The following is a 57,671-nucleotide window of genomic DNA, read 5'->3' as shown; positions in this document are numbered from 1 at the left end:
TTACGCCGTTGGCATCAGTGAATTTTTTTGCGCGAATCCGTTTGGCACTTTCCCATGCAAAAACCAATGCGGAAATGATCACGCCTATGAGGACGGCCAGTGCAAGGTTATGGAGATAAATCGTGATTGCAGCCACGAGCATGCCCACGAAAATGTCCTGCTTAGGCATTTTATTAATAATTCGAAAGCTCACCCATTCGAACGTCCCGATGGCCACCATGATCATAACGCCCGTCAAAGCAGCCATTGGCACCAGTTCTATCAGTGGCGAAGCGAACAATATGATGGCCAGAATGGTCAGCGATGCAATGATGCCGGACAACCGGGCCCTTGCGCCAGCTGAAAGATTAACCAAAGTCTGTGCAATCATGGGACAGCCGCCCATGCCAAAGAAAAAGCCATTCAAGATGTTGGCGCTGCCTTGCGCAATGCATTCGCGGTTTCCATTGCCTCTGGTCGCGGTAATTTCGTCTACCAGATTCAGCGTCAGCAAGCCTTCCGTGAGGCCCACGCCTCCCATAATCAATGCATAGGGGAAAATGATCTGCAATGTGGCGAGCTCAAACGGAATTTGCGGCACGTGGAATGGCGGAAATCCGCCGCTGATGGAGGCAATGTCGCGGACGGTTTTTGTGTCAACATTGAAAACGAAAACAACTGCAAAAACGACAATAATGGCCACGAGGCTAGGAGGGACGGCTTTTGTGATTTTTGGAAGCACGAGCACAATTGCAATGGTGAGCGCAACGAGTCCGGCCATGATCATTAGCGGTGTGCCGCTTAGCCACACCGTTTCGCCATTGACGACGGTTTTGAAATGTTCAAGCTGGGACATGAAAATCACGACTGCCAATCCGTTTACAAAACCATACATGACGGGTTGCGGAACGAGCCGGATGAATTTGCCAAACCTGAAAACGCCGACCAATATTTGAAAAATACCCGCCAATGCAACTGCTGCAAACACATATTCCAGCCCATGCGATTGCATTAGTGCGATTAATGTGATGACCGTCGCCCCAGCTCCGCCGGAAATGAGGCCGGGTCTGCCTCCGAAAATGGATGTTACAATGCCCATGATGAAGGCGGCGTACAAACCTGTTAATGGTGGAAAACCGGCTAAAATCGCAAATGAGAGCGATTCCGGCATCATGGTCATGGCAACGGTTAGTCCGGCCAGTATTTCATTTTTGTAATTTACTTTCTGTTTAAAATCGAACAGATTGAGGTAAGCGTTCATTGGCAAGTAAAATGGGGAAACGAATTTACCACTATTAAAAAAAATTATACTAACTATGGCGACCCATTTTGGTTCGACGCGTTGGGCCATTTCAAGCATTTTTCTGCAAACACGATTAAACTAACATAACATGAGCGCAAAGCAAATTACGGTTCAGGCAACTGTTGCGGCCGAAAAAGAGAAAGTTTGGGATTATTATACAAACCCATCGCACATCACAAAATGGAATTTCGCCTCAGACGATTGGCAATGTCCGAGCGCTGAAAATGACATGCGCGTGGGCGGGTTGTACAAAGCCAGGATGGAAGCCAAAGACGGCAGTTTTGGCTTTGATTTTGAAGCAATTTATGACGCAATCGCTACGGGTGAAAGCTTCACTTACAGCATGTTGGATGGACGAAAAGCAACCGTGAATTTCGAAGGCGTTGGTGATGAAACAGCGGTTACAGTCGTTTTTGATGCGGAGAGCCAAAATCCAGAGGAAATGCAAAAAGGCGGCTGGCAAGCGATATTGAACAACTTCAAAAAATACGCGGAAGCCAATTAACCGCCATTTTTAGTCAAAAACTCGTTGATCATTCCGGCAGCCAATGTTGGGATTATGCTGTTCGGTGTTGTGGTGCAGATTTCGCCAAGATAGTCGCTATGTCCGCCAGGCAGGATTGCCAGTTGAGCGTTCGGAATCAACCGTGACAATGTAAGAGAATGCTCCACGAGGATCACGTCCTTATCGCCGCTCATGATCAAAGCCGGGGCGGTGATCTTTTTTGCCAACTCATCGGGAATGTCTTTAAAGTCGATCATGCGCTTGGAGTCGCGCAGAAACATGGCGTGCAGGCCTTCCGCGCTAGGGTTCGCTTTCAAATATGCATCCTTCAAAGGTTGCGGCATGTTGTCAATCGAGGCGTGCTGCATGCCTTCGAAAAAGCCGGATATAATGCCATCACGCCTGGTTAATGCAGATGCTAAAACCAGCTTGCGAACCAACTGCGGATGCCTTATTGCAACCTGAATGGCTGTGGTGCCTCCATTGCTGAAACCCATGATATTGGCTTCTTTAATTTGTAGCAGATTCAATAATGCCGCCACGTCATCCGCGTCCTGCTCAAAAGTCATTTCGCGGGCAATGTCAAGCGTGTGGCCGTGCGCCTGCAATTCCAACGCTATCACTTGATTCGACTTCGCCAGCTCAGGCAAGATCCTACCGTAATTAGACGCAATCGTCGACCCGCCACCGTGCAGCAAAACCAGTGGAAAGCCGCTCCCATAAATCTCATAATAAAGTTGCAGACCGTTAACGGCAGCATATTGCCCTTTCCCTGTTGATTCTGAGCTCATTGTTGTTGGTTTTTTTGAACAAACATACGGGTAATTTAGAATAGAAACAGATGGCAAACGAGCCAAAAAGGGGAGGTGGGATGGGCGAGATTCATGATTTTTTTTGCAGGAAATTGGGGGATTCATTATTGGTCCTTTGTCGACGGGTTGAAACCCGTCGGTAGGATATGGGCCGAGCCTACGGCTCTTTTTTTTACATGTAAAAGGGAAGGCCAGAGGCCTGGCTGACTTCCTTGCTGTGGGTTTTAACCCACAGCAGCTAGGAGCATCGGTTTCCTTAACAGGGATATCTTATGATTGCCAGCTAGCATGGTAGGTGATTCGGGTCCCTTATCGACGGGTTGAAACCCGTCGGTAGGATATGTGTCGAGCCTACGGCTCTTTTTTCTTGCAGACACAATGAAAGGCCAGAGGCCTGGCTGATTTCCTTGCTGTGGGTTTCAACCCACAGCAGTTAGAAGCATCGGTTTCCTTAACAGGGATATCTTATGATTGCCAGCTAGCATGGTAGGTGATTCGGGTCCTTGGTCGACGGGTTGAAACCCATCTTTAAGATATGTGTCGAGCCTACGGCTCTTTTTTTCTACATACACAGTGGAAGGCCAGCGGCCTGGCTGATTCCTTGCTGTGGGTTTTAACCCACAGCAATCAGGAGCATTGGTTTCCGTAACAGGAAATATCTTATAATTGCCAGCTAGCATGGTCTTTGATTCGGGTCCTTTGTCGACGGGTTGAAACCCATTTTTAAGATGTGTGCCGAGCCTACGGCTCTTTTTCCTACATACACAATGAAAGGCCAGAGGCCTGGCTGATTTCCTTGCTGTGGGTTTTAACCCATAGTAATCAGGAGCATTGGTTCCTTTACCAGGAATATGTTATGATTGCCAGCTAGCATGGTATGTGATTCGGGTCCTTGGCCGACGGGTTGAAACCCATCTTTAAGATATGTGTCGAGCCTACCGCTCTTTTTCCTACATACACAATGAAAGGCCAGAGGCCTGGCAGATTACATTGCTGTGGGTTTTAACCCATAGCAACCAGAGAGAAAGGATATGAGTTGAGTCAGGCTCTTTTTCCTACATACACAATGGAAAGCCAGAGGCCTGGCTGATTTCCTTGCTGTGGGTTTTAACCCACAGCAACCAGAGAGAAAGGATATGTGTCGAGCCTACCGCTCTTTTTCCTACATACACAATGAAAGGCCAGAGGCCTGGCAGATTACATTGCTGTGGGTTTCAACCCACAGCAACCAGAAAGAAAGGATATACATTGAGTCAGGCTCTTTTTCCTGCATGTACAATGGAAGGCCAGAGGCCTGGCTGATTTCCTTGCTGTGGGTTGAAACCCACAGCAAGGAAATCAGCCAGGATATGCATTGAGCCGCTTGCTCTTTTCTTTATGCACAAAAAAAAGACCAGAAGTGCACTGCCTTCAAAAAGTTAGATACTTCATGGGGGCACTGCAATTCTGGCCTTTTCCTCGCAATGGCTTTTAACCACAGCAAATTCTACTCAATTCAAAAAATTCAATTCCAACCTCCACCAAGCGCGCGGTAAATATTTACCGTTGCATTCATTTGCTGCATCTTGGTTTCGATCAGGTCGAACCTGGATTCTAGTGCTTCGCGTTGCGTTAAGAGCACCTCCATGTAATCGGCTCTTGCTGAGGTGAAGAGGCGGTTCGCGATGTTGGTGGATTCGGTTAATGCTGCCACTTCCTGCGTTTTGGTCGCATAGCTTTGTTGCAGGTTGTTGATGTTCGACAACTGGTTTACTACTTCGATATAAGCATTCAAAACCGTGCGTTCATAATTGTAAATCGCTTGAATTTGTTTCGCATTGGCACTTTTGTAGGTTGCCTGGATCGCGTTTTTGTTGATCAATGGCCCTGCAATATCAGCGATAAGCGTAGACATGAGCGACTTTGGAACATTGCCCAGATAGATCGGGTTAAAAGCATTCAGACCAACGGAAGCATTCAAACCCAGCGATGGATAAAAGTTCGCTCTTGCAACCAGCACGTCCAATTTAGATGCTTCCAGATCTTGCTCGGCTTGCCTCACGTCGGGGCGGTTTTCCATCAATTGTGACGGGATGCCTGCTTGAATGACTGCCGGAAGCATGTTTTCAAAGTTCTGACTGTTTCTCAAAACCGGCTGCGGATATCTTCCCAGCAGGAAGTTGATGTGGTTTTCGGTTTCCACAATCCGCTGACGGATTGCAAACTGGCGGTTTTGCGTGTTAAGCACTTGCGCTTCAAACCGCCGAACGGCCAGCTCAGTTACGCGCGTTGCTTCCTTCTGCATCTTCACAATTCGCAACGCATTGTTCTGAATTTCAATGTTCTGATTAATAATGTTCAGCTGCGTGTCCAATGCTAAAAGCTCGTAATAGGAGTTAGCAATCTCGGCCACGATGTTGGTCATCATGAAATTTTTACCTTCCACCGAAGACAGATAACGGTTCACCGCAGCTTTTTTCGCATTGCGCAGTTTGTGCCATATATCCACTTCCCAGCGCGCATAGGCGGCCACGACGAAGTCAGGCAGCGGTTCAGGCGTTTCCCGTCCCGGCTTAATTTCCGTCGTTGCTTCACTGGAACCGACTTGCGTGTAACGGCCCGCTTTTTCAATGCCGGCGCCACCTCTTAAACCTACGAAAGGCAGATATTCCCCTTTGCGGGCGCGGATCTCGTTGCGCGATATTTCGATTTCCTGCAATGTAATGTTCAGCTCCTGGTTATTGTTCAAAGCTGTGTCAATCAAAGCATTGAGCTGAGGATCAGTGAAATAATCCTTCCATTTCAGTTTGCCGACATTGGCACTGGAATCAGCTGCCTGCCCGTTGTAGGCAGCTGATAACGTTTTATTGGGTGATCTCTGGACCTGTGAGGGCGCGTTGCACCCGGTATAAGTCAGGGCACTAATGGCGACCCCGACCCAGGTCAATATGCTTTTATTGCTCATCATTTTGCGTTTCTTGAGTGTGAGGGAATATGTCGATTGCGTGAACGAATTGTTCGGTCAACGAACCGTCCTCCTCATCTTTGATCATTTTTCTACCATCGGCCAGTGTGCCAAAAATGTAGTATAATCCAGGGATAATAATGACCCCGAAAATGGTACCGAAAAGCATCCCGCCCATGGCAGATGCGCCAATCGTGCGGTTACCGATCGCTCCGGCTCCTGTTGCGATAATCAATGGGATCAAACCTGCAACGAATGCGAATGATGTCATCAAAATAGGACGGAAACGAACTCGGGCACCTTCAATTGCGGCATTCAGGATCGTTTCGCCCTGACTTCGCTTTTGGACAGCAAATTCTACGATCAATACGGCGTTTTTACCCAACAACCCGACGAGCATGATCAAACCGATCTGCGCATAAATGTTGTTTTCCAGGCCCATCAATTTGAGCAAAAGGAACGAACCAAAAACCCCAACCGGCAGCGATAACACAACTGCAAACGGAATGATGAAGCTTTCGTACTGGGCTGCCAAAACGAAGTAAACGAAGGCCAAAACAATCGCAAATACAACCAGCGACTCATTTCCACGGATCGATTCGTCATAAGAAAGACCTTCGAAAGCAATGTCGTAACCTTGTGGCAATGTTTTGGCCGACACTTCCCGGATTGCCTGAATGGCGTCTGCCGTGGTGTAACCTTTGGCCGGAAGTCCCTGGATCGCAGCTGAATTATACAGGTTGAAGCGCGTGATCTCATTCGGTCCCTGACCTTTTTTCAATGTCATGAATGACGAGTAAGGCACCATTTCACCAGCATCATTTTTCACAAACAGCTTTAATAAGTCAGAAGGAAGCCTTCTGAAACTTGGATCAGACTGCACATACACTTTGAAGAACTGGTTAAATCTTGTAAAACCCTGTTCGTACGTGCTACCAATCATAATGTTGAGGTTGTCCATCGCTTTTCCGATTGACACGCCTTTTTGCATCGCCAGCTGATTGTCAATCTGCAATTCATACTGCGGATAGTTCGCTGCGAAGAATGTGAACAAGCCCGTAAGCTCAGGACGCTTCGCCAGGTCCTCCATGAATTTCTTATTGATTTTATCAAATTCGGCGTAGTCCGTATCTGATGTTTTATCCAAAAGACGCATTGAGAAACCGCCGGATGTACCAAAACCAGGAATCGCTGGTGGCTCGAAGAATTCAACCACGGCGCCAAGGCCTCTTGTTTCCGCTTCGAGTTCTTCCATGATCTCCTTCACATTCTGCTTGCGATCATGCCATGGTTTCAGGTTGATCAAACAAGTTCCTGCATTGGAACCGCGACCTTCCGTCATGATCTCATAACCTGCCAATGATGAAACCGATTCAATTCCTTCGACCTCTTCGCAAATCTTTTGAAGACGACGGGAAACCTCATTGGTTTTTTCCAAAGTAGAACCGGGAGGCGTTTGAATGATCGCATAAATTGTGCTCTGATCCTCATTTGGAATAAATCCTGCGGGCAAAATTTTGTTTACAAAAACAATCCCTGCACAGAAACCTAGCAACACAACCCAGGTAACAACCCTGCGACTAACAATGCGTTTCAAGAGACTTACATATCTTCCCGTTAGCTTGTCAAATGTTCTGTTGAAACCGTCAAGCGCTTTGGTAAGAAGGTTTTTCTTCTTCTCATGTCCATGATGATTTTGAAGCAACATCGCGCACAAAACCGGCGTAAGCGTAAGGGCGATAAGCGCCGAAATTACGATTGAGCTGGCCATAGTAATCGAAAACTGTCGATAGAACGTTCCGACCGGGCCAGACATAAATGAGATCGGAAGGAAAACCGAAACCATAACGGCTGTGATTGCGATAATGGCACCGCTAATCTCACCAAGCACTTTTTTCACCGCATTAAATGGGGTAATTCCCGGCTCTTCCTCAAACTTCGCATGGACGGCCTCGACGACGACAATCGCATCATCGACCACAATACCAATCGCCAGTACAAGGGCAAAAAGCGTGATCAGGTTGATAGACAACCCAAAAGCCTGTATGACAAAGAACGCTCCGATCAGCGAAACCGGCACCGCCAGGATCGGGATCAATGTGGAACGCCAGTCGCCGAGGAATATAAATACAACCAGGGCCACGAGGATAAATGCGTCGCGCAATGTGTCGATAACCTGCTCGATAGAAGCGTCTAGGAATTGCGAAACGTCGTAACTGATCTTGTAATCCACACCCGGAGGGAAAGATTCTTTCATCACATCCAGCTTCTTTTTCACTTCTTCGATTACGTCGCTCGCATTACTTCCATAGTTTTGGCGCAATACGATCGCCGCTGACGGGTGACCATCCAAATTGGAATAAATATCAAAGAATTCAGATCCCAACTCCACTTTGGCAATGTCCCTCAGGTGGACGCTTTCGCCTTGCGCATTGGCCCGGACAATGATGTTTTCGTATTCTTCCGGCTTGTCGTAACGTCCTTTATAAGTAAGCACATATTCCAGCGACTGCGCAGCAATACCAGAACTTTGCCCGATACGACCCGGACGGCCCACGATACTTTGCTCGCCCACCGCCTTCATTACTTCTTCAGTGGAAATGTTGTAAGCACGCATACGTTCCGGATTTAACCAAAGACGCATTGCATATCTGCGGCTACCCAGGATTTGCGCTCTTGCAATCCCTTTGGTCCGCTGGATCTCGGGGATCATTTTCACTGTTGCGTAGTTGAACAGGAATTTTTCGTCAATGCTTTTTTCCTTGGAATAAAGGTTAACGTACATCAACATACTTGGCTGAACCGGCGAAATGATAACCCCTTCGCGCTGAACCAGTTCCGGCAAAAGTGGCATAACCTGATCCACCCTTGTTTTTACCCGGATTACGGCTACGTTCGGGTCAGTGCCGGGCTCGAAAATGATCCTGAGCGTCGCCTCCCCCGCACTCGTTGCATCGGTAGCAATATACCGCATGTCCTGAACCCCGTTAATGGCCTGTTCAAGTGTGATTAATGTTGATTTTACCAAAACATCGGCACTCGCGCCAGGGTAGGCGATGAAGATGTTTACGGTGGTAGGGGCAATGTCCGGGAACTGAGAAATCGGTAATTTCTCAATTGCCAGGATGCCTATAAATACGATCATGATCGAGATCACGATTGCAAATACAGGTCTTCTTATGAATTGATTGAACATGTCTTTTTGTGCTTTTGAAGATACCTGACTATTCGGCGTACAGACTTAAATTGGAGATCACAGAATCAGGTTTCACGAATGTCGAGTGGATCTTTTCGTTTTCTTTTACCTGGCGCAAGCCTTCCAGAAGGATTTTGTCTTCCAGTTTCAAACCGGATTTCACGACAAAAATGTGGGGAAGCTCAGCTTCGATCTTGATTTCCCGCGAACGGATTTTGTTGTCCTTATCAATCACATAAACATATTTCTTTTCCAGCACTTCGAAAGTGGCTTTCTGCGGGATCAGCAATGCGTTTTTAAGTGGCACTGTTACCAGCACATTTCCTGTTTCGCCATGTCGCAGAAGTCTTTTCGGATTAGGGAATGTTGCCCTGAAAGCAATGTTACCCGTTTCGTTGTTAAAATCCGCCTCAATCGTTTTCACTGTGCCGGAATGCGGGAACATTTGATTATTGGCCATGCGAAGATTAACATTCAGCATACCAGCGGTCGCTTCATTGGCTTTGTAGTCCAGATATTCCGCTTCCGGAACATTGAAATAAACCCACATTTCGCTGTTGTCTGAAAGCGTTGTCAGCAAATCGCCTTCGTCCAAAAGACTTCCCAGCCTTACCTGAAAATGGTCCATAATGCCATTAAATGGCGCGCGAATTTCGGTGAACCCAAGGTGCGTTGTGGCCAGTCCGAGTTCTGCTTTTGCTTTGTCCAGTTTGGCTTTGGCAAGTGCCAGCTCATTTTTGGAAACCACATTGCTGTCGGCCAGCGACTTGGTATTTTTAAATTCAATCTCCGCGAAATTGGCCTCCGCCTGTGCTTTTTGCTGCTCTGCCTGATAGAGCATCGGCATGATTTTGAACATTAACTGCCCTTTTTTAACAGTCTGCCCTTCGTCTACATAGATGTTTTGCAAATAACCTTTTTCCAATGCACGCAGCTCAATGTGGCTGATCGCGCGGATCTGGCTTACATATTCCTTTGTAACCAGGGTGTCTTTTTGCAAGGGGCTTGTCACGAGGAATTTTACTTCTTCCTCTTTTTCTTCTTTTTTGGACTCACAACCTGTGTGGAACAACATTGCACACATGCCGATGACCATGAGAATTCGCTTCATGATGGTTTTGCTAATTATTAAATATTATTGTTAGAAATGGTTCGCGCAGAATGCTTGTATCAAATCCTCAACACTTGGAGGGAGATGTAGCGATAAGAAGAGCAATAGAACCAATGATTTGGAACTGAAAATTGCTTTTTGACAAACCCAAAGAAAAAATTGGATTTTAATGTGTAGAAACGGGCAAAAAAGTGACTGCCAAGACTATACGTCTTTTTAAGAATAGGTCTTAATGTCTCTTCGTTTTTCTCTTCAAAAATAAACTTAATATGCTCCTGCACATCAAGTTGGCTGTTTTGAATGGAACTGCCCGTGTTGCCGGTTGTGCAAAAGAGGTTAAAGTGCTTCGTAAAAGAAGCGATTGTGATGGAGGAAGCGCTGTCATGCGTTCCGGATGCATATACGGAGACAAAGCTGTATGCGCTCAGTTGGAACGCCAGCAAAAAGGAAAAATATTTAACTAATTTTTTAAACATTCATTAGGAGTAGCAAGCACTGAGCTTTGGCAAGTCAATCTGAGTACAAAAACCGGAACTAAACCTTAATAAGGAGTTAAAAGCATGTTAAAAAGAGATTAAAAATCCTTGACAAGCTAAACAGTTGATCCCCATTTTGTAGACGAAAGCCGTTCGTACAACTTTTCAGGTTGTCTACCGACGGCTTTTTTTAATGTCCGTTAATCCTTCTTATTTCCCTCCATTCGTTCAATTTTTCCTATTATGACCATGAAAAAACATTTACTGATCTTCTTTTTGATGTTGGGTTGCGCCGGTCAGCCGCTGCTCGCACAAAACAGAACGGTCACCGGAAAGGTGACCGATGAATCGACAGGAGAAGCGCTTCCGGGCGTCAACATTCTTGTGAAAGGAACACAGCTTGGCACAGCATCGGATACGGAAGGAACATTCAAACTGGAAGTGCCGACCGGTTCGGCAACGCTTGTATTGAGCTTCATCGGCTTTGCAACCATTGAAGTGCCCGTTGGCAATGCGCGGAATATTGATGTGGCCATGCAGCCCGATTCGCGACAGCTCAGTGAAGTTGTTGTAACGGCCTTGGGCGTTGAGCGGACGCGGAATTCGCTGCCTTATGCCGCCACGCAGATTGACGGAACGTCTGTCACGGCAGGCCGCAACCCGAACATGATTAATTCCCTCGCGGGTAAAGTGGCGGGTCTTAACATTACACAAACGAACACGCTCGGCGGATCGGCCAATGTGGTCATTCGCGGCACAAAATCGCTTACCGGAAACAATCAGGCATTGTTTGTGATTGATGGCGTCCCGGTCAACAACGACGTTTCAAACACGCGCAGTCAGAGCCAGGGCAACGGGGGATACGATTATGGAAACCCCGCGGCCGACATCAACCCGGACGACATTGCTTCTGTAAGTGTGCTCAAAGGAGCGGCTTCAACGGCATTATATGGCTCACGCGCTTCCAATGGGGTGATTTTGATTACAACAAAAAAAGGAAGAAAGGGATTGGGCGTGACGATTAACACTGGCGTGACCGTGGGCAAAGTGGATAAGAAAACGCTGCCGGTTTACCAGAAAGAATATGGAGGAGGTTATGTAGAAAAATGGGCTTTATTTGACGTGGATGGAGATGGCAAGAAAGACAACGTTGTCCGACTCTCAGATGACGCTTCCTATGGATTCAAGTTTGATCCCAACATTCAGGTTTATCAATGGGATGCGTTCGATCCAGCTTCGCCAAATTATCGAAAAGCGAGGCCCTGGGTTGCGGCAGAGCACGGTCCGGAATATTTCTTCGAAAAATCGGTTTCCACCAATAACAGCATCATGGTGGACGGCGGCAATGAAAAAGCTGCTTTCAAGCTCGGGTTTACGCGGAGCACGGATAAAGGAATTGTCCCAAACAGCCACATCAACAAAAATATGGTAAGTTTTGGCGGCACGCTGCACCTCACGCCAAAACTACAAACCCAGGCGAATGTCAATTTCACGCAGCAGGAAGGTTTGGGGCGTTATGGCTCTGGCTATTCGTCGAGCAACAACATGCTGGGTTTCCGCCAATGGTTCCAGACCAATGTGGATATCAAAGAGCAAAAAGAGGCTTATTTCAGGCAGCGGAAAAATATCAGCTGGAATTGGAGCAGCCCAAGTGAACTCGTCGCGGCTTATTCCGACAATGCTTACTTTACCCGATATGAGAACTTTGAAAATGATGAGCGTTACAGGACATTCGGCAATGTTGCAGCGATTTACGATCTGGCAACCTGGCTGAAAATCACCGGGCGCGTTTCGCTGGACAGTTATGATGAATTGCAGGAAGAAAGATATGCCGTGGGCAGCACGACGAATGACGGCGATCCAAGTTATTCGCGTTACAACCGCACTTTCCGCGAATTCAATTTTGATCTTTTTGCAAACTTCAACAGGAACATCACCAAAGAACTTTCCCTTAACGGACTTTTAGGCCTGAACATGCGCCGGTCCAAACAGAATTCACTGGACGCATCCACAAGCGGCGGGTTGGTTGTGCCAAGATTATATTCCCTTTCCAATTCGAAAAGCCTGCTTTCGCCGCCCATCGAGAGCGAGCGGAACATTGCCGTTGATGGTGTTTTTGCAAGTGCCACATTGGGTTTTCGGGAAACGGTTTTCCTAGATTTATCAGCCCGCAGAGACCAGTCGTCCACATTGCCGAAAGCGAACAACGCATACTTTTATCCATCCGCGGCGGCAAGTTTTGTATTTTCAGAAATGTTGAAAAACGTGCCCTGGCTATCCTATGGCAAGCTGCGGGGCAATTATGCAGAAGTTGGCAGCGATGCGCCTTTTGCTGCAACAGGAAAATATTACAACAAACAGGATGAAGAAATCGGACGTCCGGTCGGCGGCTTCAATGGCATTCCGTTATACTCGGTCCCAAACACAAGATACAATCCGACTCTGAAACCAGAACGGACCAAAAGCTCGGAATTCGGTTTGGAAATGGCCTTCTTAAGCAATCGCTTAGGCTTCGATTTCACCACTTACAAGGCGCGGACATTGAACCAGATTCTGCCCGTGACGGTGCCGACAACGACAGGTTACAGTTATAAATATGTCAATGCGGGCGAAGTGGCGAACAAGGGATTGGAACTGACATTGTTTGTAACGCCGGTAAAAACCGAATCATTCAGCTGGACGATCAATGCAAACTGGTCCAGAAACCGGAACAAGGTTGTGGCGCTTGCCGAGGGCGAAAACATGATCCTGGCCACATATCAGACGAGCGTGACATCCAATGCGGCCATCGGGCGACCATTCGGAATCCTGCGCGGCTCGGGTTATGTGTTGCACGAGAACGGAAAACGCATCATTGATGAAGACGGGCAGTATTTAAAGTCATCGCCAACGAAGGAAATTGGCGATCCAAATCCACAATGGATCGGGGGGCTCTCCAACACATTTAGTTATAAAGGTTTGTCGCTTTATTTTTTGGTTGACGTAAAAAAAGGCGGGCAGCTTTACAACCTCGACACTTATTACGGGTTCGGAACCGGACTTTATCCCGAAACTGCCGGATTGAACGAATTGGGAAACCCATCAAGACTCCCGGTTGCGCAGGGAGGCGGCATTTTGCTTGACGGCGTAAAAGAAGACGGCTCGCCCAACGACGTCAGACTTGAAAACACAGAAAGCTCTTTAGGTTCCAACGGTCCCAACGAAAGTCACATTTACGGCGCAGGTTTTGTGAAGCTGCGCGAAGCGTCGCTGAGTTATGCCTTACCCGCAAGCGTGATTTCCAAACTCAAAGTTTTCAAAGGAATTGACTTGTCACTCGTAGGCCGCAACCTCTGGATTATGCAAAAGGACGTGCCTTACTCTGACCCGGAAGCCGGTTTTGGCGCGGGTAACCTGGGAATGGGTTATCTCGGCGGAGCTTATCCATCGGCTCGCAACATTGGCTTCAATATCAAATTCAGATTTTAAAACAACCATGAAAAATATATTGTTATTAGGCGTTTCAACGCTGTTTTTCACAACGGCGTGCGTCAACAACCTCGACGACGACTACAATGTCGATCCCAAAAAAGCCGCAGAAGTCCCTGCTTACACGCTCGTGGCCAATGCAGAATTTAATCTTTCCAATGTCATCACCACAAGTGATTACAACATCAACCCGTTCCGATATTATCTGCAATACTGGGCGGCCGTGCAATATCCGGATGAAAGTCAGTATAACATCAATGCGAGGGAGATCAACAGGAATTTTTGGGACACCATTTACCAGGATGTGCTGAGTGACCTTCGCGAGGCGCAAGCCAAAGTCGAGGCAGACATGGACCTTACGGCAGGCCAGAAGGCCAATCAGCTCGCGACGATTAAAGTGCTGGAAGTTTATGCCTGGTCCGTGTTGGTCAACACTTTTGGAAACATTCCTTACAGCCAGGCGATGGACATTAACAATGTGCAGGCCAGCTATGAAGACGACGCGGCGATATATGCTGATCTGGTTAAAAAATTGGATGCGGCAATCGGTTCGTTCGATGAAGCAGCACCGGGTTTTCCGGATCAGGAGCTGTTTTATGACGGTGACATTGAACGCTGGATTCAATTTGCCCATTCGCTCAAACTGCGGTTTGGAATAACCCTCGCCGACATTGACCCTGCTGTCAGCAAGAAGATTTCCGAAGAGGCAGCGGCGCATGTTTTTGCCTCCAATGCAGATGAAGCGAAATTAAATTACACCGCCAATCCGCCCACCGCCAATCCGCTTTATGACAATTTGCGACAACGCAACGACAATGTGGGCGCCAACACATTCGTAAATGCGCTCACTGCAACGGGCGATCCGAGGCTTGACGAATATTTGCGACCCGCCGCCGAAGGGGCCAATGCAGGCAAATTTGTAGGAGGAATTTACGGCGCTCCCAATGAATATGTGGCGTTTGCACAACCGAGTGAGGTGCTGCGCGATCCATTGTTGCCCGGCGTACTGCTTTCTTACACAGAAGTCGAGTTTTTACTAGCCGAGGCAAAATCGAGGGGTTTTAATGTTCCCGGCGTGGCCAAAGATCATTATAATAAAGCCGTAACGTCATCCATTGTTGCAGATTGGGGCGGCACGGCGGCAGAAGCAGCTGCTTATCTGGCCAAACCAGCCGTTGCTTTCGATGCAGCAAATTGGAAAAAAAACATTGGAACACAAAAGTGGATTGCCTTATACAACCAACCCGTGGAAGGCTGGAAAGAATGGCGGAGGCTCGATTTTCCGGTCTTAGTAAAACCGGCGCTTGCACAATCCGAAATGCCGTTGCGTTTTCCGTATCCGTTTACGGAGCAAAATTTGAATAATGCCAATTACCGCGCGGCGGCAACGGCCATGGGCGGCGATCTGGTGACATCCAGGATCTTCTGGGACTTGAAATAACAAGCGTTATAACTGTACAAAATCAACCCGGGGAGTGACAAATCAGCTTCCCGGGTTTTTTGATTAAAATCATCCATGTGCGTTTGTATCCACAACAGTAAATTGGTAAACAAGCGGCCTTACTATGCTTGATTTCACCTTGCTTTTTCAATTAACGATGCATTCATTTAACAAATATCTTTTCGCCACACTGGCATTCTCCTCAATCGCTGCGGGTAATGTTTTTTCACAAAATGCACCCGCTAAAATCAAGCCGCTCGTTTCGGACCTGTTCACCGCTGATCCGTCAGCGCATGTTTTTAATGGCAAGATTTACATTTATCCTTCGCACGACATTGAAGCAAATGTGCCGCAGGACGATGAAGGCGGGCATTTCAACATGCGCGATTACCATGTTTATTCATTGGATAAAATAGGAGGGAAGGTCACCGATCACGGCGTTGCGCTGGACGTGAAAGACGTTCCCTGGGCAGGAAGACAAATGTGGGCACCCGACGCAGCTTTTAAAAACGGGACTTATTATCTTTATTTTCCTGCAAAAGACAAAGAAGACGTTTTCCGCATTGGCGTGGCCATGAGCAAATCACCAACCGGTCCTTTCAAAGCCGAGCCAAAGCCCATTGCAGGCAGTTACAGCATTGATCCGGCTGTGTTCACAGATTCGGATGGCAAATCTTACATGTATTTCGGTGGCATATGGGGCGGACAATTGCAGCGCTGGCACACCGGAAAATACGATAAATCGCTGACCACGGATTTGGGTAAAGGCCATGAGAACGAGCCGGCGCTCAGCGCAAAAGTCGCGCGGCTGAGCAACAACATGCTGGCCTTTGACGAGCCTGTAAAGGACGTGCAAATCACTGATAAAGAAGGAAAACCACTTTTGGCTGGCGACGCCGACCGCCGTTTCTTCGAAGGCGCGTGGGTGCACAAGTTTAAAGACAAATATTATTTCTCGTATTCCACGGGCGACACGCATTTGCTGTGTTATGCCACCAGCACTTCACCTTACGGCCCTTTCACTTACCAAGGGGTCATTATGAAACCAGTTTCTGGCTGGACCACGCATCATTCCATCGTGGAGACTGAGGGGAAATGGTATATTTTCTATCATGACACCGAGATCTCAAACAAAACGCATTTGCGTAATATCAAAGTCCGGGAGCTGATCCGCAATGCTGACGGCTCGATCCAAACGATTGAACCTTGATTAAGGAGGCAATTTGAGCATGATTGTTTTAGATCTCTGATTGAAATCCGCTTTTAAACCGGGCGGAAAGCAATCAGAAATCTAAAAAATGAGTCTTACCAATATTACGATTATAGGCGGAGGCGCCTGCGGAATTTCAGCATTTATCGAGCTTTTTCTTCAATTACGCATCGCTGGGCGTCACCGGCAAGTCAGCATAACAATCATCGAGGAGAATGAGGAAGTCGGGAAGGGATTAGCATTTGGCACGAAACAACCGGGTCATATTCTCAACACCCAGGCTTCCCTTATGGGCATTCATTTTACCGAACCCGAGCATTTCAGCGAATGGCTGATCGCGCACGAACATCGGGTGGCGGAGGAAGTGGTCGATAACCAGGGTGAAAATGAGGCATTCACCACGCGGCGCCTTTATGGCGATTATCTCAAAGAGCAATTTGAACATTATTTTAAACTGGCCCAGGAAGAGGGAATGCACGTGCAGGTTATCCACGCCAGCGCGATCCATGTTAAACAACTTGAAGCCGGTTTTGAGGTTCAAATGTCTGGCAATGAGACGCATTCTTGTGACTTTTTAGTGCTTTCGCCTGGCACGCCGGTTGCCAATAATTATCCGGATCTGGAAGGAAAAGAAAACTATTTCGGCTCGCCGTGGCCATCTTCTGCCATTCTCGAAAACATTCCAAAGCATGCGGACATTGGCATTCTGGGTTGCAGCCTGAGCGCCGTTGACGCGCTCATGACATTGACCGACAATGATTATAAAGGAAAAATCACATGCTATTCTCCTGACGGCCTTATGCCGCGCGTGCAGTCGCAATCCCAGCAAATGGTCGATTGCAAACACATTACAATAAGAAATCTTCATCAGATCCAGCGAAATGAGCTCCGCAACCCGACTGTGAAAGAAATTTTCCGGCTCTTCATGCGCGAAGCAGAAGCATATGCAGGAGGGAAAATCGATTGGAAAGCGACCAAACGGACAGACAAGCCTGCTGATCAACTTTTGGCACAAGACATTGAAATCGCCAAGAACGGTGGCGATGCATTGACCAACATTCCCTATTCACTGCGCTATGAAAGCTCGGAAATGTGGAAATGGCTCGACAAAAGCGAAAAGCTGAAATTCAAAAAATGGCTTGGAAATTACTGGTCTGTCAACCGCCATTGCATGCCGCTAGTAAATGCAGAACGCGTAAACGGACTTTTCAAAAGCGCGCAGTTGCGTGTCGTTCCGTTTTTGCAAGATGTTGTTTTTGACGAAAAAAAGAATGCATTTCAGCTCACTTATGACGACGGGGAAGAAGCATTTGAAAAATACATCATCAATGCAACCGGACCAGCCGCTTCTGTGGAAATGATGAAATCGGAATTGATTCAAAATCTGGCAAAAGGTGGAATCATCGAACCTGAACCCGCAGGCGGCATTAAAATCAACACGGAAACGATGCAGGTCATCACCGGCCATGTGCCTTATCCCAATTTTTACGCAATCGGTCACATCACAAACGGGCTGCTACTGGATGTGAATGCAGTTTGGTTCAATGTAAAAATGATTGGCAATTTGAGCCGCCACCTTATCAGCCAGATCATTGGAAACGCTTCTTAAATTATACAAGGAACTTTTGCCGGTCATGGCTTTTATTCCGGCCGGCTATTTCATCAGCAAAAAGTTTGACTTCAATTCCGATTACATCAGCAAGCCGCTGATCAATGTGCTGTTGCCGCTGCTGGTGTTCACCAACATGCTCGACGCCGAATCCTCCAAGCTCATGATCCTGCCGGTTTTGACATTTTTGCTTGCTTTGGGAATGAATTTCGTGGCCATAGGCGCGCACAACAAACTTGGTTCTGAAACGGATCCTTTGCTGCTGCGCAGCTCTTTTTCTTTCTTCAACATCGCATTCTTTGGCATTCCAACCGTCACGGCACTTTTTGGTGAAGATAAGGTTAGTGTGCTCATTTGCATTTACTTAGGTTCAGCATTATATGGCGATACGATCGGCTATTATCAGGTTGCCAAAACCAAACTTTCGTCCGGGGAAGCGTTAAAGGAAATGTTCAAAATCCCGTTTCTCTATGTTTTTGTTGCGGGAATTATCTGTAAAATCGCAGGCATCGAGACGCCGGAAGCTGTGAAGCCTGCTTTGAAAGTTGTCAGTTTTGCCGTGTCAGCAGCCGGCATGATGATCGTTGGATTTCAGCTTGCCAATGTGAAATTCAAAAATATCAAGTTCGGTTATTTCTTCAAATTGCTGGGCGTCCGCACCATTGCTGCGGCTTTGCTTATGGCCGTAATCGCCTACGGAGCGTCGCTGATTGCCAAAAAGCTCGAAGAAGAAGATTTTAGAATGCTTGCCCTCGTGCCCCTGTTTCCAATCGCGGCGAATGTCACCGTTTTCGCTGCATTCCTCAAAGCGGATGAAGAGCAATCGTCGATTCTTGTTTTCCTGTCCATGATGCTGTCCCTCGTGCTGGTGTCTGTCGCAACTTTGTTTTTAATGTAATGGTCCGCACCCGGACTGGTTATACGTTTCTTCACAATTGCATAACATTCTGGTAATGTGCAGCATGCGGCGTTCGGGTAGATTTGTAAAAAACTATCTCACCATGCATATGTATTTTACAAACGCAAAGAAAACAGGAGCCACTGCGCTGCTCCTGGGAGCGATCACATTCGGCTGCACCGTGCAGGACCACAACGGCATCCCGGTTGATTCTTCCAAACTCATCGACCGTTCCGTTAACCCGGCGCTTGTTAAATCCCTTCCCGGATTTGAAGATCTGAAAATCACAACGCTGATCAGTTCTGACGACAAATTGCAGGATTCGCCTGACTTCATTTACGGTGCTCAGCCAGATGGCGGCGCATTTGTGAAAAATCCGAACGGCGAAGGTTTTGTGATGATTAACAACCACGAAATCCTATTCTCGGTGTCACGTGTGTTTTTGGATAAAGAGTTGAAACCGGTTAAAGGTGAATACATTGTGGATGCGGAAGGCGGTCAGTGGAGACTTTGCTCTGCAACGCTTGCAACACCGCAGGAACATGGTTTTGGTCCTTTATTCCTGACGGCTGGTGAAAGTAATTCTGAGTCCATGACGCATGCCATCGATCCTTTCGCGGCGGCGGATAAGAAAAACAAGACGCGTACAGTGAGTGCTTTTGGTAAATGGAATGCAGAGAATGCAGTTCCGCTTCCTAAGGATGCATTCGCAGGAAAAACGGTCATTGTGATTGGAGAAGATGATACAAATGGCCAATTGGTGCTTTATGTATCGGATGTTGTGGGTGATTTGAACAATGGAAAACTATATGCATTGCGTCGGACAAACCAGGAAAGTGTTGAAACAGACATGCAGCCAGGCCAGTCCTATGACGTGGAATTTGTTCCTTTTGACAATGTTAAAACAAGCACAGGAACTGAGTTGCAGGCACAGACGGTGGATAAGAAAATGATCCAGTTTGCGCGTGTGGAAGACATCGATTACCGCAAAGGCGGAAATGGCGTGGGACGTGAGATTTACTTCACAGCAACAGGCGTGAGCCAGGCTGATAAAGTGACTCCGGTTGCTGGCAAAAACATGTGGGGACGCGTTTATCGTTTGAATTTTGATGCTGCTAACCCATTGAAAGGCAAGCTGGAAATCATCATGGACGGCGAAGAAAAGCCGGGAAGCTTCATTGTAAATCCTGACAACATTTGCGTGACAAACAATTACGTTTATGTGCAGGAAGACGGTGATTCGTTTTACAAAAACAATGATCACGACGGAACGATCTGGCAGTACAACATTGCTACAAAACAAAGCAAAGCAATGCTTCGCATGAACCACCGCAGAGAAGATCCTACATTCAATGCGAAATACAACTCTGTGGGTAACAACTCATTGAGCACTTGGGAATATGGCGCGATGATCGATATCTCTGACGTTGTGGGCATTCCTGAAACTTTCATGGTTAACCTGCACCCACATACATGGCAGGACGACAAATACAAAGGCGCTGACGGAAGCGGCATTTCTACAAATAAGGAAGGCGGTCAGACTGTGATTGTTAGAGGCATTAAGCGATAAATTACTTTCATTAACATTCAGCAAGAAGGCCTTTCCCGGAAGGCCTTCTTATGCATTTATAGGGATATGAAGATCAGCCCAAGTTTGATTTTATCCGTTTTTTTTGTGCTCGTGGCCACGCGCTGTGCCATGCAAAAAAGCCCAAAGGACGTCGTTTATGACCAGTTCAATGCAGATCTGAACACACTTATTGCAAGAAATGAAGATTTTCTCGGCGTCGTTCGAACTTCGGATGACCGCGAAAAAATGCAGGAAGATTTTCTTAAACTTCGTTTGCAATACAAAAAGGCCGAAGCGTTTGCCGAATATTTTTTTCCCACAACTGTAAGGCTGGTCAATGGCGCGCCGCTGGACGAAGTGGAAGACGAGGAAAATGCTGTTTTTGAGCCCGGCGGATTGCAGGTGATTGAAGAATTAATTTACACTGAAGATAAAATAGAAAAGGAAGAACTGGTCCGGCAGGTGAGGAAATTGCAGGTCAATGTAAAGCGGATCAAGACCTTATGGATTGACATTCAATTGACTGATGCGCACGTTTTCAATGCATTGCGACTGGAATTGTTCCGGTTGATCACGCTAGGGATTTCGGGTTTCGATAACCCGGCTTCGGGCAATGCATTGGCCGAGAGTGAGCAGGTTTTGCATTCATTTCAGACTTATCTGAGCGCTTACGAAGGCGTTTTGAAGGATACAAAAGCAGCAGATAAGCAAGCGGAAAAGGCAATTCTGTTTTTGAAAAAAAGCAAAAATTTTAACGATTTTGACAGAGCAACATTCATTGCAGACCACATTAATCCGCTGTCCCGAACCTTGCACGCGCAGCAAAAACTGGCTGACATTCCCTTTGTAAATGATCGCCGTTTGCTCAAAGGCGATGCCGCAACATTGTTCGATCCGGGCGCTTTTGACGCGGAGGCGCTTGTTTCCAACGATCGTTTCAAGTCTACACCCGAACGGATTGCCTTGGGACAAAAGCTCTTTTACGACGGTCGCGTTTCCGGCAACGGAAAAACCAACTGCGGTTCCTGTCACCAGCCGGGGCTTGCTTACAGCGACGGGCTTAAAACGAGCAAAGGATTTGGCAACGAAAACATCCAGAGAAACGCCCCAACGATTCAGTATGCTGCGTTGCAACAAGCATTGTTTTACGATCTGCGCTCGCCTTCATTGGAAGATCAGGCGGCCGATGTGATCCATAACAAAGCTGAAATGCACGGTTCCATGCAGCAAATCGCGAAACTAATCGGTTCGGATGAAGATTATAAGCGGTTGTTTAAAGAAGCATATCCCGAGCTAGACACTGTTCCGCCGGTTTACATTCAGAATTCGCTTGCTGTTTTCGTTCGTTCGCTTAACCCTTTCAGTTCCAGGTTTGACAAATACATGCGTGGCGATAAAAAGGCGATGACTTTGGAGGAAATTAATGGTTTCAATCTTTTTATGGGCAAAGCGAAATGCGGAACTTGTCACTTTGTGCCCCTTTTCAACGGAACCGTGCCGCCCGATTATCAACGAACGGAATCCGAAGTGCTGGGCGTAACCACTGAGGCCAATTTCAAAAATGCCAAACTGGACGTGGACGCAGGCCGGGGAACACATAACAATTTCCCGCAATGGAAACACGCATTCAAAACGAGCACGGTCCGGAATGTTGCCAAAACAGCGCCGTATATGCACAACGGTGCGTTTTCAACCTTGCAGGAAGTGATGGAGTTTTACAATGAAGGCGGCGGCGCAGGACTCGGGCTGAATGTCCCGAACCAAACACTGGCAGCAGACAAACTAAATCTGACTAAAACGGAAATCAGTCTGGTGATCAAATTCATGGAAAGCCTGACAGATAATTAGCGAATAGAAACGAACACGGCTTGTCCGGGAATGCACAGTTAGTCGGCCTCGAAAAGGGCATTAGCGTGAGCAGGAGCCATATTTGTTTTTGGTATAAAACTTTTACCAAATGACGATATTCCTCTCCAACCTGACGATATGCTTAGAAATTACATCAAGATTGCGGTGCGAAATATCTGGAAACACCAGCTGTTTTCCATAATCAATGTCTTCGGTCTGGCTTCCGGTTTAATGGTTTGTTTTCTTGCCATTGCCCACATCAAAGGCGCATTGGATTATGATAATTTTCATCCAAAGCGCGACCGCATTTACCGCATCCTGACTGATGTTACCAATAAAGAAAACGACAAAGCAGCATTCGCAACGTCGCCGGCGCCCCTCGCAGAAACGCTAAAAAAGGATTATGCTTTTGTGGAAAACACCGCCCGCGTGATCCGCACATATGGCGACGTGGAAGGCAATGCAAAGCGACTGGACCTGCTGACTTTCGCAGTTGATCCAGCATTTTATCAGCTTTTCGGCTATCCCGTTGTTATCGGTCAGGTCGCCAATCAGCCGAACACGGCCATGATCAGCAAGAAAACGGCTGAAAAACTTTTTGGTAAAAAAGACCCTATCGGACAAGTTTTGATGCAGGAAGGCATTGCGCCTTCGGTCATAACGGGCGTGCTAGACGATACAACTTCACTTTCGCACCTAAGGTTTGATGTTCTGTTCAGCTTATCCGACGAAAAATTAGGCTTGCTGAGTGGCAAGAATGATTGGAAGGAGTTTTCGCATTGTTACACTTATATTTTATTAAAACCGGGCACCACCGGCGCCCAGTTGCAAGCCATTTTGCCAGCCATTTCCGACAAGCACAGTGCCGGTTTCAAACAAAGCGGGTTTAATGGTTATCGTTTTCGTGCTCAGGCTTTTACATCCCTTTCGCCATCCACGGAAGAGCTGATCAACAGCACTTATGAACCGCAAATCGGCAGCTTGATGGCCGAAATGGGCGTTGGGCTGGTGACATTGCTGATGGCCGCATTCAATTATATTAACCTGACATTGGCACGCTCGATGAGTCGCGCCCGAGAGGTTGGAATTCGCAAAACGTCGGGTGCGCTGCGCTGGCAACTGCTGGGCCAGTTCATGGCTGAATCGGTCATTCTTTCTCTCCTTGCATTAGTGCTGGCTTACCTGATGCTCGAAATGGTGAAACCCATGGCTTTCGTGCAGCAATGGCTGATAGGAGGCGTCACCTGGGACTGGAAGCTTTGGGGATCTTTTCTTGCATTCAGCGTCACAGCGGGACTTTTGGCCGGACTGATTCCAGCCAAAGTGCTTTCCAATTTTCAGCCTGCGGAAGTCCTTCGCAGTCACAATGGTTTGAAAATCATCAAAGGAATATCGTTACGCAAGGCACTGATCGTGGCCCAATTCGGCATTTCACTCGTTGCGATGATCACGCTGGTGACCGTGATGCGGCAGCAGAATTACATGGCAACGGCCAATTACGGCTTTCGTAGCAAAAACGTTTTGAACATTCCACTGAGTAACGTTCCATACGAGCGACTCGCCAATGAGGTTAGCAAATTAGCCGGCGTGGAGCATATTTCCGGCATTTATGAGCCATTCGGTCATCACGGTGCAACGGAACTGATCAGATTGAAGCGCAACGATCTTAATGCAGTGCAGTCATTCATTGCTGATGTTGCTCCTGATTTTACCAAAACCCTTGACCTTACATTGGTTGCAGGCAAGGATTTACCTAACAGAGCGGCTGCTGGCGGGATGATTTTGATCAATGAAGAAGCCGTGAAAAAGTTTGGGTTAGGCGACAATGGCGATGCAGTTGGCAAGTCCCTTTGGCTGGCAGACAGCACCGAAGTGCACATTGCCGGAGTGGTGAAGGATTTCAGGTTTACCAGTTTCAATTGGGAAATTAAGCCGCTTATCCTGCGCCAGCAAGTCGGCAACTTGCGTTACATGCATGTGGCAGTCGCTGCCGGCTCGGAAGGACGCGTTTTATCCGAAATCAAAAACACTTGGTCGAAATTAGCGCCTTACGAGAATTTCGAAGGCATTTGGTTTGACGACTTTCTCTACGAGCGCCACGCGCATATGGAAGACATTAATTTCATGGGATTGCTGTTGGGCATCTCGTTCTCCATCGCCTGCCTTGGACTGCTCGGCATGGTAACTTATAACACGCAAACCCGCATCAAAGAGGTTGGCATTCGCAAAGTGATGGGCGCGGAAATCAGGCAGATTATCTGGCTGCTTTCACGCGATTTCGTGTTGCTGCTTTCCATCGCCGCTGCCATTGCATTGCCGCTCGGTTACTTGGCCGGTTATGCATTTCTGATCAATTTTGCCTATCATGTTTCCCTTGGTTTTGAGACATTTGCACTTTGCTTTGGCGTCTTGCTGCTCCTGGGTGGACTCATCATTACAACCCGGACTTATAAAGCCGCGACTGGCAATCCGGTGGAGGCTTTGGCTAATGAATGACCATTGAAATCGCCGTAAAATAACTTCCCGCAGCGTTCCGCAAAGTCTGAAACCAATTCGTTATCAGTGCTTCGTGTTTCTGTTTAAATTGATAAACAAAGCATTGGCATCGTTAACCAATGTCACAACTTAACGTTAAATCTGGGAGACGATGATCAACTTGAATGAAGTAGGAGCGCGTGCAAGTCAGGATGCGGGAGGCAACTGGCAAATCAACTTCGGGATTTATCTGCCGGGGATCACATTCAACAAAGGTTATCGGCTGAAACTGCGCATCATTCACGAGTTTGACCAGTTTGTTCGCGGCATAGAGCCTGCTGATTTCTGGATGAGCTGGGAGAACGGTTCCGAGCTTGATTTATGGACGGCTTCCGTTTCTTTGCAGCCCAACACCGCAAGTCGTTTTGGCGAAACCGGCCGCTATCTGTATCGTTATCAGTTGTTAAGAGGCGAGCAGGAAGTTACATTCTGGTTTGCCGATCCGTTTGGCCCGGAGTCGGGCGTTGGCACGCTTTCCAGTGTGACCGTCGAGCCTGACCAGCAGCCATTTCCTTGGCTTGATGCCGTTTTTCAGGTTCCCGAAGTGGATCAAATGGTTGTGTATGAACTCAATGTCCGAGAGTTTAACCGAGATTTTGATGGCGTGATCCTGCAACTGGATTACTTGTGGGATTTGGGCGTTAATGTCCTGGAACTGATGCCCGTAACCAATGTGAAGGAAGACGTGGAATGGGGTTACACACCGCTCGGATATTTTGCTCCCGACGAACGGCTCGGTGGAATAGATGGACTCAAACGGCTCGTAAATGCCTGCCACGTGCGCGGAATTGCAGTCATTCTTGACGCGGTTTATGCTCACGCGCATCCGGAATTCGCTTATAGTCAGATCTATAAGCACAGCGGTGAGCCCAACCCGATGATGGGCAATTTTGCGGGTGAATTTTTCAATGACAATCCTGGCGCCGATTACACCAAGCCATTTACAAGAGACTTCTTTTTTGTTTTGAATCAATATTATCTCGAACATTATCACGTCGATGGCTTCCGTTATGACTATGTTCCCGGCATGTATGACGGCTTCATGGGGCAAGGTTATGCGCAATTGGTGTTCCGCACTTACGAGCATTCGCGGTCAATTTCACGATTTGCAGCTCCCAACCGCAGCAAGATCATTCAATGTGCCGAACATTTGCCGGCTCCCCAGGAAATCCTTTCCAAAACTTACACCAACACTTGCTGGCAAAATGGTCTGCTGGACTTGTCAGGTAACACGGCGCGGAATCATTTTGTCAATGCATCTTTCGCGCATCAGCTTGACCCGCAGATGAATGGTTACCCGAGCGAATATCATTATGAATCTTCCGGAGACCGCTTTCCAGTTGCGCCGTTTCAATATCTTGAATCACACGACCATGCACGATTTATCAATTCTTTTGGCGCAGGGGCAGTGCGGGATTTGCTGGGTGAGGCATATGGAGATCGGGGTGATTTTTATAAAATGCAGCCATTTATCATTGCGTTTTACACTGCAAAGGGCATTCCCATGCTTTGGCAAGGGCAGGAATTTGGTGAAAACTGGGGTGTTCCCGGCGGCGGGATCGGGCGTAATTTGTTTGAACGGCCTCTTCATTGGGAATATTTTTATGACGGTCCGGGTAAGGCGCTCGTCCGGCTGCACAGGATCTTGGGCAAGCTGCGCAGGGAAACGCAGGCGCTGACCAGCCGGGGTTATTTTTATTACTATTTCGAATCAGATCATTTGAACAAACAGGTGATTGCATTTCGCCGAAACAGCATGGATGGATTGCCGGGAGCAAGCGCAATGATCGCCATCAATTTTTCAAATCAAACGCAACAGATCTGGCTTCCTTTTCCGGAAACAGGAATCTGGAAGGAACACATTGACGGCCATCATTCTCCGGTTGAAGTCAATTCGGATAACGAATGGCTGCCCATCAATGTTCCGGGAAACTACGGAGCGATTTTTCTAAAAACATAATTTTCCAAAAACATAAAAAGAGCGGGACAGCACAATGCGATCCCGCTCTTTTATCTAGTTCAATGCGGATTAATGCGCAGAAACAGGCTGTTTTTCGAGAAACTCAATGAGCGCTTTGGCTGTCGGGCCTGCCGATGCCGGATTTTGACCCGTGATGAGCAGACCGTCCGTTTCTACATGCGATGTAAATGGAATAAGTGCCGAATCGAAATCGGCGCCAAGCTCAATCAGGCGATCTTCCAGTTTGTAAGGAACATTGTCAGACCGGAATGTCAGTGCTTCCTCCGTATTTGTAAAGCCAGCCAATTTCTTGCCTTTTAGCAAGCCCGGACGCAACAATGCAGCTGCAATCAGCGCCGCTGGTCCATGGCAAACTGCGCCCACCGGACGACCGGAATCCAGAAAATCGAGAATGATCTGACCGCTTGTGGCGCTGTCGGCAAGGTCCCAGATCGGGCCGTGGCCGCCTGGATAAAATACGGCGTCAAACTTGTCAAGATCCGCTTCTTCCAGCATAATTGTGTTTTCAAAAACGCGCTGGGCAATGGAATCGTCCTGAAAACGTCGGTTTGAAGCAGTGATATTTTCGGTCAATGTGCTCATCGGGTCCACCGGCGGCGTTCCACCTTTCGGGCTCGCCAGCACAACGCTATATCCCTGATCGATAAATTCATAATATGGGTCTGTAAATTCCCCCAGCCACACGCCTGTTTTGCTATCCGTGTTCTCCATGTCCTTATGCGAAGTCAGGATCATTAATATATTTTTCATAAAAGCGATTGTTGATGATTTGTAGGATTGGTGTCAAAATATCATTCCTGCAGGCCCTAGCCTCCACATCCATCAAAAATCCCCTACATTTGAAAAAATGCATTTTGTTAGAATATGCGGCTTTATAAACTTGGTCAGAAATGGTTGCTGGGCTTTGCGCTGGCGATCGTTTACATTCCGTTGAGAACTTTCCTGAATGTCGATGATGACGTCTGGGGGACGGTTCTGCGCAAACTGCCATTGTTTTCTGTCGAGGTCGTGATCAGCATGGTGTTTTACACGAGCTGGATTTATCTGATCGACTGGTTTCTGAAAAAGCTCACGGCATTAACAGGAAGCGACCGTTCTGCTGAATTCAAAATTTCGCATCAGCTCATCGCCCTTGTTCCCGCCGTGCTGCTGGCGTTGATTTTCAATTATGTGCTGACGCATACGTGGGCGTTTATGGACTCATTTTGGAGTGAAGAACCCATGCGTTACGGGCGCGCCGCGTCCAAGTCCCGGATGTTTTATGCCGCGCATCGTGCCAATCAGGCGTTGACCATTCTTGCATTGATTGCCGGTTATTATTTGTGCGTAAGCAATCAGGTGCAGGAAAAATTGAAAAAGCTGCTCGTGGATTCGGAAAAACTGGCGACTGAAAACATGAGCGCGCGGTTTTTGGCTTTGAAAAATCAAATCAGCCCGCATTTTTTGTTCAATAATCTGAGTGTTCTTGCCTCACTGGTGGAGACGCGGCCAGAAAAATCGAGCGCGTTTATCCAGCAGCTTTCGCTGGCCTACCGCTACATTCTCGAACAGGCAGAATTGCATCAGATCAGTTTGAAAGAAGAAATCAAATTTTTGGAAACTTACACATTCCTGCTCAGGACGCGTTTTCAGGAAAAGGTGCGCATTGAAGTGAACATTCCAAACGAAGACCTCGAAAAATACGCGATCATTCCACTCACATTGCAGCCGCTGATCGAGAATGCGGTGAAGCACAACACTATGTCGATGCAGCATCCGCTGACGATCAGCATTTACATTGAGAAGGGAATGTTAATTGTAAGCAACCCATTGCAGCTAAGGCAATTGAGAGAATCCACAACCAGGCTGGGCCTGCAAAACATTGAGAGCCGTTACAAACTTTTGCAAAATAAACTGGTCATTATTGAAAAAACGGACGCTAATTTCGTCGTGAAAATCCCGCTGATATCATGAATGTGCTGATCGTAGAAGATGAAGATTTAAGTGCGGAGCGCCTGCAAAAGCTGATTTTCGGCATTGACCCATCCATCAGAGTGCTCGCAACCATTCCCTCCGTTTTTGAAACCATCGCCTATCTCCAAAACGAGGCCAAAACCCAGCCTGACCTGATATTTTTGGACATTCACCTCGAAGATGACAACGGTTTTCGCATTGTCGAAAGTCTTGATCTGATGATCCCGGTCATTTTCACCACAGCGTTTGACGAATATGCATTGAAAGCGTTCAAGGCCAACAGCATTGATTATCTTTTGAAGCCCATTAATCCACTGGAATTGCAGGCGTCATTGTTGAAATTCAAGAAGTTGTCAGCGCCTGTCACAGCAACTCCGTCCACAATGGTAGCTGAAATTTTGCCCACCGACGCTTACAAAGATCGGTTCCTCTGCACGGCCGGTTCACGCATATTTACTTTTAAAACATCCGAGATTGCTTACTTCATGATCGAAGAGCGGTCCACATTTCTAAGGTTGTTTGACGGTCGGCATTTTGCCGTCGAATACAGCCTCGAACGGTTGTCTCAGATGCTTGACCCGAGCCAGTTCTTCCGCATTAACCGCACGTTGCTGATTTCGATTGATGCCATTAAAAACATCCACGCAATCTCGCCGGGAAGGCTGAAAATTGAGCTTAACCCCGCATTGTCCCAGGAAACGACCGTCAGCGCGGACCGCATGTCGGAGTTCAAAAACTGGCTCGGACGATAATTTCCCGAAAGACTTCTGCACGCAAATTTGCCTGTTCAAACACCAAAAACGGCCCTTCAGACAATCTGATTTTCTTTGTAACCTTTGAATTACAAAATTGTGCTGTTGCATAAGCCAGAAATGTGTATGACAGCCATTAAATTCAGTGCGCAAAAGAAATTTCACTTGCTCCAATGCAAAACGCGAAGCTTAAATGAGCGCCCGGAACACCTTTCGCATTACCGCGTTTTGTTTGTGATTTCGGGAGAGGGGAAGTTTGTTTTAAACCATGAAATCCATTCCTATTGCCCTCAGGGCGTTATTTTCCTGGAACCTGAGCAGAAGCCGCTTTTTCAGGAAGATAAGGTGACCGAAGCATTCATGATCGCTTTTGACACGCATTTAGCCGACGACTTCCAAAAGAAAAAGGCCCTGACCCCAGACTTTGCAGACACTTACAAACTAGCTGAAAATATTTGCAAAAACCTTCGCATTCGTCAGGGGCAACCCATTCGCGATGAGCGCGATGCGCAGATGGTCCATTATTTGGTTAATCAAATTTCATATGAACTTACGCAGCAACCCGCTTCTTATCTTAAACTAATCAAAAGCAGCATTGATCTGATCGTCAATATATTAGCCCGAAATAATTATGCGAGCAAAATGGCTGATGAAAATTCAATCCAGCAATTCACAGCCGATTCGATGGTTACTTACCTGAAAACCGAGCTGGAAAGAAACAAAACGATCCGCGTAAATGAGCTGCTCTCGCGTTTTAACATCTCAGAGGAGGCTGCAAATTTGTGCATGCTGCACAGCACAGGCATGTCATTGCGCAATTTCATTTTAAAGTATAAAACCGATTTGTTCAAAAGCCGATTGTTGAAAATGGACATTTCGCAACCGTCTGCATAACGAAGAAAATCTCGAAAATTCAGTTTTAGCGCTTGAACCTGTAAAGATAAGGCGCCTTGTTGGCTGCTCCCGTAAACTTCTTTTCCAACCTTTCCAGCACATTCATATCCAGGATTTTCTTCTGAAAGTTGTTGCGCGCAAGGGGTTTGTCAAAAATTGTTTCGTACAATTCCTGCACATCTTTCATCGTAAAAGTTTCGGGAAGCAGGTTGAATGCAATGAGTTTTTCGTCGAAGCTCGCGCGCAGTGCGGAGAGGGCTTTTTCAACAATTTCATTATGGTCAATGATCAGTTCTGGCAATTCCTGAACATTATACCAATCAATGGATTCGTCAATGTCGATTTTCTGCGGAATCACCTTGTTAATGTCCACCAGCGCATAATAACCGATTGAAACAAAGCGCTTTGTGAGCCACATATATTCCTTTTTGTGCTCCTCGTCCATGATCAGCAATTCCGGATTGAGCTTCAAAAGGCGCTTCATAAATTTCAGATTGTTCCGTGCGGCATTGCCGAAGACGTGAAATTGTTCAAGATAAATTTCTTTAATCCCTGTTCGCGTCTGCAAAATGCGATGCGCAGCATCATCAATGTCTTCGTGCTGGTGGACAAATCCGCCGGGCACGCCCCAGAAATCGCCTTTGAAATTCAGTTTCGGAACAAGCACTTTCAGCGCCTTATTATGATAACCAAAAATGACGCAGTCAATGGACAGCTGGTCAATGTAATTCTGTTCACTGGGATTTGTCAAAATCGGTGTACTCACGTTTTTATCAGGGATAGGAGATTCGGTCAGCATTTGGCAAAACTAAGGTTTTTGGTGTCTTTAAATGTGCTATTGAGCCGAATCAATGCAGAAAACCGCAAGTAACTAGCACAATACAAATGAATAATAGAAAAAAATTTATTGTCTAATTTAAAGACAATAATTGAAATAAGATTAGCTTTGTTTGACTTAATTCAAACTTATTATCAGATGAAAGTAAAATCACTCATCATCAATGTCCTCTTTCTGGCGCTGGGGCTCAGTTATCAGGCGTCCTTTGCACAAGCCCCAAAGACGAACGTGCTGGTGTTCAGCAAGACGGCCGCTTTCCGGCATGCATCAATTGCTGCGGGTAATGCTGCCTTAGCCAAAATGGCGAAAGAGCAAGGTTTTGGCGTTAGCTTTACCGAGGATGCAGCGCAATTTAACGAGCGTAATTTGAAGAAATTCAATGCCGTGATTTTTCTGAATTCAACCGGCGATATCTTAACCAACGAGCAGCAAACGGCGTTTGAAAGATTTATTCAGGCAGGCGGCGGTTATGTTGGCATTCACGCCGCTACGGACACGGAATATGAATGGCCCTGGTATGGCCAGCTTGCAGGCGCTTATTTCTTGGATCACCCGATGACGCCGAGCAATGTGCAAAAAGGGAAATTTATTGTAACTGAAAAAAACCATTGGGCCACGCAAGGAATGCCGGATGAGTTTGAGCGGTCGGATGAGTTTTATAGTTTTAAAGACATTTCACCCAACATTAAAGTTGTCCTCAAAATAGATGAAAAAAGCTATATAGGCGGCAAAAACCCAGATTTTCACCCGATCAGCTGGTATCAGGAGTTTGATGGCGGTCGCGCGTTTTACACGGCAATGGGTCACACCGATGAGACATTTTCTGAGGTTTTGTTTCTCAACCACCTTTTGGCAGGAATTAAATATGCGGTTGGCGGCGATGCGCCGAAGCCGGTAGATTTTTCGAAAAGCCGTCCCGAGGAGAACCGCTTTACAAAAGTGGTTTTGCAAGAAAAACTCGACGAGCCGATGGAACTGAGCGTCCTGAATGACGGGCGCGTTCTGTTCATAGAGCGAAAAGGTGATGTGAAGCTTTACAACATTAAAAGCAAAGAGCTGAAAACGATTGCCAAAATGCCTGTCAGCACGAAATACAAGAACAAAGAAGGCAAGGAATCGGTGGGTGAGGACGGACTTTTGGGCTTGAATAAGGATCCTAATTTTGCACAAAATCACTGGATTTACCTTTATTACTCCGTTCCCGAAGAGCCGAAAAATGTGTTGGCGAGGTTTGAATTGAAAGGCGATGAGCTTGATTTTAATTCCAAAAAAGTGCTGCTCGAAATCCCGACACAGCGCGAAGAATGCTGCCACACGGGCGGTTCGATTGCCTGGGACAAGGCGGGAAACCTGTATTTGTCAACGGGTGATAACACGAATCCGCACGGCTCCAACGGTTACAGTCCGAGCGACGAGCGCGAGGGCAGAAGTGCGTGGGATGCGCAAAAATCTTCGGCTAATACAAATGACTTGCGCGGCAAGATTATCCGCATTAAGCCACAAGCCGATGGCACGGCCGGAGCCGCCCCTTACACCATTCCGGAAGGAAATCTTTTTCCAAAAGGCACACCAGGAACAAGGCCCGAAATTTTCACGATGGGCCACAGAAACCCGTTCCGGATTTCTGTTGATCAGAAAACTGGATTCGTATATTGGGGAGAGGTTGGCCCGGATGCAGCCAAGCCCGATTCTTCTCGCGGACCTGCGGGCCATGATGAAGTTGGACAGGCTCGTAAAGCCGGAAACTTCGGTTGGCCGCATTTCGTGGGAGACAATAAGGCTTATAACAAATACGATTTTACCGCAAGCAAGTCGGGCGAACTTTGGGACGTCAATGCGCCTAGCAACAATTCTCCGAATAACACAGGTCTAAAAGTGCTTCCGCCTGCTCAAAAGGCATTTATTTGGTATCCTTACGGTGCGTCTAAAGAATTTCCACTGGTGGGCAGCGGCGGAAGGAACGCCATGGCTGGCCCCGTTTACTATTCCGATGCATTCAAAAATGCGCCGAATGCATTCCCGAGTTACTACAATAATAAGTTGCTGACTTATGACTGGATGCGAGGCTGGATTATGTCCGTTACAATGGATAAGGAAGGGAATTTTGTTGCCATGGAGCGTTTTATGCCGAGTTATAAATTTTCCAACCCAATGGACATGGAATTTGCCGAAAATGGCGATTTGTACATGCTTGAATATGGAACAGGCTGGTTTTCTGCTAACGACGATGCACGATTGATCCGCATTGAATACAATGGCGGCAACCGCAAACCTCAGATCCAGATGACAGCCAACAAAATGGGCGGCGCTTCGCCATTGGCATTGAAATTGAGTGCGAAAGGAACAAAAGACGCTGACGATGATGTCCTCACATATTCGTGGAAAATTACTTCTAAAAATGGTTTCAGCAAACTGGTCAACACGCCGGATGCAAATCTTACCCTCGCCAAATTAGGCGCTTACAAGGCAACATTAACCGTCAATGATGGCAAAGGAGGCATTAGCACGCAATCGATGGACATTAGTGTAGGAAACGAGCCGCCTGTGCTAAGCCTGGATATGCCCGCAAGTAACAAATCGTTTTATTCACCAGACAAGCCTTTCAACTACGACATTAAAGTGGCTGATAAGGAAGATGGAACTTTGGAGAAAGGCATTGATCCCGAGCGCGTTGCAGTCAACATTGATTACCTGGCCGAAGGATACGACAAGATCGCCATTGCGCAGGGTCACCGATCGGCAGACGCAGGCGCAGCATTCAGCGCAGGTAAAAAACTGATCGAAGCGAGCGATTGCAAAGCCTGCCACAGCGTTGATAAGAAATCCATCGGGCCAGCTTACCGGGAAGTTTCGCAGAAATATAAAGATGACAAAAGTGCGGTTGAAAGGCTGACCAAGAAAGTAATTTCCGGCGGAGCAGGGGTTTGGGGAGAAACTGCAATGGCAGCGCACCCGCAACTTTCCGCCGCAGATGCTTCGGAAATGGTGAAATACATTCTGAACGTTGTCAATGAGAAGCCGAAAGAAAAATCGTTGCCATTGAAGGGAAGTTACAATGCCAAATTGCCAACGGGCGACAAGGGAAAAGGCGTTTTCATCGTCAGAGCCGCTTATGAAGATGGCGGTGCGAGCGGACTGCCTGCATTGAAATCCGAGCAGTCGCTTGTCCTTAGGAATGCGAAAGTGGACATGCATGGCTACGACGCCTACGAGGACATTATGAAGATTTCTAATGGTGGCATGAACCTCGCCATTGCCTCAAAATCAGGTGCTTATATGTTGCTTAAACAAGTGGACCTGAATGCAGTAACCGAATTGCAGCTGCAAGCCATTGCGCCAAAGCCGCAGGTCAACGCAGCCGGCGGGAAGGTTGAATTGCGACTGGATAGCCCGACGGGAAAATTAGTTGGAGAGTCAACAATGCTGGCCACTTCCGAAGCGCTCGATTTCAAGCCAACGTTGCTGTCGGTGCCCATTAAACCCGGTGCCAATGCGGATGGAAAATTGCATGATGTGTATGTCGTTTTTGTGAATCCGCAAGCGGATGGCCACACATTGATGGTGGTGATGGGAACCGAGTTCAAGCTTGGTGCGGAAGCGCAGTGATTTCTCAAACCTAAAACCAGTCGGCCAATGAAACGTTTAACGATTCTTGCCTGGATAATTCCTGTTTTTACTTTTGCGCAATCTCCTGCGCTCCAAACCGGTTTTCAAAATCCACCGGACGCCGCCAAACCTCGCGTTTGGTGGCATTGGATGAATGGAAACATAACCAAAGAAGGCATTACGAAGGATTTGGAATGGATGAAGCGCGTTGGCATAGGCGGGTTTCAAAACTTCGACGCGAGCCTTTTTACGCCTCAGGTGACGCCTAAAAAGCTCGTTTTCATGACGCCGGAGTGGAAAGACGCATTCAAGCACACGACGGATCTTGCCAAAAAATTGCAATTAGAAATGACCATTGCCGCCTCGCCCGGATGGAGCGTAACCGGCGGTCCCTGGGTTCCGGCGAGCGATGCAATGAAAAAATATGTCTGGACCGAAACGCCTGTTAAAGGCGGACAGGCGTTTTCGGGAAAGCTTCCGCAGCCATCCAGCGTGACAGGCAGTTTTCAGAACATTCCGGTCGGCGCAAGCACGCTCGGCGGCCCGTCGGGCCCGCTTCCGACTTATTATGCGGACGCTGCGGTGATTGCCTATAAATTGCCCGCTTCCGAAAAATCCTTAACCGCATTAAATCCAAAGATCACCTCCAGCGGCGGTGCATTCACGCTTACCGGGCTGACTGACGGTGATTTGGCAAAATCCACACTGTTGCCTCCAACCGAAGTGGGTCAGGAAATGTGGATTCAATATGAATTTGAAACGCCGCAAACTGTCAAGGCATTCATGCTCGTAGGCGCAAGCAGTGGCGGGCCGTTGGCAGAATTCCGCGGTGCACCCGACAACCGCACATTGAAAGTGGGTGACGACGGCACGACATTCCGCGATGTGGTGATCATCAGAGGCAGCACGGTGCAGCAAAACACAATGGGCATTTTACCCGTTACTGCAAAATATTTCCGGGTGGCTTTCAAAACATTGCCGCCCCAGGGAAATCCGTTCGCGGAAATGTTTGGCGCCAGCGCAGAACCGCCAAAACCCGAAGGCGTCTCGGTCGCCGAACTTGTGCTTTACAACACGGATCGCATTGATTTATTTGAAGAAAAAGCGGGTTTCAGTCCGTGGAAAGAAAGCACGCACAGTTTGGTCAGAAAAGAAGCGGACGCAATTCCTACGCAGGACGTGCTGGATTTGACCTCAAAAATGACTGCTGACGGCACATTGAATTGGACTGCTCCGGCTGGAAACTGGATTGTTATGCGCATGGGTTATTCCATTACAGGCCGGCAAAATCACCCCGCGTCACCCGAAGCGACAGGCCTTGAAGTGGACAAGCTGGACAAAACGGCCGTTACCAAATACATTAACACTTACCTGGACATGTATCAGGACGCAACGGGCGGACAAATGGGCGCATCGGGCCTCACGCACATGGTGCTCGACAGTTACGAAGCCGGACACATGACCTGGACCAAGGCAATGCCGGAAGAATTTAAAAAACGACGCGGTTACGACATCACGCCGTGGATTCCCGTGCTGACCGGACGCGTGGTGCAAAGCTCCGAGGCAAGCGAAAGATTTCTCTGGGATTTCCGGAAAACCATCGGAGAAATGATTGTTGAAAACCATTATGAAGTCATTGGCGACGCGCTGCATGCACGGGGCATGAAACGTTACACCGAATCGCACGAGAACGGACGCATTTTCCTGGCCGACGGCATGGACGTAAAACGCAAAGCGGACATTCCAATGTCTGCCATGTGGACACCGGGCAGCCTGGCTGGTGGCGCAGATGAAGAAGTCAGAAGTGAAGCCGACATTCGTGAGGCGGCGTCGGTGGCGCATATTTATGGGCAAAATCTGGTTGCGGCCGAGTCTATGACATCGATCAGCAATGCATTCAGCTGGCATCCCGAAAAACTGAAACGCACTGCCGACCTGGAAATGGCTTCCGGACTGAACCGGTTCGTGGTGCACACCTCGGTGCATCAGCCGCTGGATGATAAGAAGCCGGGCATTTCGCTTGGGCCTTTCGGTCAGTATTTTACGAGGCAGGAAACGTGGGCAGAGCAGGCGAAAGCCTGGATGGATTACCTGGGCCGCAGTTGCTATTTGTTGCAGCAGGGCAAGCCGGTCGTGGACATTTTATATTACTATGGCGAGAACAGCAACATCACGCAGGTGAGCGCAACGAAGCTGCCAGCCATTCCTCCAGGTTATGAATTTGACTATGCCAATGCTTCTGTTTTAAAGAATGCAGTCAAAATTGAAAGGGGAAATATCGTCGCGACGAGCGGACAGCAATATCGCTTGCTGGTGCTTGATTCCACAGCCAAAGCCATGACATTGCCCGTCTTGAAAAAGCTAGGTGAATTGGTTAAAGCAGGAATGAAAGTGGCAGGCGTTAAACCAGCATATTCTCCTAGCCTGAGCGACAATGCTGCCGAATTTACAACGCTGGTCGATCAGATTTGGAGCAATGCAAATGTGTCGTCAAAGCCATTGGAGACGGTTTTACACGACATTAGCGTGCAAAAAGATGTGGAAATTTCAGGGGCTAAATCAAAAATTCTGTATGTGCACCGCCAGACCGATAATGCAGATATTTATTGGCTCAACAACCGCAGCGACAGTCCCAATGAGGCCACTTTAAGTTTTCGTGTAACGGGTAAAGTGCCGCAATTGTGGAATGCGGAAACCGGCAAAACGGAGGAAGTTTCGTATCAAATCAAAGACGGACACACGATCGTTCCGCTCCAATTTCAGTCCTGGGATGCATATTTCATCGTTTTTGGTGAAAAAGCATCTGTAACAAGTTATACAAAGCCTGCCATCACGGAAGCAGAAATTGCCACAACGAACGCCGCCTGGAAAGTGACATTTCAAGAGGGCAGGGGAGCTCCGCAAACGGCTTCGCTGAATGCTTTGGCCTCACTGTCTGACAATGCCGATCCGGCAATCAAGTATTTTTCGGGCACCGCTGCTTATGAAAACACAATCACCATTCCGGCTGTAAACAAGGGAAGTGCTTACATGCTCGATCTGGGCGATGTGAAGAACATTGCAGAAGTGCGTGTGAATGGGAAAAGCGTGGGCACGGTTTGGAAAAAACCATTCCGCATTGACGTTACAAGTGCATTGAAAGCGGGCGCAAACACCATCATCGTAAATGTTACCAACACCTGGGTCAACCGCCTGATCGGTGATGCCCAGCCCGGCGTTACAAAAAAAATAACATTTACAACATTGCCTTTTTACAAAGCGGACGCGCCTTTGCTGCCATCCGGCCTGCTTGGACCCGTGCGTTTAATGGAATCCAAACAAAGTAAGTAATCAAATCAAGTTCAGTTTATAAATCAAAAGCAATGAAAAAAGCAGCTATTATTCTCGTCGTTTTACTTTCAGTTGTATCATTCAAAGGGTTTTCTCAAACCGCGGCACCAACGGATTTCTTTGCTGGAAAATGGGAATTAATGATTGTCGGCACACCCAACGGCGATGCGAAGCTGGTGACTGATCTGGTGCGCAAAGATGGCAAGCTAAGCGGCGAACTGAAAGACCCGACCGGTACAAATCCGGAAGCACTTCCGATCACCAACGTTGTGGAAGAAGGAAACAAATTAACGCTTTACTTCACAGCGCAGGGAACGGACGTGAACATGGACCTAGTGAAAGTGGATGACGATCATTTAAAAGGCTCCATCATGAATGGCATGTTCGACGCGAGCGCAGTGCGGGTTAAGGAATGATTTAGCAATCAATTGAATGGATGTTATTTGAATCGCCGGCGGAACCAAACGGATCTGCCGGCGAATTTTTTTAGCAACATGAATGACATTACGGTTACAAATCTGCTCTTTTGCGTTTGTCAACGTTTAACCGTCAATCGTAACCCCATGTCCAAATTAAAACTGCTCTGTTTCGCCCTGCTGCTTTTACCACAATTTTGCATTGCCCAGTCATCGAAAACAGCTCGCCTCGACAGTCTTTTCAGTTTGTTGGATTCAAAAAACAAAATGATGGGGAGTGTGAAGCTGACCGCCGCGGGGCAGACTTTTTACGAAAAAAGCATTGGATTTGCTGAAATCAACGATATAAAGAAAAAACCTGCAAACCGGGACACCCGATATAGGGTCGGCTCCATAACCAAGACATTCACTGCGACGATGATCTTGCAGCTTGTTGAAGAAAAAAAGCTGGATCTCACAACCACATTGGATAAATATTTTCCGACCGTGCCCAATGCAGCGCAAATCACCATGCGCATGCTCCTGAATCACCGCAGCGGAATCCATAATTACACCAACGACGCGTCCTTTTTGCGGACCTTGACAAAATCGAGAACAGCCGAAGAAATGACCAATGTAATCATGGGACAAAAATCGGATTCCCAGCCAGATCAGCGGACGGAATACAGCAACTCTAATTATGTGCTGCTTGGTTTTATCATTGAAAAAATCACCGGAAAGTCTTACGCCGAAAACCTGGAAAAACATATTCTCGCAAAGCTTGGACTCAAAAACACGCGTTATGACGGCAAAACAGACATTGAAAAAAACGACACATATTCCTACGATTTTGTTGACAAATGGGTGAAACACGATGAAACCGACCTCAGCAATGTGCTCGCGGCAGGTTCCATTATTTCAACAACATCGGACTTGACTGCTTTCATTGATGGCTTGTTTTCAGGCAAGCTCATCAGCACCGAAAGTCTGGAAAAGATGAAAACAATTACGGACGGAATGGGCCTTGGAATGATCCGCGTGCCATTTTATGATGAAATTGGATATGGGCACAATGGCAGTCTGGACGGTTATCAAAGCACGCTTTACCATTTTCCGAAGGATAAAGTCACGGTCGCAATTTTATCCAACGGAACTGCCTATGCATTGAACGATGTCGTGATTGCATTGCTGAGCGCTTACTATGACAAGCCTTTTCAATTGCCGAATTTGAATGTTGCAAAATTGTCACCCGAAGAGCTCGGCCGTTATGAAGGGATCTATTCGAGCGATCAGATTCCGCTAAAAATAACGATTACTCCTCGCAATGGAACGATCAATGCACAGGCAACGGGCCAGCCCGAATTTCCCCTGATGTACAATGGCGGGAATATTTTCAGGTTCGACCAGGCTGGGATTGTGATGGAATTCCGCCCTGAGCAAAAAGAATTTACATTGAAACAAGGCGGTGTGGATTATCTTTTTAAGATCGAATCCATCCGTTCCGTTAACTAAATTTTCCTTAGATCAGCGCTTTTTTCTGAGCATGTTAAGACCAAATTGGATAAATTTGGTCAAGGTAACTGTTTGATTATGAACATAATCCGGTCGTCCGCTCAACTCATGAAAAAGCTCATATTGATCTGTGCGCTGGCATCAAGCCTCAATTTGGCTGCGCAAAAACCGCAAACTCCGCTCCACGCGATCTGGCAAAAGAGTCTGCCTTTCATCACCAATTACGTTACCGACGATTATAAGGCGGCGCTGCAAAACTGGGCGCTGCTGCAAGCCGATAATGGCATTGTGTATGCTGCCAATAACTCCGGAGTCCTGGAATTTGACGGCACAACGTGGCGGCTTATCAAAACGACCGAAGGCAGCCCTGCCCGGTCCATGGCCAAAACTTCGAGCGGCCGGATCTTTGTGGGCGGCTCGGGCGAAGTTGGTTATCTGGCGGCCAATGCACAGAACGAAATAGTTTTCTACTCGCTCAAAAACAAGCTGGACAGTGCCAATTGGGATTTTGGCAATGTATGGTTCACTTACGCACGAGGCAATTCAGTTTTTTTTATTTGTGACCAATATATTCTCAAATGGGACCAGGGTAAGTTTAGTGTTTGGAAAAGCAACATGGGCACGCTCGGTTTCGCCTGGATGATCCGTGAAACGCTTTATGTGAGTGTTAGCGGCAAGGGTTTGATGAAATTGGAAGGCAACGGCCTTGCGCTGGTCGAAGGAGGAGCCGATTTTAAAGGAATGGGACTCACCGGGCTGCTGCCTTATAGCGACAACCAATTGCTTGCCATCGGGCTGAACAAGCAGTTTAAGATCTACGACGGGCATTCGCTTCGTCCGTTTGCGAAAGACGGGAAAGCAGTCGAAATTATTGACGCGGTTTATCACGGCGTGCGGTTGTCAAACGGCGATTATGCACTCGCCACGACTGGTTCAGGGTTTTATCTGAGGGACCATTCCGGCAATATTAAAAGCCACATTTCGCGAAAGGACGGGCTGCCGAGCGACGCGATTTATGCAGCTTTTGAGGATGCTGAGGGCGATGTCTGGCTGGCAACGGACAACGGAATCAGCCGATTGGAAATCAATGCTCCATTAAGAATTTTAAATGCAAATCACGGCCTGGACGAAAATCCTTTCGACATTGAATTTTTCAACGGGAAAATTTATGCAACCAATTCAAAAGGTCTTTTTGAACTGAATCAATCAGCTGGAAATGGCATTGCAAAGCTTTCGTTCAGCAAAATAAAAGGCGTTGATAATCTGACCATGCATTGCCAGAAAATTGGTGAAAAGCTGATTGTCTCTAACTATGACGGCGTTTTCTCACTGGATAAAATGGGAAAACTTTCCATGATCATGCGTGAAAATGTAGTGCGTGTGGAGGAGTCTCGCGGGAATGCTGGGCATCTGTTCGTGGGACTGGAAGGACCGGGGATTACCGAGTTGCTTTATGCAGACGGGCAGTGGAAAAAGGGCGAAAAGAGGACTGACATTAAAGCCTATGCCGAATCATTTATCCGAGCTGCCAATGGAAATGTCTTCATCAACACCAGAAGAAGTGGCATTTTTGAAATGGCCTGGAAAGATCCGGCAAAGCCGAAAACGCTGAGCGATTCTTTCAATTTGATTCACCACAATGTTCATAATGGTTTGTCGTCGAACACGATCCGATCAATGGAAAGCGTTGATGGAAAAATTTACGTTTCGACAGATCATGCAATGCACCGTTTCAATCCGGCTAAGCATACCTTTGAAACAGATAAGGTGCTCACGGCGGGCATGAAACCTTATGAAGGCGGATGGATCAATGAAATTGTAGAAGGTCGTGACGCAAAAATGTGGTTTACGCTTTATCACAATTACCAGAGTCATGTGTTTAAGTATCAAAACAATGCATTGCGAAAGCTCCCGGTTTCAGGACGGTTCTCAGACGCATTGATCTCAAAAGTTTACGACAGCGGAGCGGGGATCACCATGTTCGGCTCAAATAAAGGAATTGTGCTCTTCGACGAAGACATGCAGGTTGGTCAGAACAATCCTTTCAAAACGCTGATCCGACGCGTTTTGATTAATAAAGATTCGTTATTGGATGTCTCCGCCAGCGGTTCTCATAATCCTGAAATCGAATACGGACACGATGGACTGCGATTTCAGTTCGCTTTGCCGAGCTATGACCTTTCTTCGAAAAATGAATTTCAGTATGATCTGGAAGGTTTTAATGCGCACTGGTCCGCTTGGTCGACTGAATCAATGGTTGATTTTACGAATTTGTCTGAGGGCGATTATGTGTTTCGGGTGCGTGGAAGGAATGTTTACGGAGAAGTGGGCGCAGAGGCCAGGCTTGCATTCACCATCCTTCCGCCCTGGTATCGCACCTGGTGGGCCTACGCAATGTATGTGCTGTTGCTTGCCGGTCTGACAATGCTAATCATTCGAATCCGGGAGCGGAAGTTGAAAATGGAAAAGCAACAGCTCGAAAACACGATCCGTGAGCGAACAGAGAAAATCATGACACAGACAGCCGAATTGCAGGAAATGGACCGGGTGAAGTCAAGATTTTTTGCCAACATTTCGCACGAATTCCGAACACCGTTAACCTTGATTTTGGCGCCTTTGGAGGAAGAAATTAAGAAAACGCCAAGAGGTGAACGCGAAGGTTTGCTGATCATGAAGCGCTATGCAAACCGGCTCGTTGAGCTGGTAAATCAGTTGCTCAATCTGTCCAAACTCGAAGCTGGCAAGATGGAGTTGCAGGTTGCAAAAGGCGATCTCAAACAGTTTCTCAACATTCTTTCTTCCTCATTTGACTCGCTGGCGCAGCATAAGGAGATCAATTTTACTCGCACGATTGAGATGGAAGAAAAACCATATTGGTTTGACGCAGACAAGCTCGAAAAAATCATCATTAATCTGCTTTCCAACGCATTCAAGTTCACGCCGCCATTCGGAACCGTGCTTTTCAATGCGCATATTTTAATGAAGGAAGGCCGTGAGACACTTGCCGTTAGCTTGTCGGACACGGGCAAGGGAATTGCGCCCGATGAGCAGCAGCGGGTGTTTGAATCGTTTTACCAATCGCGGCAGAAGACAGATGGTTACGAGGGCGGCACGGGCCTTGGACTCGCGCTGGTGAAAGAACTGGTGAAGCTGCATAATGGCACGATCCAATTGGAAAGCGCTGTTGGGTTTGGGTCGGTGTTTACCATGGAAGTTCCCGTTTCAAACGAGGCCTTTGCTGATAACCAGCTCATAACCAAGGTCAACGGCACATTGAAGTCTAAAATTTCTAACGGTGTTATAAAATCTGACGAAACCCAGACTGAAACAATTCGTAAGATTAAAATTGACCAGGAACCCAAGGATTCAGTTCTGATCGCTGAGGATAACAATGAACTGCGCGATTATATGGCCATACTTCTGGAAGGCCAGTTTGTTGTGCATAAGGCTGCCAACGGAGCCGAAGCATTGGAAATGGCAAGATGCGTAATGCCAAGTCTTATCATCAGTGACCTCATGATGCCGGTGATGGACGGCATAGAACTGACTTCTCAAATCAAATCAGACGTTCGAACAAGCCACATTCCTGTGATTTTATTGACTGCCAAAGGCGGTCAGGAGTCGCGGATTGACGGTTTGAAAACAGGTGCGGATGATTATCTTACCAAACCATTTTCTATTGAAGAACTTTCCGTCCGGGTCCGTAACCTCATTGATTTGCGCAAAAAACTCGCTGAACGATATCGCGAAAGAATCCGGGTTCAAGTAACGCCTTCAACCGAATTGTCGATCGATGATAAATTTTTGATGAAGGCAAAACACGTTGTGGAGGCAAATATGGAAGATGTTTCTTTCTCGGTTGAGAAAATGGCGGAAGAAATGAATCTTGGGCGCACGCAGCTGCTGAGAAAGATGAAAGCCCTCACAGGTCAGGCTCCCACGGATTTTATCAGAGATCTTCGTTTACAAAAAGCCGCTGAAATGATCCGTCAAAAGGCAGACACCATTACGCAGATCGGATATGCGGTCGGCTTCAATGATCAATCTTATTTCAGCAAATGTTTTAAAAAAGAATATGGTGAAACGCCCACGGAATATTCGTTGAGGGTTTCAAAAAAGAATGTTTAATGGCTTCAATGCTTGATTTCTTTTTTAGCGGAAAATTAGTCCCAAGTGCTGTTTTTAATGTCTTCTTTTAAAATGTTGTTAATTGAAACTTTCGCGTCGATTAATGTATATATGCTCGTCCCGAATTCACGCGCGTATCGGTTTTCAATTTTGCCGGTGCGCGTGATTTTTGTAAAAAGCGATTGCTCCTTTTTTCGCTCCGGATCATCATCATCCGCACTTTGAATCAGGATAATGTGCTTAACTTCCTCGTCCAATGGAAACCAATTGATATAATCCGCATTAAGCGTCACTGCTCGGATGTTTTCGTATTTGGAATAATAATTAATGGCGCCAGCCTGACCATAATTATCGCATAGAACAAGCGTGTGTTTTTTATCCGTAATTTTGGCGTAATCCGCGTCCACTTTCTGCGCAAGCTCCTTCCAGCCAAGCATATCTGCAAAATCCTGAGGCAATTCGTGATCCTTCCCGTCTTCCCATCGCAAGAGTCCCAAGTCTTTGTAAGCCTGTGAATTTTGCGCTATTTCAGCTGGACTTTTCGTTGGAAATGCAACCCTGAAAATGGGAATAAACAAGGCAATGTTAAGCAAGATTGCCACAGGCCTAAGCCAAATCAGCCTTCTTGTAAATAACATTTCCAGATAAACAGCTCCGAAAGCGAGAAATATTGGATAAAGACCAAGTGCATAATAACCTTTCGCACGCATGTAGGTAAAAAGTGATAAGCTGATGAGAAATGCCCAGAAAAAAGACTGATACTTTTTAAAAGCAGGATATCTGAAAAATGAGACAAACGCCGCCAGCAATACAAAAACAGATCCAAGGAAAAAGATGACCTGTTCTTTCAGAAAGTCCAGCCGGTTAACATTCACCAACTGCGATTTGGCGAGCAGTTTCATGTGATGAACAACCGGAAAGTCATGCTGATATTGCCAAACTAAATTCGGCGAAACAATAACCAGAGCCACAAGCGCCGCCAGATATAAATGCTTATTGGTAAATGTGCGCGGATGGGTAAAAAGCAAAGCGGGAGCAAGGCCTGCCATTAGGAAAACAACATTGTATTTATTTAAAAAACCAAACCCAAAAACAATTGCGGCAATGTAAAGCCATCTGTTTTTCTCGGTTTTAATAAATTGGAGCATCGCATAATACAGCGCCGTCCAGGCAAGAATATCAACCGAATTGGGCTGGAAAAGCATATTGATGCGTAAAAGCACGGAAAACGTGACCGCAGTTGCGCCTAATATTTTTGCATAAATTTCCCCGCCCAATGCCCCTATTGCTTTCCAGACAATGACCAATGTAAGCACGCCGGCGAGGGCGGGAAAAAATTTCACCCAAAATGTTGAGCCGCCCAGCAGTAAAATCAAAAATGAAGTCCAGGAGGTGAACGGCGGAACAGAAAGATAACCCCAGGCCAGGTGTTTGCCTTGATCCAGATGCAAATATTCATCTCGCTGCAAGTCATATTCAGGCGCAATAATGACATATTGCAGCACGAATTTTGTGACAATAAAAAGGCAAAGAATGAGCGTGGGAAGGGATTTATTTTTCATGCGAGAAAGTTAAAACATTTATACATTAACAAGCCAAAAAACGATGTCTGAACCACAGCTTACCGGCCTTCAAAAACGAGCATCAAAATACATTGATAAGGCAATCGTATATCAGCTCAGACCTGGCGAAACTATTGAAGGCTATTTCGTTGGTTTTGATGACCAGAACATTGACCGCGCTGTCATACAGCTTTCCAATGCCGCCGACAGAACGACGCTTCCGCTCCTGACAGTTGTCAATTACTTTGAAGGAGTTGAGGATGAAGAATGAATGTAGCGGACTTGTAACAAACTTGGCATGTGTTTGAACCGGCATTAACGGCTCCAAAATGCATTTTTGCGGAAATTAAACAGCAAAAAATGCCATGAAAACAATTGTTCAAGTGCTATTCATCCTTTTGGCAATACAGGGTTTTGGTCAAAAGAAAAAAGAAACTGCTCCTCCAAAAAAGGCAGATTACACCATTTCACTTACGCCTGAGAAGTGGGATTTTCAGGAGGGTAAAGTTGCGTTTGCCGATTACAAGGGCGTGAATTCCATGAAAATTTCCCCCAACGCGGGTCAGGTGGTTTTGAAAAATCTCGTTTTCAAGGACGGGACCATTGAATATGACGTTGAGCCCGTCCTTCCCGAATTCGCGATTTCGATATATTTCCATCGGAAAGATGCAAAAGAGCAGGAAATAGTCTATTTGCGAGCCGGGCGAATGGGCAATAAGCTTGCAAACGAAGGCATTCAATACATGTCCCACATATTGACGGTGTCAATATGTGGGACATGTATCCTGAATATCAGGCTCCTGCAATGGCCGGAGCAGGTGAGTGGAATCACGTAAAGCTGGTCCTGTCTGGCGCCCGCATGCAGGTTTTTCTCAACAATGCTTCGCGTCCGGTGCTGGATATTCCCAAGCTGGAAGGAAATGAAACGCAAGGGAGCATCGCTTTTGAAGGATCGTCATACATCGCAAATGTGCAGGTCAAGCCTAATGAGACAGAAGGACTTAGTCCTTTGGCACTGCCGGATTTGAGCGATAATGATGCAACTTACCTTAGAAAATGGGCTGTAACTGCTCCGGAAAACTTGCCCGACGGCAGCGAGCTGTCTTTCCGCAACCTGCCACAACCTTCGGCATTCACGGACACGGTCTCTGCCGAACGCCGCGGCTTAATCGATCTTACACGGAAATACGGCGGCAGCAAGAATCGCAGAGTGGTTTGGCTAAAAACAAAAATTACCGCAAAAGAAGCCGTAAAAACGAACCTTCACTTAGGTGTCAGCGATGAAATATGGGTGTTTCTGAACAGCCAGATGATCTTTGTTGACAAAAACCTGTTTGCTCAGGCCATGCGGAAATATCCCGAGGGGCGCATTTCCATAAATAATACGGAAACAACATTGAATTTGAAACCGGGAGAAAATGAGCTGCTGATCGGTGTCGCCAACGACTTCTACGGCTGGGGCACCATGGCCAGACTTGAATCAACCGAGGGGATAACGGAAACCGGGCAAGTCGCAAGCATTGTGGCCATGGACAAAGAAATAAGCAACCTGAATTTGAATCAATATGAAGGTGTTTACAGCAACAAGGATGTGAATTATAAACTAAACTTCACACAGAAAGAAAAGCAGCTGTTCGTCCAGGTCAGTGGCCAGGAACCGGCACAATTACAAGCACTCGGCCAAAACAAATTTGCCTTCACAACCGCCAACGCCACATTCGACTTCACGCCAAGCGGAGGGAAACTCGTCTTGCGGCAAGGCAATGAGAGCAAGGAATTTGCTAAGGAGTAAGTGTAAAGCGGAATTTTACAATCAAGCAGTTATTATTCGGTTATTGACAACTTTCCTGCGGTTCTTTACAGACAATTGAACGTCCTATATTTGAACAGATCAAACTATGTCAAAACGCAAGAAGCACACTATGGAAACATCGGTAATAACTCAGTTGAGTAAAACGTTCGAGGAAGCGGCCTACGAGCAGGACGGCGTTGAGTACTGGCTGGCCCGCGATCTTCAATTTTTGCTTGGTTATACAGATTGGAGGAACTTTGTCAATGCGATAGAAAAAGCCAAAGAAAGTTGCAAAAACACGTCTGAGAGCGTCTCAGATCATTTTGTTGACGTCAACAAAATGATCGAAGTTGGTAAAGGCGGCCATCGGGAAGTGGAAGATGTCATGCTCACTCGCTACGCCTGTTATCTCATTGCGCAAAACGGTGATCCTAAAAAAGAGCAAATCGCTTTCGCGCAAAGTTACTTCGCAATTCAAACCCGAAAACAGGAATTGTTAGAAGAGCGTATCCGGCTCATGGAGCGTCTTCAAGCAAGGGAAAAGTTAGCGGTGACCGAGTCTCAGCTGTCGAAAAGCATTTTTGAAAGAGGCGTTGACAGTAAAGGTTTTGCCAACATCCGAAGCAAGGGTGACAGCGCTTTATTTGGCGGCCATAACACAACTGAAATGAAGCGAAAATTGGGAATCGCAGAGAATCGGCCACTTGCTGATTTTTTACCAACAATCACAATTTCTGCAAAACAGTTAGCCGCAGAGATCACGAATTTCAATGTAAATAAAAACAATCTGCTAGGCGAAACTAACATTGCGGATGAGCACGTCCAAAACAATGGAGACGTGAGAACGCTTCTGGAAAAAAGCGGGATCAAACCGGAAGACTTGCCGGCCGAGGAAGACATCAAAAAGCTGGAACGCCGTGTCAAGTCCAGCGATAAAACTGCTGACAAGAAAAAGTTAAGTTCCGGCAGCAAATTTCAGGAAGATTAACGGCTGCATTGCGCGATGTCGCCCTTCAAGAAATAAACCAAAAAGACGCTGACATTTCGCTTATAACAAGCAAATTGTCAGCGTCTTTTTGCCTCAAAACATTATTTCTTCAAATATTCCTTTACAGCTTTTACAGTTGGACCGGCTTGATGCACTGCGTCCGTAAGCTTTTCTTTTGAAACGCCTAATGCTTCTGTCCAGTAAGCGACTTCATAATCTTCGCTGATGTTAATACGGTTGCTGTCTGCCGGTCCTTTTTTGGTTTTATCGTCTGCCATGTTTGTTGAGAAGTTTGGTGTAATATGAAAACTAAAAAAGTCATACCGAAGCTTTTACAACGGTGTCTAATTGAGTAAACAAGCGTTACAATGCTCTTTGATTCAGGAATCGTTATCGGGAAAATTGTCTCACGCTTTTTTAACTTAAACCAATAAAAATACATGGATCAGATCAGAAAAGAAGATATCAAGCAGGAAGTGTTCGACCTTTATGATGATTATGCTCACGACCGCATTGACCGGCGGAATTTCATGCAAAGCTTATCCGCATACGCGGTCGGAGGCGTTACGGTGGCGTCACTTATGGGTTTCTTAATGCCTGATTATCAGGGAGCAATTCAAATTCATGCCGGCGATCCCAGGTTGAAATCGGACTACATCAATTACGATTCACCGAAGGGCGGAAAGTCCATTAAAGCATTGCTCTCCAAACCCGAAGGTGCGACGGGGAAATTGGGTGGAGTAATCGTTGTCCACGAAAACCGCGGCTTGAATCCGCACATTGAAGACGTGGCCAGACGGGCTGCATTGGCTGGATTTATTTCACTTGCGCCGGATGCATTGACTCCGCTGGGCGGTTATCCCGGCAATGATGACCAGGGCAGGGAAATGCAAAGCAAGCGCGACCGGAATGAAATGCAGGAAGACTTCATCGCAGCTTACGAATATTTGAAAAATCACAAAGATTGCAATGGCAAGATCGGTGTCGTTGGATTTTGTTTTGGAGGAGGAATTGCCAATATGATGGCCGTGCGCATTCCCGAACTCGCTGCGTCGGTGCCTTTTTACGGCGGACAGCCTGCGGTGGAAGATGTTCCGAAGATCAAAGCACCGCTTCTGCTGCATTATGCCAGCTTGGACACGCGCGTGAATGAAGGATGGCCTGCTTACGAAAAGGCATTGAAGGAAAATAACAAACAATACACAGCCTACATTTATCCGGATGTGAACCACGGATTCCACAATGATACAACACCGCGTTACGACAAGGCCGCAGCGGAATTGGCCTGGAAACGGACGGTCGATTTTTTCAAGGAAAAACTTAGTTAAGCATTGATTTCAAAACAGCAAACCGCTCCGCGTCTGTTGATCATAAACGATTTCGATTTGAGTCAATTTCATAAAAACATTTTTGCGCTGTTTTTCGGCTTACTATCTGCTGTAATTTACGCAAAGGCACAGCCAGTAAGCAGGCAAGCTGCCAAGCCAGTGACATTAACCATTGATCTGAACAAAACGCATCAGACGATCAGCCACTTCGGAGGCTCGGACGCTTGGGCTTGTCAGTTTGTGGGCAACTGGCCTGATGGTAAAAGAAACGGGATCGCCGATCTTCTTTTCAGCAGCGATACACTCGCAAACGGACAGCCGAAAGGCATTGCGCTCTCACTTTGGCGCTTTAACATTGGCGCCGGCACAGCCGAACAGGGAGCCGCCAGCGACATTAAAGACGAATGGCGGCGCGCCGAATCATTCATGAATGCAGACGGAAGTTATGACTGGAACAAGCAGGCCGGTCAGGTTTGGTTTTTAAATGCGGCGAAGCAACGCGGCGTCAATGAATTTTTGATTTTCCCAAACAGCCCGCCGGTTCAATTTACGGTTAATAAGAAAGGTTACGCAAACAATGGTAAGCCTAATTTGACGGCCGATAACTTTGATCGCTATGCCGACTTTATGGCAGAAGTCGTGAGCGGCATTCAGCAAAAAACGGGCGTGACAATTAATCACATTAGTCCGGTAAATGAGCCGCAGTGGGATTGGAGCGACGCGGGACAGGAAGGAACGCCGTTTTATAACCACGACATTGCCGGCATCGTCCGGTCACTGAGCGGGGCATTGATTAAGAAGAATCTTGCAGCTAAAATCAATATCGCCGAAGCTGGCCAGATCGATTATCTGACTTCGGATTTCAATAAGAAGGGCAGAGGCAACCAGGTGAGCGCTTTTTTTAACGAGACTTCACCGGATTACATCGGTAACCTGCCAAATGTGACAAAAGCGATTTCCGCTCACAGTTATTTCACAACCTCGCCCTATGCCAGTGCGGCGCAAAAACGACAGGACCTTGCAAAAGCGGTGAAGGCTGTTCCTGGCCTGCAATACTGGATGTCCGAATATTGTATTTTGGGCGATAATGCAGGTGAGATCAAAGGCAATGGCAAGGATTTGGGCATTGATGCTGCTTTGTATGTTGCCAAAGTCATTCATAATGATCTCGTTAACGCTAATGCAACTGCCTGGCACTGGTGGACTTCGATTTCCGCATATAACTACAAAGACGGCTTAATTTACATTGATAAAAACAAAACAGGCGGCGCATATCAGTCTTCCAAAATTCTTTGGGCATTGGGCAATTACAGCCGTTTCGTGCGCCCTGGTGCCATTCGGGTCGATGCGGAAATCGTAGATGATAAAAGTGGCTTACTCATTTCTTCTTACAAAAATGCCAACAATCAGCTCGTAACCGTCATCGTGAATGAGCAGCAAACCAAGGCAGACATTGAAATAAAGCCAAAAGGCTTCAAGCTCTCCAAATTGAAAATATTCAAAACCTCCGCGGATGCAGATTTGAAACCCGTGCCAGCCAATGGCAGCAGCAATGTTGTAAGTGTTGAGGCAAGAAGCGTAGTAACGATTATTGGCGAAATAATCATCTAGTTCATCCAAAACTGCATTACAGGGTTCTGCGTTTGGAACCGACATATTGGAATGATTTTTACTGTGCACCCGATTTTTTCGTGCACAGTATTTTTTTTATCATTTCAACAAACAAACTATGAAAAAGCACTTCATGTGCGCCGTGCTGGCAGCAATGTTTCTGGCAGGTTGCACAAAAAACAACGAGGGACAGGATCAGTCGACTGGCGGCGGATCGATGGATTCCAGTGTAGTTGGCACGGACACCAATTCCGTGGATGTCCGCAAGAATATAGATCAAAGCGATCCGGCCAAAGCTACGACGCCTGGACAAGATACGCTCAACTCAGATGAGCCTAGATAACAGCGCTTGCAATAGAATCCTGGGCATAATTTTTATAATCATTCGCTCCCCAGGATTCTTTGCGATTCTGCTTCATACATTCTCATTAACCAATACAGAACACCTCATATGAAACATTTTACCTTTCGGGCTATGTGTCAATTGGTCGTTGCAATGTTGTTTGTTGCCCAGGTTTCGGCGCAAGACAGGACAGTGACTGGCGTAGTCCAGACCGAAGCAGGCGAAGCGCTGCCAGGTGCAACTGTGCTGCTGGTAGGAACCAGTACAGCAACCATTTCCGACGCAGAAGGCAAATTTTCGATCGCTGCGCCATCGGGCCAAACATTGCGCGTCACATTCATCGGCTATCAGCCCGCCGATATTCCTGTAACCGACCAAGTCACTTACACGATCACCTTGCAAGAGGACGCGCGCAATCTGGACGAGTTTGTTGTGATCGGTTATCAATCCGTTCGGCGTACAGACCTTACCGGCGCAACCGGCATTATTGACGCGCAAAATACAAACAGGCGGGTAGCGCGCTCGGTGCCCGAGGCATTGCAGGGCATGACGCCTGGCGTGCAGGTCCGCAACGGCGGAGCGCCTGGGCAGGAAGCGGTTGTTAACATTCGAGGATTAAGCACGCTATTTGGCAATGCAAGCCCATTGTATGTGATCGACGGCATGTTCGCTGACGCAAATACAACAGTGAATCCCAATGATGTGGAAACGATCCAGGTTTTGAAAGATGCGTCCGCTGCTGCCATTTACGGCTCACGCGCTGCGAACGGCGTAATCATTATTACTACAAAAAAAGGAAAAGAAGGTGCCCTATCAGTCAGTGGATCTGCACGTTACGGGCTTTCGTCTATTCCCAAAAGATGGGATATGATGGATGCCCAGGAATATGTGGAGACAAATACGCGCGCTTACCAGGCGGCAGGCAATGCATTGCAGCCAGGCGTAGCCAACTACAACGGAGCTGTTAACACCAACTGGGCGGACGAATTGCTGCGAACAGGCGCAATTCAGGACTATAATTTGAGTATTTCGGGCGGTGGAAAAGATAGCAAATATCTGATTTCGGCTTCCTATTTCGGAGATGAGGGCGTTTTGAAAGCAAGAGATTTTCAAAGGGCTGCATTAAGGATCAACACGGAGGCATCACGGAATAAATTCACGTTTGGCGAAAACATGATGATTTCCGCAACCGAAAGAAACGCACCATTTCAGGGAGGTTTTGCGGAAGGCAATGCCTGGTATGACATCTGGTCAAGTTTGCCGATCATTCCCGTGCAAAGTGCTGATCTGGCGAGCACTTCCAATCCGGGAGGCTGGGGTTTTGGATCTTTCAACAACCGTTCTTTCGCAAGAAATCAGATTGCCATCAATGAGATTACCAAAATGACTTCCAACTTTTTCAAAGTGCTCGGCAATGCTTATCTGGACTATAAAATCCTGAACGGGCTAAGTTACAGATTCAATGCTGGTTTGGAAACGAGTTTTGACAAAACAAACAGTGTCAGGAGAGAAGGACTTTGGTATTGGAATCAGTCGCCGGAGTTCAGCAGTGTGGCGCAGACGCGCGCGCAATTCCTGAGTTATTTGTTTGAGCACACATTGAATTTTAGTCATAATATTGGAAAGCATGCCATTAATGGCGTCGTGGGTTATACGCAGCAAACGATCCGCACGGATGATGTGGGCGGCCGCAGGTTGCAGTTGGGACAATATGGTGGAGAATATTTTACGACCATTAACTCAGCCAGCGGCGGAATGACGGCAACGGGCACGCGTTCTGAGACATTAATTAGTTCGGCATTGGGTCGGCTTAACTACAATTATGCTGAGAAATATTACTTAACACTTACTTTCCGCGCCGATAAGGATTCGCGTTTTTCACCAGCGCACCGGACAGGTTATTTCCCATCAGCAGCCGCTTCATGGAAAGTCAGCAATGAAGATTTTTTCAAATCGGACATCATTACGGAGTTAAAAATCAGAGGATCTTATGGTGTGCTGGGCTCAGCGAATTTGACTAATTACCAATATACAGGATTTCTGAATCAGGCACCACGTGCAGTTTTCGGCACTGGTCAAACGGAATTTCCTGGCGCCACCCAAGCCCGACTTGTGTATGAAGACATCAAATGGGAGCAAAAGGCAACGGCAAACATTGGAGCCGATATGACGCTTTACAATAACAAACTTTCCGTAACAGTGGACGCATTCCGGTCCGTTGCAAAAGATGTGTTGCTTTCGCTTCCGCTGCCGGGTTACATTGGCAATTTGCAGGGCGATCCATTGGTTAACATTGGTTCAATTGAGAACAAAGGCGTTGAGCTTGAAGTGACTTACCGACAAAATTCAGGTCCTTTTACATGGAGCGTTGCTTCTAATTTCAGTGTAATCCGCAACAAAGTGCTTGAACTGGGCAACCTGGGTGTGGATGAAGAAACGGGCGAGCCGAGAAATTACATTCAATCGGGAAATACGCGTTCGCAAGTTGGGCGCTCCATTGGTGAATATTACTTGATTGAAACGGACGGACTTTTCCAAAACGATGAGGAAGTGCAGGCACACAGGGCACAAGCTGCTTATGCCAAACCGGGCGACATTCGCTATGTAAATCGCATTGACCAGGGAACGACGGATGACATCAATGATCGCGACCGGGTATTTTCCGGAAGTCCATGGCCCAAGCTTACTTCCGGGCTGATCCTGAACGGAACTTATAGTGGGTTTTCGTTGAATGTGCAGTTTTACGGCGCTTTTGGTCAAAAAATATACAATGATGTGCTGCGTGAACTGGACGGAATGGGTTACTCCAATTATCGCCGTGGCATCGATCCCTGGACGCCTACAAACACCGACACGGACTTTCCAAGATTAGGCGTCTCCTATTCCACGGGCGTTGCGGGCGACCCTGCATCTGCGGATCGCGGCATCGTTTCCAATGTGCGCGGCAACACCGATCGCTGGCTTGAAAACGGCTCTTATCTACGGTTGCGGAATGTGGAATTGTCGTATTCACTGCCCGAAAGCATTACTAAGAAAGCCGCATTAGGAAGCGCGAGAGTTTACATCAGCGGGCAAAATCTGCTGACTTTTACCAAATATCAGGGATTGGATCCGGATGTGGTCGGCGCAAATTTCAACCTCGAACCGGGTGTGGATTTAGGCGGCTATCCTGCTTCAAGGATCATTGCAGTCGGCATTAACCTTGGATTCTGACACCCCTTAATTTCAAAATGACATTCAAATGAAAAAGATATTTTTGCTTACAACCGTCGTTTTACTCATCGCGACCTCTTGCAACCGTAATTTTGACGAGCCAAATCCGAATAACCCGACCATAGCGTCCTTCTGGCAGAGTGAGTCTGACGCGATTAAAGGTGTTAATGCCGTTTACAGCACATTCCACAGAACGGCTACACTTTATTCCAGGTTTCTATTTTACCACGGATCTCTGCGTTCTGACGAGGGTTACGGCTCGGGCGGCGACATTACTTTGAACAACGTCATGAGTTTCGTCCAGACCAATTACAATGAAGGACTAACCGCCGGAACGTGGCAAAATCTGTTCATAGGCGTTTTTCGCGCCAATCAGGTGATCGCTTATGTGCCTGGCATTGAGATGGATGAAGCATTGAAAACCCGTATTGTTTCCGAAGCGAGATTTTTACGGGCGCTATTTTATTTCAACCTGACATTATATTATGGCCGTCCGCCGCTCATGCTGGAACCATCCGAGCCGACTGACCGTCCGAGCAATGCAACCAATGAAGAGGCTTGGGCACAAGTGCAGCAAGATCTCATCGACGCTGCTCCCGGTCTGCCGCTGCGTTACACGGGCGACGACATTGGAAGGGCAACCCGCGGTGCGGCATATGCATTGCTGGGGAAAGCCTATTTGCAACAAAACAAATATCAGGAAGCAGCTACTGCATTGAGCTGGCTGGTTACAGGCGAAGGAAAAGATTTGTACAGCCTCGTCCCAAATTATCAGGATAATTTCAAAGCATCCACCGAGAACAACAGCGAGTCCGTTTTTGAAATCCAGTTTCGGTTTAATCCAAATGAAAATACGGATGATGATGTGGACGAAACCCGCATTAACAATCCCGGAACATCCATTGCCCAATTTTACGCGCCAAGAGGCGTAGGATTTTCCGATGGTGCTGCACGAAGATGGCTGGTTGGCGAATTTCAAAGGGAAAATACAGCACTCGGAACGCGCGATCCGAGGCTGGCGGTCTCATTGCTTTTCGATTCCACCGATGTGCGCGGGCCCCAGTTTACACAGGTTTACGGACAGACATTTGCCTCCCGCTATGGCGTTAACACAGGCGAGAGCAGCACGGTGTGGTTTCGCAAGTTACTGAATGACAATGAGGCAGGCAGGACGGAGGAAGGTTTCCGTTCTCCAAATAATTACAGGCTAATCCGTTATGCTGATGTGCTTCTCATGTACGCAGAGGCGCTCAACGGACTCGGGCAAACTGCCCAGGCCTATCCTTATGTCGACCGCGTGCGTGTGCGTGCAGGACTGCGGCCATTGTCCGTGGCCAGGCCGGGATTGAGCCGGGACGCATTTTTGGAACAATTAAAACACGAGCGGATCACTGAGCTAACTGGCGAAGGCTGGCGGTTCGCCGACTTGCAAAGATGGGGCGATCTTGGTCCCGAACTGGCCTCACGAGATCCGGAATTTGCTAATTTTGTCAAAGGCAGAAACGAATGGTATCCAATTCCCCAATCGGACATTGACCTCAATCCTAATTTGACACAAAACCCGGGTTACTAACGTGATAGCAGGAAAAAGCATTTTTAAGCCGGTTCTGGCATCGGTTGTTTTATTATTGTTTCTGGATGCTTCTTGCAAAAAAGGCGCAAAATCGCCCGAACCCGGAACGAGCAATGCAAGCACTTTTACCAATCCTTTGCTCCAATCCGCACCGGACCCGTGGGTTTTTCAAAAAGACAGCCTGTATTATTACACGCACACTTTGGGCAATCGAATACAGCTTTGGAAAACTGGGAAAATGAGTAAACTGGCAACGACAACACCCGTAATAGTTTTCAATGCACCGGCTACGGGTGGGAATTCGCGCGACATTTGGGCCCCAGAATTGTTTTTCCTGGACAACAAATGGTATATCTATTACACAGGCACGGATGGCGAAGACCGCAACCACCGCATGTGGGTGCTCGAAAACGAAAGCGCCGATCCAACAACAGGGACATGGGTCAATAAAGGACAACTTTTGACGAATCCAATAGACTTGTGGTCCATTGATGCGACCGTTTTCGAACACCAGAATGCGCGCTATCTGATCTGGTCGGGAAGGCCGTTTGTGGCCGGCACGAGTGACCTGACACAAAACCTTTACATTGCCAAAATGAGCAATCCGTTTACACTAACAGGTCCGACGGTGAAAATTTCCAGTCCGCAATATGATTGGGAAAAGCGCGGTTTTGCGGTGAATGAGGGACCTGAGATTTTGAGAAATCCGGCTGGAAAGGCTTTTCTGATCTATTCCGGAAGTTATTGCGGGGACGACCGTTATGGCTTGGGCTTGATAAGCTTAACCGAAAACGCAGATCCGATAAATCCTGCAAGCTGGGTGAAATCTGCCGAGCCGGTTTTTACGGGACTGGCTTCTGCCAATGCATATGGCGTCGGTCATAATGGTTTTTTCAAATCAAAGGACGGAAAAGAAGACTGGATTTTGTATCATGCCAACACGGCGGCAGGGCAGGGCTGTGGCAAT

39 protein-coding genes (2 of these 39 running past the window's edge) are annotated in these 57,671 nt (G+C 47.2%); 29 read left to right on the top strand and 10 right to left on the bottom strand.

Translation table 11 applies throughout. The features are described 5' to 3' along the window. A protein-coding gene (locus tag LZG73_RS06820; RefSeq protein ID WP_233847091.1) for a SulP family inorganic anion transporter crosses the window boundary here: on the bottom strand, positions 1–1,240 show its 5' portion. It extends 290 nt beyond the left edge of the window; the window shows 1,240 of its 1,530 coding nt (coding positions 1–1,240); it begins with the start codon at positions 1,238–1,240; the stop codon falls past the left edge of the window. 130 nt (positions 1,241–1,370) lie between these two features. On the opposite strand from LZG73_RS06820, the gene LZG73_RS06815 reads away from it, so the two are divergent. Next, positions 1,371–1,787 (top strand): SRPBCC family protein, encoded by a 417-nt coding sequence (locus LZG73_RS06815; protein WP_233847089.1) that lies wholly within the window; start codon positions 1,371–1,373, stop codon positions 1,785–1,787. Here the strand turns inward: LZG73_RS06815 and LZG73_RS06810 are convergent. Continuing rightward, positions 1,784–2,578, bottom strand: coding sequence for an alpha/beta fold hydrolase (locus tag LZG73_RS06810; protein ID WP_233847087.1), 795 nt, complete (start codon positions 2,576–2,578; stop codon positions 1,784–1,786). The genes LZG73_RS06815 and LZG73_RS06810 overlap by 4 nt on opposite strands. 1,157 nt (positions 2,579–3,735) lie before the next feature. Between LZG73_RS06810 and LZG73_RS06805 the strand changes: the two genes are divergently transcribed. Then, the gene (locus tag LZG73_RS06805) at positions 3,736–3,957 is read left to right on the top strand and encodes a hypothetical protein (RefSeq protein ID WP_233847085.1); all 222 of its coding nucleotides are present in this window, start codon (positions 3,736–3,738) and stop codon (positions 3,955–3,957) included. A gap of 146 nt (positions 3,958–4,103) precedes the next feature. Here LZG73_RS06805 and LZG73_RS06800 read toward each other — a convergent pair whose 3' ends face one another. From LZG73_RS06800 to LZG73_RS06785, 4 genes are read right to left on the bottom strand one after another with little or no spacing between them, the layout of a single operon-like run. Beyond that, on the bottom strand, positions 4,104–5,543 hold the full coding sequence (locus LZG73_RS06800; protein ID WP_233847552.1) for a TolC family protein: 1,440 nt from the start codon (positions 5,541–5,543) through the stop codon (positions 4,104–4,106). Further along, positions 5,533–8,739: an efflux RND transporter permease subunit gene (locus LZG73_RS06795; protein ID WP_233847082.1), complete on the bottom strand. Its 3,207-nt coding sequence runs from the start codon at positions 8,737–8,739 to the stop codon at positions 5,533–5,535. Before LZG73_RS06795 ends, LZG73_RS06800 begins: the two co-directional genes overlap by 11 nt. A gap of 28 nt (positions 8,740–8,767) precedes the next feature. Continuing rightward, positions 8,768–9,850, bottom strand: coding sequence for an efflux RND transporter periplasmic adaptor subunit (locus LZG73_RS06790; protein WP_233847080.1), 1,083 nt, complete (start codon positions 9,848–9,850; stop codon positions 8,768–8,770). 59 nt (positions 9,851–9,909) lie between these two features. Further along, on the bottom strand, positions 9,910–10,326 hold the full coding sequence (locus LZG73_RS06785) for a hypothetical protein (protein WP_233847079.1): 417 nt from the start codon (positions 10,324–10,326) through the stop codon (positions 9,910–9,912). A 249-nt stretch (positions 10,327–10,575) separates the two neighbouring features. Here LZG73_RS06785 and LZG73_RS06780 point away from each other — a divergent pair, with 249 nt between their 5' ends. The 9 genes from LZG73_RS06780 to LZG73_RS06740 all read left to right on the top strand — a co-directional run bounded on the left by LZG73_RS06780 (position 10,576) and on the right by LZG73_RS06740 (position 26,865). After that, a complete protein-coding gene (locus LZG73_RS06780; RefSeq protein WP_233847078.1) occupies positions 10,576–13,794 on the top strand; it encodes a SusC/RagA family TonB-linked outer membrane protein in 3,219 nt (1,072 codons plus the stop codon). Positions 13,795–13,801: 7 nt separating this feature from the next. Beyond that, positions 13,802–15,235 carry a SusD/RagB family nutrient-binding outer membrane lipoprotein gene (locus LZG73_RS06775; protein ID WP_233847077.1) on the top strand — a complete coding sequence of 478 codons (1,434 nt, stop codon included), beginning with the start codon at positions 13,802–13,804 and terminating at the stop codon, positions 15,233–15,235. A gap of 124 nt (positions 15,236–15,359) precedes the next feature. Beyond that, a complete protein-coding gene (locus LZG73_RS06770; protein WP_233847076.1) occupies positions 15,360–16,445 on the top strand; it encodes a glycoside hydrolase family 43 protein in 1,086 nt (361 codons plus the stop codon). 88 nt (positions 16,446–16,533) lie between these two features. Beyond that, positions 16,534–18,054 (top strand): FAD/NAD(P)-binding protein, encoded by a 1,521-nt coding sequence (locus LZG73_RS06765; protein ID WP_233847075.1) that lies wholly within the window; start codon positions 16,534–16,536, stop codon positions 18,052–18,054. Then, positions 18,038–18,952: an AEC family transporter gene (locus LZG73_RS06760; RefSeq protein ID WP_233847074.1), complete on the top strand. Its 915-nt coding sequence runs from the start codon at positions 18,038–18,040 to the stop codon at positions 18,950–18,952. Before LZG73_RS06765 ends, LZG73_RS06760 begins: the two co-directional genes overlap by 17 nt. A gap of 103 nt (positions 18,953–19,055) precedes the next feature. Beyond that, a complete protein-coding gene (locus LZG73_RS06755; RefSeq protein WP_233847073.1) occupies positions 19,056–20,522 on the top strand; it encodes a PhoX family protein in 1,467 nt (488 codons plus the stop codon). A gap of 66 nt (positions 20,523–20,588) precedes the next feature. Then, entirely contained in the window at positions 20,589–22,370 is a 1,782-nt protein-coding gene (locus LZG73_RS06750; protein WP_233847072.1) for a cytochrome-c peroxidase, read from the top strand. 138 nt (positions 22,371–22,508) lie between these two features. Then, positions 22,509–24,866 (top strand): ABC transporter permease, encoded by a 2,358-nt coding sequence (locus LZG73_RS06745; protein WP_233847071.1) that lies wholly within the window; start codon positions 22,509–22,511, stop codon positions 24,864–24,866. 151 nt (positions 24,867–25,017) lie between these two features. After that, positions 25,018–26,865 (top strand): alpha-amylase family glycosyl hydrolase, encoded by a 1,848-nt coding sequence (locus LZG73_RS06740; protein ID WP_233847070.1) that lies wholly within the window; start codon positions 25,018–25,020, stop codon positions 26,863–26,865. Between the two features lie 69 nt (positions 26,866–26,934). On the opposite strand, the gene LZG73_RS06735 is transcribed toward LZG73_RS06740, so the two are convergent. After that, positions 26,935–27,636, bottom strand: coding sequence for a type 1 glutamine amidotransferase domain-containing protein (locus tag LZG73_RS06735; RefSeq protein WP_233847069.1), 702 nt, complete (start codon positions 27,634–27,636; stop codon positions 26,935–26,937). 114 nt (positions 27,637–27,750) lie between these two features. On the opposite strand from LZG73_RS06735, the gene LZG73_RS06730 reads away from it, so the two are divergent. From LZG73_RS06730 to LZG73_RS06720, 3 genes are all read left to right on the top strand, one after another. Further along, a complete protein-coding gene (locus LZG73_RS06730) occupies positions 27,751–28,839 on the top strand; it encodes a sensor histidine kinase (RefSeq protein WP_233847068.1) in 1,089 nt (362 codons plus the stop codon). Continuing rightward, positions 28,836–29,591 (top strand): LytTR family DNA-binding domain-containing protein, encoded by a 756-nt coding sequence (locus LZG73_RS06725; RefSeq protein ID WP_233847067.1) that lies wholly within the window; start codon positions 28,836–28,838, stop codon positions 29,589–29,591. The genes LZG73_RS06730 and LZG73_RS06725 overlap by 4 nt, the downstream gene beginning before the upstream one ends. A 126-nt stretch (positions 29,592–29,717) precedes the next feature. Beyond that, positions 29,718–30,485, top strand: coding sequence for a hypothetical protein (locus LZG73_RS06720; RefSeq protein ID WP_233847066.1), 768 nt, complete (start codon positions 29,718–29,720; stop codon positions 30,483–30,485). Between the two features lie 25 nt (positions 30,486–30,510). Here LZG73_RS06720 and LZG73_RS06715 read toward each other — a convergent pair whose 3' ends face one another. After that, positions 30,511–31,284, bottom strand: coding sequence for an NrtR DNA-binding winged helix domain-containing protein (locus LZG73_RS06715; protein WP_233847064.1), 774 nt, complete (start codon positions 31,282–31,284; stop codon positions 30,511–30,513). A 177-nt stretch (positions 31,285–31,461) separates the two neighbouring features. On the opposite strand from LZG73_RS06715, the gene LZG73_RS06710 reads away from it, so the two are divergent. The 5 genes from LZG73_RS06710 (at position 31,462) to LZG73_RS06690 (ending at position 44,294) form a co-directional block, all read left to right on the top strand. Further along, positions 31,462–34,929: a ThuA domain-containing protein gene (locus tag LZG73_RS06710; RefSeq protein ID WP_233847062.1), complete on the top strand. Its 3,468-nt coding sequence runs from the start codon at positions 31,462–31,464 to the stop codon at positions 34,927–34,929. A 27-nt stretch (positions 34,930–34,956) separates the two neighbouring features. After that, on the top strand, positions 34,957–38,259 hold the full coding sequence (locus LZG73_RS06705; RefSeq protein WP_233847061.1) for a glycosyl hydrolase: 3,303 nt from the start codon (positions 34,957–34,959) through the stop codon (positions 38,257–38,259). A 32-nt stretch (positions 38,260–38,291) separates the two neighbouring features. Further along, complete coding sequence (locus LZG73_RS06700) at positions 38,292–38,675, top strand: hypothetical protein (RefSeq protein ID WP_233847060.1); 384 nt, start codon at positions 38,292–38,294, stop codon at positions 38,673–38,675. A gap of 147 nt (positions 38,676–38,822) precedes the next feature. Further along, the gene (locus LZG73_RS06695; RefSeq protein WP_233847059.1) at positions 38,823–40,166 is read left to right on the top strand and encodes a serine hydrolase; all 1,344 of its coding nucleotides are present in this window, start codon (positions 38,823–38,825) and stop codon (positions 40,164–40,166) included. 108 nt (positions 40,167–40,274) lie between these two features. Continuing rightward, positions 40,275–44,294: an ATP-binding protein gene (locus LZG73_RS06690; protein WP_233847058.1), complete on the top strand. Its 4,020-nt coding sequence runs from the start codon at positions 40,275–40,277 to the stop codon at positions 44,292–44,294. Between the two features lie 35 nt (positions 44,295–44,329). Here the strand turns inward: LZG73_RS06690 and LZG73_RS06685 are convergent, their stop codons facing one another. Continuing rightward, entirely contained in the window at positions 44,330–45,856 is a 1,527-nt protein-coding gene (locus LZG73_RS06685) for a glycosyltransferase family 39 protein (protein WP_233847057.1), read from the bottom strand. A gap of 43 nt (positions 45,857–45,899) precedes the next feature. Between LZG73_RS06685 and LZG73_RS06680 the strand changes: the two genes are divergently transcribed. The 4 genes from LZG73_RS06680 to dinD all read left to right on the top strand — a co-directional run bounded on the left by LZG73_RS06680 (position 45,900) and on the right by dinD (position 48,636). Continuing rightward, the gene (locus LZG73_RS06680; RefSeq protein ID WP_233847056.1) at positions 45,900–46,127 is read left to right on the top strand and encodes a hypothetical protein; all 228 of its coding nucleotides are present in this window, start codon (positions 45,900–45,902) and stop codon (positions 46,125–46,127) included. 94 nt (positions 46,128–46,221) lie between these two features. Further along, complete coding sequence (locus LZG73_RS06675) at positions 46,222–46,692, top strand: hypothetical protein (protein ID WP_233847055.1); 471 nt, start codon at positions 46,222–46,224, stop codon at positions 46,690–46,692. Next, on the top strand, positions 46,635–47,648 hold the full coding sequence (locus LZG73_RS06670; protein WP_233847053.1) for a hypothetical protein: 1,014 nt from the start codon (positions 46,635–46,637) through the stop codon (positions 47,646–47,648). The genes LZG73_RS06675 and LZG73_RS06670 overlap by 58 nt, the downstream gene beginning before the upstream one ends. A 130-nt stretch (positions 47,649–47,778) precedes the next feature. Further along, positions 47,779–48,636 carry a DNA damage-inducible protein D gene (gene dinD, locus LZG73_RS06665; RefSeq protein WP_233847051.1) on the top strand — a complete coding sequence of 286 codons (858 nt, stop codon included), beginning with the start codon at positions 47,779–47,781 and terminating at the stop codon, positions 48,634–48,636. 101 nt (positions 48,637–48,737) lie between these two features. On the opposite strand, the gene LZG73_RS06660 is transcribed toward dinD, so the two are convergent. Continuing rightward, positions 48,738–48,914 (bottom strand): DUF3606 domain-containing protein, encoded by a 177-nt coding sequence (locus LZG73_RS06660; RefSeq protein WP_233847049.1) that lies wholly within the window; start codon positions 48,912–48,914, stop codon positions 48,738–48,740. A gap of 162 nt (positions 48,915–49,076) precedes the next feature. Here LZG73_RS06660 and LZG73_RS06655 point away from each other — a divergent pair, with 162 nt between their 5' ends. From LZG73_RS06655 to LZG73_RS06630, 6 genes are all read left to right on the top strand, one after another. Further along, positions 49,077–49,964 (top strand): dienelactone hydrolase family protein, encoded by an 888-nt coding sequence (locus LZG73_RS06655; protein ID WP_233847047.1) that lies wholly within the window; start codon positions 49,077–49,079, stop codon positions 49,962–49,964. Between the two features lie 57 nt (positions 49,965–50,021). Further along, positions 50,022–51,575: a glycoside hydrolase gene (locus tag LZG73_RS06650; RefSeq protein ID WP_233847046.1), complete on the top strand. Its 1,554-nt coding sequence runs from the start codon at positions 50,022–50,024 to the stop codon at positions 51,573–51,575. Positions 51,576–51,693: 118 nt separating this feature from the next. Further along, entirely contained in the window at positions 51,694–51,918 is a 225-nt protein-coding gene (locus LZG73_RS06645; RefSeq protein ID WP_233847045.1) for a hypothetical protein, read from the top strand. Between the two features lie 108 nt (positions 51,919–52,026). Further along, the gene (locus LZG73_RS06640) at positions 52,027–55,131 is read left to right on the top strand and encodes a TonB-dependent receptor (RefSeq protein ID WP_233847044.1); all 3,105 of its coding nucleotides are present in this window, start codon (positions 52,027–52,029) and stop codon (positions 55,129–55,131) included. Between the two features lie 28 nt (positions 55,132–55,159). Beyond that, a complete protein-coding gene (locus tag LZG73_RS06635) occupies positions 55,160–56,704 on the top strand; it encodes a RagB/SusD family nutrient uptake outer membrane protein (RefSeq protein ID WP_233847043.1) in 1,545 nt (514 codons plus the stop codon). A gap of 1 nt (position 56,705) precedes the next feature. Beyond that, a protein-coding gene (locus LZG73_RS06630; protein ID WP_233847042.1) for a family 43 glycosylhydrolase crosses the window boundary here: on the top strand, positions 56,706–57,671 show its 5' portion. The gene runs 108 nt beyond the window's last position; the window shows 966 of its 1,074 coding nt (coding positions 1–966); the start codon lies at positions 56,706–56,708; its stop codon lies beyond the right edge, outside the window.

This window comes from Dyadobacter sp. CY326 (assembly GCF_021390515.1).
Lineage (GTDB): Bacteria > Bacteroidota > Bacteroidia > Cytophagales > Spirosomataceae > Dyadobacter.
This window is presented reverse-complemented; position numbering and strand designations above follow the sequence as displayed.

What these genes read in the sequence shown, in the direction of transcription:
- LZG73_RS06815 (WP_233847089.1), top strand. Translation starts at nt 1,371, where the DNA reads ATGAGCGCAAAGCAAATTACGGTTCAGGCAACTGTTGCGGCCGAAAAA.
- LZG73_RS06810 (WP_233847087.1), bottom strand. Translation starts at nt 2,578, where the DNA reads ATGAGCTCAGAATCAACAGGGAAAGGGCAATATGCTGCCGTTAACGGT.
- LZG73_RS06805 (WP_233847085.1), top strand. Translation starts at nt 3,736, where the DNA reads ATGTGTCGAGCCTACCGCTCTTTTTCCTACATACACAATGAAAGGCCA.
- LZG73_RS06800 (WP_233847552.1), bottom strand. Translation starts at nt 5,543, where the DNA reads ATGAGCAATAAAAGCATATTGACCTGGGTCGGGGTCGCCATTAGTGCC.
- LZG73_RS06795 (WP_233847082.1), bottom strand. Translation starts at nt 8,739, where the DNA reads ATGTTCAATCAATTCATAAGAAGACCTGTATTTGCAATCGTGATCTCG.
- LZG73_RS06790 (WP_233847080.1), bottom strand. Translation starts at nt 9,850, where the DNA reads ATGAAGCGAATTCTCATGGTCATCGGCATGTGTGCAATGTTGTTCCAC.
- LZG73_RS06785 (WP_233847079.1), bottom strand. Translation starts at nt 10,326, where the DNA reads ATGTTTAAAAAATTAGTTAAATATTTTTCCTTTTTGCTGGCGTTCCAA.
- LZG73_RS06780 (WP_233847078.1), top strand. Translation starts at nt 10,576, where the DNA reads ATGAAAAAACATTTACTGATCTTCTTTTTGATGTTGGGTTGCGCCGGT.
- LZG73_RS06775 (WP_233847077.1), top strand. Translation starts at nt 13,802, where the DNA reads ATGAAAAATATATTGTTATTAGGCGTTTCAACGCTGTTTTTCACAACG.
- LZG73_RS06770 (WP_233847076.1), top strand. Translation starts at nt 15,360, where the DNA reads ATGCTTGATTTCACCTTGCTTTTTCAATTAACGATGCATTCATTTAAC.
- LZG73_RS06765 (WP_233847075.1), top strand. Translation starts at nt 16,534, where the DNA reads ATGAGTCTTACCAATATTACGATTATAGGCGGAGGCGCCTGCGGAATT.
- LZG73_RS06755 (WP_233847073.1), top strand. Translation starts at nt 19,056, where the DNA reads ATGCATATGTATTTTACAAACGCAAAGAAAACAGGAGCCACTGCGCTG.
- LZG73_RS06750 (WP_233847072.1), top strand. Translation starts at nt 20,589, where the DNA reads ATGAAGATCAGCCCAAGTTTGATTTTATCCGTTTTTTTTGTGCTCGTG.
- LZG73_RS06745 (WP_233847071.1), top strand. Translation starts at nt 22,509, where the DNA reads ATGCTTAGAAATTACATCAAGATTGCGGTGCGAAATATCTGGAAACAC.
- LZG73_RS06740 (WP_233847070.1), top strand. Translation starts at nt 25,018, where the DNA reads ATGATCAACTTGAATGAAGTAGGAGCGCGTGCAAGTCAGGATGCGGGA.
- LZG73_RS06735 (WP_233847069.1), bottom strand. Translation starts at nt 27,636, where the DNA reads ATGAAAAATATATTAATGATCCTGACTTCGCATAAGGACATGGAGAAC.
- LZG73_RS06730 (WP_233847068.1), top strand. Translation starts at nt 27,751, where the DNA reads ATGCGGCTTTATAAACTTGGTCAGAAATGGTTGCTGGGCTTTGCGCTG.
- LZG73_RS06725 (WP_233847067.1), top strand. Translation starts at nt 28,836, where the DNA reads ATGAATGTGCTGATCGTAGAAGATGAAGATTTAAGTGCGGAGCGCCTG.
- LZG73_RS06720 (WP_233847066.1), top strand. Translation starts at nt 29,718, where the DNA reads ATGACAGCCATTAAATTCAGTGCGCAAAAGAAATTTCACTTGCTCCAA.
- LZG73_RS06715 (WP_233847064.1), bottom strand. Translation starts at nt 31,284, where the DNA reads ATGCTGACCGAATCTCCTATCCCTGATAAAAACGTGAGTACACCGATT.
- LZG73_RS06710 (WP_233847062.1), top strand. Translation starts at nt 31,462, where the DNA reads ATGAAAGTAAAATCACTCATCATCAATGTCCTCTTTCTGGCGCTGGGG.
- LZG73_RS06705 (WP_233847061.1), top strand. Translation starts at nt 34,957, where the DNA reads ATGAAACGTTTAACGATTCTTGCCTGGATAATTCCTGTTTTTACTTTT.
- LZG73_RS06700 (WP_233847060.1), top strand. Translation starts at nt 38,292, where the DNA reads ATGAAAAAAGCAGCTATTATTCTCGTCGTTTTACTTTCAGTTGTATCA.
- LZG73_RS06695 (WP_233847059.1), top strand. Translation starts at nt 38,823, where the DNA reads ATGTCCAAATTAAAACTGCTCTGTTTCGCCCTGCTGCTTTTACCACAA.
- LZG73_RS06690 (WP_233847058.1), top strand. Translation starts at nt 40,275, where the DNA reads ATGAAAAAGCTCATATTGATCTGTGCGCTGGCATCAAGCCTCAATTTG.
- LZG73_RS06685 (WP_233847057.1), bottom strand. Translation starts at nt 45,856, where the DNA reads ATGAAAAATAAATCCCTTCCCACGCTCATTCTTTGCCTTTTTATTGTC.
- LZG73_RS06680 (WP_233847056.1), top strand. Translation starts at nt 45,900, where the DNA reads ATGTCTGAACCACAGCTTACCGGCCTTCAAAAACGAGCATCAAAATAC.
- LZG73_RS06675 (WP_233847055.1), top strand. Translation starts at nt 46,222, where the DNA reads ATGAAAACAATTGTTCAAGTGCTATTCATCCTTTTGGCAATACAGGGT.
- LZG73_RS06670 (WP_233847053.1), top strand. Translation starts at nt 46,635, where the DNA reads ATGTATCCTGAATATCAGGCTCCTGCAATGGCCGGAGCAGGTGAGTGG.
- dinD (WP_233847051.1), top strand. Translation starts at nt 47,779, where the DNA reads ATGGAAACATCGGTAATAACTCAGTTGAGTAAAACGTTCGAGGAAGCG.
- LZG73_RS06660 (WP_233847049.1), bottom strand. Translation starts at nt 48,914, where the DNA reads ATGGCAGACGATAAAACCAAAAAAGGACCGGCAGACAGCAACCGTATT.
- LZG73_RS06655 (WP_233847047.1), top strand. Translation starts at nt 49,077, where the DNA reads ATGGATCAGATCAGAAAAGAAGATATCAAGCAGGAAGTGTTCGACCTT.
- LZG73_RS06645 (WP_233847045.1), top strand. Translation starts at nt 51,694, where the DNA reads ATGAAAAAGCACTTCATGTGCGCCGTGCTGGCAGCAATGTTTCTGGCA.
- LZG73_RS06640 (WP_233847044.1), top strand. Translation starts at nt 52,027, where the DNA reads ATGAAACATTTTACCTTTCGGGCTATGTGTCAATTGGTCGTTGCAATG.
- LZG73_RS06635 (WP_233847043.1), top strand. Translation starts at nt 55,160, where the DNA reads ATGAAAAAGATATTTTTGCTTACAACCGTCGTTTTACTCATCGCGACC.